General features: G+C 72.2%; 51 protein-coding genes and 3 tRNA genes (2 of these 54 running past the window's edge). 28 read left to right on the top strand and 26 right to left on the bottom strand.

Annotated elements, in window-relative coordinates; all coding sequences use genetic code 11:
• Positions 1-50, bottom strand: the 5' portion of a protein-coding gene (gene tadA, locus IE200_RS20600; protein ID WP_407940953.1) for a tRNA adenosine(34) deaminase TadA. 433 nt of this gene lie to the left of the window's left edge; only the first 50 of its 483 coding nucleotides appear in the window; the start codon lies at positions 48-50; the stop codon falls past the left edge of the window.
• A complete protein-coding gene (locus tag IE200_RS03600) occupies positions 47-532 on the bottom strand; it encodes a tRNA adenosine deaminase-associated protein (RefSeq protein WP_191277952.1) in 486 nt (161 codons plus the stop codon). The genes tadA and IE200_RS03600 overlap by 4 nt, the downstream gene beginning before the upstream one ends.
• 109 nt (positions 533-641) lie before the next feature.
• Between IE200_RS03600 and upp the strand changes: the two genes are divergently transcribed.
• From upp to pntB, 3 genes are all read left to right on the top strand, one after another.
• The gene (gene upp, locus IE200_RS03605) at positions 642-1,283 is read left to right on the top strand and encodes a uracil phosphoribosyltransferase (RefSeq protein ID WP_191277953.1); all 642 of its coding nucleotides are present in this window, start codon (positions 642-644) and stop codon (positions 1,281-1,283) included.
• 133 nt (positions 1,284-1,416) lie between these two features.
• A complete protein-coding gene (locus tag IE200_RS03610; RefSeq protein ID WP_191277954.1) occupies positions 1,417-2,955 on the top strand; it encodes a Re/Si-specific NAD(P)(+) transhydrogenase subunit alpha in 1,539 nt (512 codons plus the stop codon).
• Positions 2,956-2,958: 3 nt separating this feature from the next.
• Positions 2,959-4,407 carry a Re/Si-specific NAD(P)(+) transhydrogenase subunit beta gene (gene pntB, locus IE200_RS03615; RefSeq protein WP_229856049.1) on the top strand — a complete coding sequence of 483 codons (1,449 nt, stop codon included), beginning with the start codon at positions 2,959-2,961 and terminating at the stop codon, positions 4,405-4,407.
• Positions 4,408-4,430: 23 nt separating this feature from the next.
• On the opposite strand, the gene IE200_RS03620 is transcribed toward pntB, so the two are convergent.
• Positions 4,431-5,456, bottom strand: coding sequence for a LacI family DNA-binding transcriptional regulator (locus IE200_RS03620; protein ID WP_191277955.1), 1,026 nt, complete (start codon positions 5,454-5,456; stop codon positions 4,431-4,433).
• Between the two features lie 137 nt (positions 5,457-5,593).
• Here IE200_RS03620 and IE200_RS03625 point away from each other — a divergent pair, with 137 nt between their 5' ends.
• The 5 genes from IE200_RS03625 (at position 5,594) to IE200_RS03645 (ending at position 12,349) form a co-directional block, all read left to right on the top strand.
• Positions 5,594-6,877, top strand: coding sequence for a sugar ABC transporter substrate-binding protein (locus IE200_RS03625; RefSeq protein WP_191277956.1), 1,284 nt, complete (start codon positions 5,594-5,596; stop codon positions 6,875-6,877).
• A 124-nt stretch (positions 6,878-7,001) separates the two neighbouring features.
• Entirely contained in the window at positions 7,002-8,627 is a 1,626-nt protein-coding gene (locus tag IE200_RS03630) for an ABC transporter permease subunit (RefSeq protein WP_191277957.1), read from the top strand.
• Position 8,628: 1 nt separating this feature from the next.
• On the top strand, positions 8,629-9,567 hold the full coding sequence (locus tag IE200_RS03635) for a sugar ABC transporter permease (RefSeq protein ID WP_191277958.1): 939 nt from the start codon (positions 8,629-8,631) through the stop codon (positions 9,565-9,567).
• A 5-nt stretch (positions 9,568-9,572) separates the two neighbouring features.
• Entirely contained in the window at positions 9,573-11,474 is a 1,902-nt protein-coding gene (locus IE200_RS03640) for an alpha-amylase family glycosyl hydrolase (RefSeq protein WP_229856051.1), read from the top strand.
• Complete coding sequence (locus tag IE200_RS03645; protein ID WP_191277959.1) at positions 11,471-12,349, top strand: phosphotransferase family protein; 879 nt, start codon at positions 11,471-11,473, stop codon at positions 12,347-12,349. Before IE200_RS03640 ends, IE200_RS03645 begins: the two co-directional genes overlap by 4 nt.
• Here the strand turns inward: IE200_RS03645 and IE200_RS03650 are convergent.
• From IE200_RS03650 to IE200_RS03660, 3 genes are all read right to left on the bottom strand, one after another.
• Complete coding sequence (locus tag IE200_RS03650; RefSeq protein ID WP_308432988.1) at positions 12,346-13,077, bottom strand: VIT1/CCC1 transporter family protein; 732 nt, start codon at positions 13,075-13,077, stop codon at positions 12,346-12,348. The genes IE200_RS03645 and IE200_RS03650 overlap by 4 nt on opposite strands.
• Before the next feature lie 219 nt (positions 13,078-13,296).
• Positions 13,297-13,863 (bottom strand): RNA 2',3'-cyclic phosphodiesterase, encoded by a 567-nt coding sequence (thpR, locus tag IE200_RS03655; protein ID WP_191277960.1) that lies wholly within the window; start codon positions 13,861-13,863, stop codon positions 13,297-13,299.
• Positions 13,863-15,008: an acyl-CoA dehydrogenase family protein gene (locus IE200_RS03660; protein WP_191277961.1), complete on the bottom strand. Its 1,146-nt coding sequence runs from the start codon at positions 15,006-15,008 to the stop codon at positions 13,863-13,865. The genes thpR and IE200_RS03660 overlap by 1 nt, the downstream gene beginning before the upstream one ends.
• 113 nt (positions 15,009-15,121) lie before the next feature.
• Here IE200_RS03660 and IE200_RS03665 point away from each other — a divergent pair, with 113 nt between their 5' ends.
• Together IE200_RS03665 and IE200_RS03670 are read left to right on the top strand one after the other, a co-directional pair.
• The gene (locus IE200_RS03665; protein ID WP_191277962.1) at positions 15,122-16,891 is read left to right on the top strand and encodes a sensor histidine kinase; all 1,770 of its coding nucleotides are present in this window, start codon (positions 15,122-15,124) and stop codon (positions 16,889-16,891) included.
• Between the two features lie 115 nt (positions 16,892-17,006).
• Positions 17,007-18,794 (top strand): sensor histidine kinase, encoded by a 1,788-nt coding sequence (locus tag IE200_RS03670; protein ID WP_191277963.1) that lies wholly within the window; start codon positions 17,007-17,009, stop codon positions 18,792-18,794.
• A gap of 6 nt (positions 18,795-18,800) precedes the next feature.
• On the opposite strand, the gene IE200_RS03675 is transcribed toward IE200_RS03670, so the two are convergent.
• Positions 18,801-19,559 (bottom strand): LolA-like protein, encoded by a 759-nt coding sequence (locus IE200_RS03675; RefSeq protein ID WP_191277964.1) that lies wholly within the window; start codon positions 19,557-19,559, stop codon positions 18,801-18,803.
• 69 nt (positions 19,560-19,628) lie between these two features.
• Positions 19,629-20,318, bottom strand: a complete 690-nt coding sequence (locus IE200_RS03680; RefSeq protein WP_191277965.1) for an NAD-dependent deacylase — start codon at positions 20,316-20,318, stop codon at positions 19,629-19,631.
• Positions 20,319-20,397: 79 nt separating this feature from the next.
• Between IE200_RS03680 and IE200_RS03685 the strand changes: the two genes are divergently transcribed.
• Genes IE200_RS03685 through IE200_RS03695 form a run of 3 tightly spaced genes read left to right on the top strand, consistent with a single transcriptional unit; the run spans position 20,398 to position 23,416 of the window.
• The gene (locus tag IE200_RS03685) at positions 20,398-21,198 is read left to right on the top strand and encodes an N-formylglutamate amidohydrolase (RefSeq protein ID WP_191277966.1); all 801 of its coding nucleotides are present in this window, start codon (positions 20,398-20,400) and stop codon (positions 21,196-21,198) included.
• Entirely contained in the window at positions 21,195-22,379 is a 1,185-nt protein-coding gene (locus IE200_RS03690; protein ID WP_191277967.1) for a flavohemoglobin expression-modulating QEGLA motif protein, read from the top strand. Before IE200_RS03685 ends, IE200_RS03690 begins: the two co-directional genes overlap by 4 nt.
• Positions 22,376-23,416: a glutathione synthetase gene (locus IE200_RS03695; RefSeq protein WP_191277968.1), complete on the top strand. Its 1,041-nt coding sequence runs from the start codon at positions 22,376-22,378 to the stop codon at positions 23,414-23,416. The genes IE200_RS03690 and IE200_RS03695 overlap by 4 nt, the downstream gene beginning before the upstream one ends.
• A 15-nt stretch (positions 23,417-23,431) precedes the next feature.
• On the opposite strand, the gene IE200_RS03700 is transcribed toward IE200_RS03695, so the two are convergent.
• Entirely contained in the window at positions 23,432-24,592 is a 1,161-nt protein-coding gene (locus IE200_RS03700) for a sterol desaturase family protein (protein WP_229856053.1), read from the bottom strand.
• A gap of 18 nt (positions 24,593-24,610) precedes the next feature.
• A complete protein-coding gene (locus tag IE200_RS03705) occupies positions 24,611-25,546 on the bottom strand; it encodes a 1,4-dihydroxy-2-naphthoyl-CoA synthase (RefSeq protein ID WP_191277970.1) in 936 nt (311 codons plus the stop codon).
• A 172-nt stretch (positions 25,547-25,718) separates the two neighbouring features.
• On the opposite strand from IE200_RS03705, the gene IE200_RS03710 reads away from it, so the two are divergent.
• The gene (locus IE200_RS03710; protein ID WP_191277971.1) at positions 25,719-26,159 is read left to right on the top strand and encodes a nitroreductase family deazaflavin-dependent oxidoreductase; all 441 of its coding nucleotides are present in this window, start codon (positions 25,719-25,721) and stop codon (positions 26,157-26,159) included.
• Between the two features lies 1 nt (position 26,160).
• On the opposite strand, the gene IE200_RS03715 is transcribed toward IE200_RS03710, so the two are convergent.
• Positions 26,161-26,331, bottom strand: coding sequence for a hypothetical protein (locus IE200_RS03715; RefSeq protein ID WP_191277972.1), 171 nt, complete (start codon positions 26,329-26,331; stop codon positions 26,161-26,163).
• A gap of 116 nt (positions 26,332-26,447) precedes the next feature.
• Between IE200_RS03715 and IE200_RS03720 the strand changes: the two genes are divergently transcribed.
• The gene (locus IE200_RS03720; protein WP_191277973.1) at positions 26,448-27,764 is read left to right on the top strand and encodes an MFS transporter; all 1,317 of its coding nucleotides are present in this window, start codon (positions 26,448-26,450) and stop codon (positions 27,762-27,764) included.
• Between the two features lie 162 nt (positions 27,765-27,926).
• Here IE200_RS03720 and IE200_RS03725 read toward each other — a convergent pair whose 3' ends face one another.
• From IE200_RS03725 to IE200_RS03745, 5 genes are all read right to left on the bottom strand, one after another.
• Positions 27,927-28,523 (bottom strand): ACT domain-containing protein, encoded by a 597-nt coding sequence (locus IE200_RS03725; protein WP_407940957.1) that lies wholly within the window; start codon positions 28,521-28,523, stop codon positions 27,927-27,929.
• Between the two features lie 45 nt (positions 28,524-28,568).
• Complete coding sequence (recD, locus tag IE200_RS03730) at positions 28,569-30,320, bottom strand: exodeoxyribonuclease V subunit alpha (RefSeq protein ID WP_229856055.1); 1,752 nt, start codon at positions 30,318-30,320, stop codon at positions 28,569-28,571.
• Positions 30,317-33,670 (bottom strand): UvrD-helicase domain-containing protein, encoded by a 3,354-nt coding sequence (locus tag IE200_RS03735; RefSeq protein ID WP_191277975.1) that lies wholly within the window; start codon positions 33,668-33,670, stop codon positions 30,317-30,319. Before IE200_RS03735 ends, recD begins: the two co-directional genes overlap by 4 nt.
• The gene (gene recC, locus IE200_RS03740; protein WP_191277976.1) at positions 33,670-37,026 is read right to left on the bottom strand and encodes an exodeoxyribonuclease V subunit gamma; all 3,357 of its coding nucleotides are present in this window, start codon (positions 37,024-37,026) and stop codon (positions 33,670-33,672) included. The genes IE200_RS03735 and recC overlap by 1 nt, the downstream gene beginning before the upstream one ends.
• 68 nt (positions 37,027-37,094) lie before the next feature.
• A complete protein-coding gene (locus IE200_RS03745) occupies positions 37,095-37,268 on the bottom strand; it encodes a CsbD family protein (RefSeq protein WP_191277977.1) in 174 nt (57 codons plus the stop codon).
• 423 nt (positions 37,269-37,691) lie between these two features.
• On the opposite strand from IE200_RS03745, the gene IE200_RS03750 reads away from it, so the two are divergent.
• Positions 37,692-38,525 (top strand): DICT sensory domain-containing protein, encoded by an 834-nt coding sequence (locus IE200_RS03750; protein ID WP_191277978.1) that lies wholly within the window; start codon positions 37,692-37,694, stop codon positions 38,523-38,525.
• Positions 38,526-38,552: 27 nt separating this feature from the next.
• On the opposite strand, the gene IE200_RS03755 is transcribed toward IE200_RS03750, so the two are convergent.
• Positions 38,553-38,831: a DUF7218 family protein gene (locus IE200_RS03755; protein ID WP_191277979.1), complete on the bottom strand. Its 279-nt coding sequence runs from the start codon at positions 38,829-38,831 to the stop codon at positions 38,553-38,555.
• A gap of 84 nt (positions 38,832-38,915) precedes the next feature.
• Here IE200_RS03755 and IE200_RS03760 point away from each other — a divergent pair, with 84 nt between their 5' ends.
• Positions 38,916-39,377, top strand: coding sequence for a DUF6328 family protein (locus IE200_RS03760; protein WP_191277980.1), 462 nt, complete (start codon positions 38,916-38,918; stop codon positions 39,375-39,377).
• Here the strand turns inward: IE200_RS03760 and IE200_RS03765 are convergent.
• Positions 39,374-39,808 carry an SRPBCC family protein gene (locus IE200_RS03765; RefSeq protein WP_191277981.1) on the bottom strand — a complete coding sequence of 145 codons (435 nt, stop codon included), beginning with the start codon at positions 39,806-39,808 and terminating at the stop codon, positions 39,374-39,376. The two genes, IE200_RS03760 and IE200_RS03765, sit on opposite strands and share 4 nt — an antisense overlap.
• 73 nt (positions 39,809-39,881) lie before the next feature.
• Here IE200_RS03765 and IE200_RS03770 point away from each other — a divergent pair, with 73 nt between their 5' ends.
• The 3 genes from IE200_RS03770 (at position 39,882) to IE200_RS03780 (ending at position 41,830) form a co-directional block, all read left to right on the top strand.
• Positions 39,882-40,481, top strand: a complete 600-nt coding sequence (locus IE200_RS03770; RefSeq protein ID WP_191277982.1) for a Dps family protein — start codon at positions 39,882-39,884, stop codon at positions 40,479-40,481.
• A gap of 32 nt (positions 40,482-40,513) precedes the next feature.
• The gene (gene speB / locus IE200_RS03775) at positions 40,514-41,524 is read left to right on the top strand and encodes an agmatinase (protein WP_191277983.1); all 1,011 of its coding nucleotides are present in this window, start codon (positions 40,514-40,516) and stop codon (positions 41,522-41,524) included.
• A gap of 111 nt (positions 41,525-41,635) precedes the next feature.
• On the top strand, positions 41,636-41,830 hold the full coding sequence (locus tag IE200_RS03780; RefSeq protein ID WP_191277984.1) for a hypothetical protein: 195 nt from the start codon (positions 41,636-41,638) through the stop codon (positions 41,828-41,830).
• 27 nt (positions 41,831-41,857) lie between these two features.
• Here the strand turns inward: IE200_RS03780 and IE200_RS03785 are convergent, their stop codons facing one another.
• Entirely contained in the window at positions 41,858-43,201 is a 1,344-nt protein-coding gene (locus tag IE200_RS03785; RefSeq protein WP_191277985.1) for a choice-of-anchor B family protein, read from the bottom strand.
• A gap of 232 nt (positions 43,202-43,433) precedes the next feature.
• Positions 43,434-43,506 (bottom strand) — tRNA-Arg (locus tag IE200_RS03790).
• A gap of 205 nt (positions 43,507-43,711) precedes the next feature.
• Between IE200_RS03790 and IE200_RS03795 the strand changes: the two genes are divergently transcribed.
• The 4 genes from IE200_RS03795 (at position 43,712) to IE200_RS03810 (ending at position 49,674) form a co-directional block, all read left to right on the top strand.
• Positions 43,712-45,550, top strand: coding sequence for a phosphoenolpyruvate carboxykinase (GTP) (locus tag IE200_RS03795; RefSeq protein ID WP_191277986.1), 1,839 nt, complete (start codon positions 43,712-43,714; stop codon positions 45,548-45,550).
• A gap of 110 nt (positions 45,551-45,660) precedes the next feature.
• Complete coding sequence (locus IE200_RS03800; protein WP_191277987.1) at positions 45,661-46,581, top strand: sulfite exporter TauE/SafE family protein; 921 nt, start codon at positions 45,661-45,663, stop codon at positions 46,579-46,581.
• 102 nt (positions 46,582-46,683) lie between these two features.
• Complete coding sequence (locus IE200_RS03805; protein ID WP_191277988.1) at positions 46,684-48,546, top strand: phosphoenolpyruvate carboxykinase (GTP); 1,863 nt, start codon at positions 46,684-46,686, stop codon at positions 48,544-48,546.
• Positions 48,547-48,684: 138 nt separating this feature from the next.
• Positions 48,685-49,674 (top strand): phospholipase D-like domain-containing protein, encoded by a 990-nt coding sequence (locus IE200_RS03810; protein ID WP_191277989.1) that lies wholly within the window; start codon positions 48,685-48,687, stop codon positions 49,672-49,674.
• A 185-nt stretch (positions 49,675-49,859) separates the two neighbouring features.
• Here the strand turns inward: IE200_RS03810 and IE200_RS21010 are convergent, their stop codons facing one another.
• From IE200_RS21010 to IE200_RS03820, 3 genes are all read right to left on the bottom strand, one after another.
• The gene (locus IE200_RS21010) at positions 49,860-49,988 is read right to left on the bottom strand and encodes a hypothetical protein (protein ID WP_268245525.1); all 129 of its coding nucleotides are present in this window, start codon (positions 49,986-49,988) and stop codon (positions 49,860-49,862) included.
• A 162-nt stretch (positions 49,989-50,150) separates the two neighbouring features.
• A tRNA-Ser gene (locus tag IE200_RS03815) sits at positions 50,151-50,244 on the bottom strand.
• Between the two features lie 59 nt (positions 50,245-50,303).
• A complete protein-coding gene (locus tag IE200_RS03820; protein WP_191277990.1) occupies positions 50,304-50,768 on the bottom strand; it encodes a hypothetical protein in 465 nt (154 codons plus the stop codon).
• An 81-nt stretch (positions 50,769-50,849) separates the two neighbouring features.
• Between IE200_RS03820 and IE200_RS03825 the strand changes: the two genes are divergently transcribed.
• The 3 genes from IE200_RS03825 (at position 50,850) to IE200_RS03835 (ending at position 53,230) form a co-directional block, all read left to right on the top strand.
• Positions 50,850-50,937, top strand: a tRNA-Ser gene (locus tag IE200_RS03825).
• 35 nt (positions 50,938-50,972) lie between these two features.
• Positions 50,973-51,842: an AAA family ATPase gene (locus IE200_RS03830; protein ID WP_191277991.1), complete on the top strand. Its 870-nt coding sequence runs from the start codon at positions 50,973-50,975 to the stop codon at positions 51,840-51,842.
• A 5-nt stretch (positions 51,843-51,847) separates the two neighbouring features.
• Positions 51,848-53,230: a vWA domain-containing protein gene (locus IE200_RS03835; protein ID WP_191277992.1), complete on the top strand. Its 1,383-nt coding sequence runs from the start codon at positions 51,848-51,850 to the stop codon at positions 53,228-53,230.
• Here IE200_RS03835 and IE200_RS03840 read toward each other — a convergent pair.
• The 3 genes from IE200_RS03840 to IE200_RS03850 are packed head-to-tail and all read right to left on the bottom strand — an operon-like array spanning position 53,215 to position 55,920.
• On the bottom strand, positions 53,215-54,540 hold the full coding sequence (locus IE200_RS03840) for a hypothetical protein (RefSeq protein ID WP_191277993.1): 1,326 nt from the start codon (positions 54,538-54,540) through the stop codon (positions 53,215-53,217). The genes IE200_RS03835 and IE200_RS03840 overlap by 16 nt on opposite strands.
• Complete coding sequence (locus IE200_RS03845; protein ID WP_191277994.1) at positions 54,540-55,484, bottom strand: hypothetical protein; 945 nt, start codon at positions 55,482-55,484, stop codon at positions 54,540-54,542. Before IE200_RS03845 ends, IE200_RS03840 begins: the two co-directional genes overlap by 1 nt.
• 1 nt (position 55,485) lies before the next feature.
• Positions 55,486-55,920, bottom strand: a complete 435-nt coding sequence (locus IE200_RS03850) for a hypothetical protein (RefSeq protein ID WP_191277995.1) — start codon at positions 55,918-55,920, stop codon at positions 55,486-55,488.
• Between the two features lie 180 nt (positions 55,921-56,100).
• Between IE200_RS03850 and IE200_RS03855 the strand changes: the two genes are divergently transcribed.
• On the top strand, positions 56,101-56,311 hold the beginning of the coding sequence (locus IE200_RS03855; protein WP_191277996.1) for a potassium/proton antiporter. Its footprint extends 1,307 nt past the window's final position; 211 of the gene's 1,518 nt are visible here — the first part of the coding sequence; it begins with the start codon at positions 56,101-56,103; its stop codon lies beyond the right edge, outside the window.

Here is a 56,311-nt window from a genome sequence, read left to right on the forward strand (position 1 = left end):
TCGGCCAGGGCGCGCCGCATGGCGTCGTCCCATCGGGAGGGAGGGTTCATGCCGAGGTGAGCCCCACCGCGTCGTCGAAGAGCTCGCCGAACCCGAGGCGGCGGGCGATGTCGGAGAGCATCTCGTCGGGGTAGAGCTCGACGTCGTCGAGCAGCGCCCCCAGGTCGATGGCGTGCAGGCCGAGGTCGCCGAGCAGGTCGAGGTCGCCGGCCGGCACCTCGACGTCGTCGTCCTCCGGCGGGGGCAGCCCCAGGAAGTCGATGGCCGACTGCGCCAGCTCCCACTCGTCGGCGGCGGTGACGTCGGAGAGCAGGACGCGGGTCCGCGGGCCGTTCACCCGCACGAGCACGAAGAAGTCCTCGTCGACCGCGACCATCCCGACCGCGCCGCCGTCGCCGGCGACCTGGCGCAGCGCATGGCTCAGGGCGTCGATCGAGTCGTACGCGGGCGCGGCGATCTCCTGCACCTGCCAGGTCCCGTCCTCGCGGAACGCCGCCAGCGCGAAGTCGACCTCGCCGTGGTCCTCGGACATCGCACCTCCCGCCACCAATGTCGCAGAAAGCCCGGGGTGCGCCAACCCTCTCCGCCCTCCCGATCCGCCGTCTCGATCGGCGCCGCTCCTGCCCACTAGGGTGGCCCCCATGCGCCTGCACGTGGTGAACCACCCCCTCGTCTCCCACAAGCTCACGGTCCTCCGCGACCAGGACACCGACTCGCCGACCTTCCGGCGGCTGACGGACGAGCTGGTCACCCTGCTGGCCTACGAGGCGACCCGCGAGGTGCGCGTCGACCCCAAGCCGATCACCACCCCCGTCGGGCCCACCACCGGCGTCTACCTCGCCCAGCCCAAGCCGATGGTCGTCCCGATCCTCCGCGCCGGGCTCGGCATGCTCGACGGCATGATGCGGCTCCTGCCGACGGCCGAGGTCGGCTTCCTCGGCATGGTGCGCAACGAGGAGACGCTGGAGGCCTCGACCTACGCCGAGCGCCTGCCCGACGACCTGTCGGGGCGCCAGTGCTACGTCCTCGACCCGATGCTCGCCACCGGCGGCACCCTCGCCGCGGCGATCAAGTTCCTGACCAACCGCGGGGCCGACGACATCACCGCCATCTGCCTGCTCGCCGCTCCCGAGGGTGCGGAGAACCTGGAGAAGGGCCTCGAGGGCCTCGACGTCCCGGTCACCGTCGTGACCGCCGCGCTCGACGAGAAGCTCAACGACAAGGGCTACATCGTCCCCGGCCTCGGCGACGCCGGCGACCGGCTCTACGGCGTCGCGCACTGACCCCGCTGCTCGACACGTGACGCGCGTCACCTGAGACTTCGGTGGCGCGCGGCCTCCTTTCGGTACGTTGTGGCCCGGCCCGCACGCCGCTCTGGTCCCGACCAGGACCGGAGCCCCCACCGAGGAGGCAGCAGTGCGCATCGGCATCCCGCGCGAGTCACGACCCGGCGAGACCCTCGTCGCGGCGACGGCGAAGACGGCGTCCCGGCTCGCCGCGCTCGGCTACGACGTCGTCGTCGAGCACGGAGCGGGCGAGGCCGCCGACCAGCCGGACGCGGCGTTCGCCGACGCGGGCGTACGTCTCGGCGACGACGACGAGGTGTGGTCCAGCGACGTCGTGGTCAAGGTCAACGCGCCCACCGACGAGGAGGTCGCCGGCCTGCGCCGCGGTGCGACGGTCGTCAGCCTGATGGCGCCGGCGCGCAGTCCCGAGCTGGTCGAGCGGCTCGCCGCCGCCGGCGTCACGGCGCTGGCGATGGACGCGGTGCCGCGGATCTCGCGCGCGCAGTCGATGGACGTGCTGTCGTCGATGGCCAACGTCGCGGGCTACCGCGCGGTCATCGAGGCCGCCCACGAGTTCGGCCGGTTGTTCACCGGCCAGGTGACCGCCGCCGGGAAGGTCCCACCGGCGCGGGTCTTCGTCGTCGGCGCCGGTGTCGCGGGGCTCGCCGCGATCGGCGCCGCGGGCTCGCTGGGCGCGATCGTCCGCGCCTTCGACGTACGTCCCGAGGTCGCCGAGCAGGTCGAGTCGATGGGCGCGGAGTTCGTACGCGTGGAGATGGAGCAGGAGGTCAGCTCCGACGGCTACGCCAAGGAGATGACCGCCGAGCAGGAGGCGGCGACCGCCGCGATGTACGACGAGGAGGCGCGCGCCGCCGACATCGTCATCACCACCGCGCTGATCCCGGGCCGCCCCGCCCCGCAGCTCATCACCGCCGAGACCGTCGCCGCGATGCGTCCCGGCTCCGTGGTCGTCGACATGGCCGCGGCCAACGGCGGCAACGTCGCCGCCACGGTCAAGGACGAGAAGGTCGTCACTGGCAACGGGGTGACCGTCCTGGGCTACACCGACCTCGCCGGCCGCCTGGCAGCGCAGACCAGCCAGCTCTACGGCACCAACGTCGTCAACCTCCTCACGCTCCTGACCCCCGGCAAGGACGGCGTGCTGGCGCTCGACCTGGACGACGTGGTCCAGCGCGGCATCACCGTCACCCGCGACGGCGAAGTGATGTGGCCGCCGCCGCCCGTACAGGTCTCCGCCGCACCCTCCGCACCGGCGGCTGCCGTCGCCGCGGCCGAGCCGGCCCCCGCGAAGGCGCCGCCCGACCCGCGGCGGACGTGGTACGCCGCCGGCCTGGCAGGCGTGCTGTTCGCGCTGCTCGCGGCCTTCTCACCGGGGGAGTTCCTCGGTCACTTCACGGTGTTCGCGCTGGCGGTGGTCGCGGGCTACTACGTCATCTCCAACGTGGCCCACGCCCTCCACACGCCGCTCATGGCCGAGACGAACGCGATCTCCGGGATCATCCTGGTCGGCGGGATCCTCCAGGTCGGCACGGCCAGCAACCTCCTGATCCTCGTCCTCGCGGCGATCGCCGTGCTCGTCGCCAGCATCAACATCTTCGGTGGCTTCCTCGTGACGCTCCGGATGCTCCAGATGTTCCGGAAGGGCTGACCCGTGACCGACTTCCTCACCTCGGAGCACCTCCACGGCTTCATCCAGGGTGCCTACATCATCGCCGCGCTGTGCTTCATCGGCGCGCTCGCGGGACTGGCGCGGCACGAGACCGCCAAGCAGGGCAACATCCTCGGCATGGGCGGCATGGCTCTCGCCCTGGTCGCCACCGTCCTGCTGATGGCCCAGCAGAACGAGCTGGCCGCCGACGCGCCCTCGCTGGGCGTGGCCGTGCTGGTGGTGGCCGCGATGATGGGCACCGGCGCGGTCATCGGCGCCTGGCGGGCGCGTACGGTCGAGATGACCGGCATGCCGGAGCTCGTCGCGCTGCTCCACTCCTTCGTCGGTCTCGCGGCGGTGCTCGTGGGCGTCAACTCCTACCTGCAGCACGGCGCCGGGCACGACACCGTCCACGACGTCGAGGTCTTCGTCGGTGTCTTCATCGGTGCCATCACCTTCACGGGCTCGATCGTGGCCAACCTCAAGCTCAGCGCGCGGATGAAGTCCGCGCCGCTGATGTTGCCGGGCCGTCACTGGCTCAACCTCGCGATCATCGTCGCCTCGCTGGCGCTGGGCGTCTGGTTCGCGCTCGTCGAGGGCGACGACGGCGCCGGGGTGGGGATCGTCCCGCTCCTGGCGATGACCGTGCTCGCCCTGGTCCTCGGTTTCCACCTCGTCGCCGCGATCGGCGGCGGCGACATGCCGGTCGTCGTGTCGATGCTCAACAGCTACTCCGGGTGGGCCGCGGCTGCCGCCGGCTTCATGCTCGGCAACGACCTGCTGATCATCACCGGAGCGCTCGTCGGCTCCTCGGGTGCGATCCTCAGCTACATCATGTGCAAGGCGATGAACCGCTCCTTCGTGAGCGTCATCGCCGGTGGGTTCGGCTCCGACGGCGGGCCCGCGGGGGAGGACCGCGACTACGGCGACCACCGCGAGATCCAGGCCGACGAGGTCGCCGAGCTGCTCTCCCACGCCTCGTCGGTGGTGATCACGCCCGGCTACGGCATGGCGGTCGCGCAGGCCCAGTACCCGGTGGCGGAGATGACCCGGCGTCTGCGCGACAAGGGTGTCGACGTCCGCTTCGGGATCCACCCGGTCGCAGGCCGGCTGCCCGGCCACATGAACGTGCTGCTGGCCGAGGCGAAGGTGCCCTACGACATCGTCCTGGAGCTGGACGAGATCAACGGCGACCTCCACGACACCGACGTCGTGCTCGTCATCGGCGCCAACGACACGGTCAACCCCGCCGCCCAGGAGGAGCCCGGGTCGCCGATCGCCGGGATGCCGGTGCTCGAGGTGTGGAACGCCAAGGACGTCGTGGTCTTCAAGCGCTCCATGGCCACGGGCTACGCAGGGGTGCAGAACCCGCTCTTCTTCAAGGACAACACCCAGATGCTCTTCGGCGACGCCAAGGACAAGGTCAACGAGATCGTCGCGGCGCTCGACTGAGCGCCCGGAGATCGTGCCGGGGCTCAGCTGCTCCCGGGAGCCCGAGCGGTGGACCCGCGCACCACCAGCTCGGGTCGGTGGAGCACCTCGCCCGCGTGCGGTCGGGATCCCGCGATCTGCTCGGCGATCTCCAGGCTCGCAGCCTGGGCCAGTGCCTCGGCCGGCTGCCGGACGGTGGTCAGCGGCGGGTCGGCGAACTCCATCATCTGGCTGTCGTCGCTGCCGACCACCGAGAGGTCCTCCGGCACCCGCAGCCCGCGCCGGCGCGCGGCACGGATGACACCGAGCGCCATCACGTCCGAGCCGCACACGATGCCGGTGACGCCACGGTCGATGAGCACGTCGGCGGCGCGCTGCCCGCCCTGGACGGTGTAGGCCGTGGCCTCCACGAGGTCCTCGGCAGAGAGGTCGTCGGGCACCAGCCCGCGCTCGTTCACCGTCCTGAGGAAGGCCTGCCGCTTGCGCTGGGCGGGCAGGTAGCGCAGCTGCCCCAGCGCCGCGCCGATGCGGCGATGACCCATGTTCTCGAGGTGCTGCACGGCGAGCTCCACCGCGGCCACGTCGTCGGTCGAGACGCACGGTGCCTCGAGTCCCGCCAGGGCGCCGTTGACGAGCACGATGGGCAGACCGAGGTCGATCAGCTGCTGGTAGCGCGCGGGGTCGCTGTCGACGAGCGCGTGGACGCCGGAGACGAACACGATGCCCGCGACCGAGTGCTCGAGGAGGATCGCCACGTAGTCGTCCTCGTGCGCGCCGCCCAGGGTCTGGCTGCACAGCACCGGCGAGAGGCCCATCCGCGACAGGTTGACCTCGAGGTGGTGCGCCAGGCGCGGGAAGAAGGGGTTCTCCAGCTCGGGCATCACCAGCCCGACCAGCCCGCCGGCGCGCGCCCGCAGGCGTACGGGCCGGTCGTAGCCGAGGACGTCGATCGCGGTGAGGACCTGACGGCGCGTCTGCTGGCTCACCCCGGGGCGCTCGTTCAGCACGCGGCTGACCGTGCTGATGCTCACGCCGGAGCGCTCGGCGATCTCGCTCAGCCTGATCCTCACGCCACCACCCTAGTGACGAACGCCACGGCCGGGGCAAACTGCCCGCAAAAAGTTGCAGACTCTTTCAGTTTCTGCAAACTCGATGTACGGTGTGGCGACCCTCACACCTGTTGCACCGTCTTGAAGAGGAACCACCTATGCGCAGATACGCCCGCACCCTCGGCCCTGCGGCCGCGATGATGCTCGCCATGACCGCCGCCGCCTGTGGCGGTGGGTCCGGCTCGAGCAGCGAGTCGTCCAGCTCCGACAGCACGTCCAGCCCGAGCGCCGAGGGCGGGAGCGGCGGCGACGCCGACCTCCTCGTCTGGACCGACTCGCTCAAGATCGACGCCGTCACCGAGGTCGCCGAGGCCTTCGGCGAGTCCAACGGCATCGAGGTCGAGGTCCAGGCGATCTCGGAGGACCTGCAGGGCAGCTTCGTCACCGCCGACGCGGCCGGCAACGGCCCCGACGTGGTCGTCGGCGCCCACGACTGGATGGGCAACCTGGTGCAGAACGGCGCCATCGAGCCGCTCAACCTGACCCCGGACGAGCTCTCCGGCTACTCCGAGAAGGCCGTCCAGGCCACGACGTACGACGGCAAGCTCTACGGCGTCCCCTACGGCATCGAGGCGCTCGCGCTCTACCGCAACACCGAGATCGTCCCCGACGAGCCGGCCAGCATGGACGAGGCCATCCAGGCCGGCCAGGCCGCCGTCGAGGCCGGCGAGGTCGACTCCGCCCTCAACCTCCCGGTCGGTGAGCTCGGCGACGCTTACCACATGGAGCCGATCCTGACCTCGTTCGGCGGCTACATCTTCCGCTACGACGAGTCCACCGGCTACGACGCCCAGGACGTCGGCATCGGCAAGGAGGGCTCCGTCAAGGCGGCCCAGGAGATCTCGCGCCTCGCCAAGGCCAAGGTGCTGCGCACCTCGATCAGCGGTGACAACTCGATCGCCCTCTTCACCAGCGGCAAGGCCGCCTTCCTCGTCTCGGGCCCGTGGGCCCTCTCCGACGTCAAGAAGGCCGGCTTCGAGTACGCCATCCAGCCCGTCCCCGGCTTCGACGGCCAGCAGGCCGCCGAGCCCTTCATGGGCGCGCAGGCGTTCATGGTCGCCGCCAACGGCAAGAACAAGGACATCGCGCAGGAGTTCGTCAACAACGGCGTGAACAGCGAGGAGGCCATGATGACCCTCTTCGAGGGCACCCAGCTGCCGCCAGCGATGACCGCCGTCCAGGAGCAGGTCGACGACCCCGACCTGACCGTCTTCACCGAGGCCGCCAACGCTGCCGCTCCGATGCCCGCGATCCCCGCCATGGCCTCGGTCTGGGAGCCCCTCGGCAAGGCGTACTCCGCCATCGTCAGCGGCAAGGACCCCGTCGCCACCATCCGCTCCGCCGGCGACACCATCAACAAGAACATCGCCGACGCAGGCTGATCCTCGGTGCAGGACCCGGTGGGCGGCGTGGCCGCCCGCCGGGTCCTGCCCAGCCTGCTCGACCCCGCTCCACACCCCCACCTCTCCACCCAGCTCTCGCTCCGACCCGTGAAGGGGACGTGACATGGCGGACCTGCGCGACACCATCGACAGCCAGAAGGACCCGGGCGCCGACGGCGGGTCACGCTTCGGCTTCACCCGGCCCGGCCGCGAGGGGATCCCCGCGCTGCTGGTGAAGGTGCTCTTCCTCGGCATCGTGATCGGCACCGCGATCGCCCTGACCCCTGCCCTGGTCGGCGAGCGCTCGTGGGTCTTCCTGACCGGGATCTGGGTGATCACCGCGGTCCTCGTCGCGACCTACGCGACCGGACGGGCGCTGCCCGCGAAGTACCTCGTGCCCGGCACCTTGATGCTCGCGCTCTTCGTCGTCTACCCGATCGTGCTCACCGCGCAGACGTCGTTCACCAACTACGGCGACGGCACCCGCAACGACAAGCAGACCACCGTCGACCGCATCGTCGGGTCGTCGGTCGTGCGGTCCGACGACTCGCCCCAGTACAACCTCACCATCGCCACGGACGGCGACCCCGCGAGCGGGCCGTTCACCTACTTCCTCGTCCCGCAGGACGACCCGGAGACGGTCTACGAGGGCACCGAGGAGGGCCTCGAGGAGGACCCCGAGGGCGTCACCCTCGACAACGGCCGGGTCTCGGCCATCGAGGGCTACACCATCTTGAACATCCGTCAGGTCAGCGACGCCTCCGACGCCCTCGACGAGATCGCGGTCCCCACCGACAGCGGCAGCTTCATCGTGCGCGACGGCACCAGTGAGGCCTTCGAGGGTGCACCGACGCTCGTCTACGACGAGGACGCCGAGACGATCACCGACACCAGGACCGACACCGTCTACACGGCCCGTCAGCAGGGCGACCGGGAGTTCTTCGTCGACGACGAGGGCGAGCGGCTGTCCGACCAGTCGTGGACGGCCAACGTCGGCTGGCGCAACTACGAGCGGATCTTCACCGACAGCCGCATCAGCAGCAGCTTCTTCGGCATCTTCGTCTGGACGGTCGTCTTCGCCACCGCCTCGGTGATCGGCACTTTCCTGCTCGGGCTGTTCTTCGCGATCGCGCTCAACGACCCGCGCGTGCGCGGCCAGAAGATCTACCGGGCGCTGCTGATCCTCCCCTACGCGATCCCCGGCTTCATCTCGCTGCTGCTCTGGTCGAGCTTCTACAACCAGGACTTCGGCCTGATCAACCAGCTCACCGGGCTCGACGTCAACTGGTTCGGCGGGGCGACCACGGCCAAGATCGCGGTGCTCCTGACGAACCTCTGGATGGGCTTCCCCTACATGTTCCTGGTCAGCACCGGAGCGCTGCAGGCCATCCCGGGGGAGCTGAAGGAGGCGGCCACCATCGACGGCGCGGGGGGGATCGCCGGCTTCCGCCGGATCACGCTGCCCCTGCTGCTCGTGACCGTCGCCCCGCTGCTCGTCGCGACCTTCGCCTTCAACTTCAACAACTTCGGCGCCATCTTCCTGCTCACCGGCGGTGGCCCCTTCACGCCGGACAACCCGACCGCGGGTGGCACCGACATCCTGATCAGCTACACCTACCGCCTCGCCTTCGGCGCGGGCGGCGTGCAGATCGGGTTCGCCGCCGCCGTCTCGGTGGTCCTCTTCGTCGTCACCGGACTCATCGCCGCCCTGCAGTTCCGCGCCACCCGCTCGCTCGAGGATGTGAACTGACATGACCCAGGTTCCCACCACGCCGGCCGAGACCGTCGTCGTCCCGACCAAGCGCCGCCGGCGCGGCGGCGACCCCGCCCCCAGGCCGAAGATGAGCACCGGCCGCTGGTTCCGCGAGATCGGCTGGCGCCACCTCGTCGGCGTCCTCGCCGTCGTGTGGGCGCTCTTCCCGGTCTCCTACCTGATCTCGGCCTCGCTGAACCCGCTCGGCAACGTCGTCACCTCGACGATGATCCCGCGGTCGTTCAGCCTCACCAACTACACGACCCTGCTCGACGAGCAGCCCTTCGGCACGTGGTACCGCAACAGCATCATCGTGTGCGTCGTCGTGGTCTTCGTCCAGCTGCTGTTCAGCGCGCTCGCGGCCTACGCGTTCAGCCGGTTCCGCTTCAAGGGCCGGCGCGGCGGACTGCTGGCCCTGCTGCTGATCCAGATGTTCCCCCAGTTCCTCGCCGCGGTCGCGCTCTACCTGATGTTCACCGACCTCGGCGCGGTGATCCCGGCCATCGGCCTCGACACCCTCGCCGGCTACATCCTGATGATGTGCGGCGGCTCGCTCGGGCAGGTCTGGCTGATCAAGGGCTTCTTCGACTCGATCCCGATGTCGCTCGACGAGGCCGCGATGATCGACGGCGCCAGCCACGTGCAGGTCTTCTTCCGCATCATCCTGCCGCTCGTGCGACCGATCCTCGCGGTCTGCGGCCTGCTGGTCTTCGTCGGCACCATCGCGGAGTTCCTGATGGCCTCCATCTTCCTGCGCGCGGCCGGCAACAAGACCCTCGCCACCGGCCTCTACGGGCTCATCGACGGCGACCGGTCCAACAACCTCGGCGTCTTCGCGGCCGGCTCGATCCTCACCGCCATCCCGGTGGTCCTGCTCTTCCTCTACCTCCAGCGATTCATCGTCGGCGGCATCACCGCCGGCGGTGTGAAGGGGTGACCCGCGTGGCCGGCTCGTCCACCGGATCGCCCGACCCGCTCGACCCGCACCACGACGGCTCGGTCATGTACGTCGACGGGGTCGGGGCTGGGCTCGGCGACGAGGTCACCCTGCGCGTGCGCGTTCCGCACGGCGCCGACGGGTCGCCCGGCGCCAGCCGCGTCGTGCTGCGCGCCGTACGTGACGGGGAGCCTGCGGTCAGCCACGCCACCCAGGTCTCCGAGGACGCCGCGGGCACCTGGTGGGAGGTCGACCTGCGGCTCGTCAACCGCGTCACGTCCTACCGCTTCCTGGTCTCGCGGGGCCCCGACGACTTCCGCTGGCTCACGGCGACGGGCGTCCACGCCCGTGACGTCGCCGACGCCGGCGACTTCAAGATCAGCACCGAGCACCGGCTGCCCGACTGGATCGCCGACGAGGTCGGCTACCAGGTCTTCCCCGACCGCTTCGGCCGCACCCAGACCGGCGCCGCCGTTCCGGACTGGGCCATCCCCTGCGAGTGGGACCAGCCCGTGGTGCACAAGGGGCCCGACGTGCCGTTCCAGTGGTACGGCGGGACGCTCGACGGGGTCGCCGAGCACCTCGACCACCTCGACCTGCTGGGCGCGACCCTGCTCTACCTGACGCCCGTGTTCGAGGCGTGGTCCACGCACCGCTACGACGCCGTCTCCTTCGACCGGGTCGACCCGCTGCTCGGTGGCGACGAGGCGCTGGAGCGGCTCGCGCAGGCCGTCCACGACCGCGGGCTGCGGCTGGTCGGCGACCTCACCACCAACCACACCGGCGAGCACCACGACTGGTTCGTGCGCGCGCTGGAGGACCCCTCCTCGCCCGAGCGCGCCTTCTACCGGTTCTCCGACGAGTACCCCCACGGCTACGCGGCCTGGCTCGACATCCCCAGCCTGCCCAAGCTCGACCACACGTCGGCCGAGATGGCGCGCCGGCTCTACGCCGGCCCCGACTCCGTCGTCGCGCACTGGCTGCGCCGGGGCCTGGACGGGTGGCGCGTCGACGTCGCCAACATGACCGGCCGGTTCGGGGGCGACGACCTCGCCCACCACGTCGCGCAGGAGATCCGGCACACCATCGACGAGGTCTCCCCGGATGCATGGCTGCTCGCCGAGCACGGGCACGACGCGACCGCGGACCTCACCGGACCCGGCTGGCACGGGACGATGGACTACGCCGGGTTCACCCGGCCGGTGTGGTGCTGGCTCAACGGCGGAGCCCCCGGCGGCGCGGGCCTGCCCCACGGCCTGGACTACCTCGGGCTCCCGGTCGACATCCCGGTCCTCCCGGCGTCCGCGGCGGTCGCCACGATGCGCGAGGTCCACGGGTCGATCCCGTGGACGGCGTGGCAGGGCTCCACGATGCACCTCGACTCCCACGACACCCCGCGGTTCCGTACGGTCACCGGCGGCGGCACCGACGGCGGCGTCGACCTGGTCGGGCGCGGCCGCGACCTGCACCTCGTCGGGCTCGGCCTCCAGATGACGATGCCCGGAGTGCCCGTGGTCTTCATGGGCGACGAGCTCGGCCTCACCGCGGTCGACGGCGAGCACGCCCGCACGCCCTACCCGTGGGAGCACCGCGACACCTGGGACGAGGCGACCCTCGAGGCCTACCGCAGCTGGATCGCGCTGCGCCGCCAGCACGTCGCGCTGCGTCGTGGCGGCCTGCGGTGGCTGCACGCCGGGGAGGACTCGATGACCTTCCTGCGCGAGCATCCCGACCAGACGCTGCTCGTCCACGCCGTACGCCGGCCGTGCGCCGCGGTCGACCTCCCGGTGCACGCGCTGGGGCCGGACGCCGGCCTCACCCCGCTCACCGGTGCGGCGGCCGGGGTTGCTGGCGGCACCCTCACGCTCCCCGGTGAGCCGGGGGTGTCAGTGCACGAGGTGCGGTGACCACCCCGAGCAGCCTGGAGCCGCTCGACCTGCTGCGCGGCGCCGGGTACCGCGTCACCCACGAGGTGGGGCGCGGGATGGAGGGCGTGGTGGCCGCGCTCGACGGCGACCGCGTGGTGAAGGTGTGGGACCGCCGGTCCCGCGCGGAGGTCGACCGGCTGCGGGCGTTCTACGACGCGGTCCACGAAGGCCTGCAGGAGGCGGGCGCAGGGCTTCTCGTCCCGCGCATCCTCGACGTCGACGAGGTCGACGGCCTGGTGGTCACCGTGCATCCGCTGGTCCCCGGTCGTGCCGACCCGGCCGCCGGGCCGGAGCCGGTGGTCGAGGTGCTCGCCCGGTTGTCCGAGGTCGAGCCCCGCCCCGACATGGCGACGCTGCCGGTCCCGGACGGCGAGCAGCCGTTCGACCCGGCCGTGCCGTTCGGCGTCTCGATGGGCGACCTGGTGCGGCGGCGGGCGGTGCTGCTCGGCGGCCTGCTCGCGCCCGGCGTGGCCGACGCGCTGGCCGGCGCGCTGCGGGCGGTGCCGCCCGTGCCACCGCGGCTCGTGCACGGCGACCTGGGGCCGGTGCACGTGCTGCTGGACGGTGGCCGGCCGGTGGGCCTGCTCGACTTCGGCTACGTCTCCACGCTCGGCGACCCTGCCTTCGACGCGGCGGTGGCCGCCTGCCTCCAGGACATGTTCGGACCCGGCGCAGCTGCGGCGACCGCGGCCCTCGACGACCTCGCCGTACGGCGCCTCGGCCACGACCCCGCGGTGCTGGTGCTCTACCGCGCGGCGTACGGCCTGGTCACCGCGAGCTGCCTGGCCGGGCACCCGGGCCGGCACCTGGACTGGTGCCTGGCGCTGGTGACGACCTGGGCGGGTGCCGTCTAGAGGTAGACGCCGGCGAACATGCCGATGAGGTAGGTGACGCCCATCGCGAGCAGGCCGCCGCCGATGTTGCGCACGACGGCGGGCAGCCGCGGGCTCAGTCCGATCTTGGCGCTGACGAACCCGGTGAGCGCGAGGGCGGCGACGACGCTCAGGACGGTGACGAGCACCCGCACGGCGTCGGGCACGAACGCCACTACCAGCAGGGGCAGCAGCGCGCCGACCGTGAAGGCGACCATCGAGGCCCACGCGGCGTGCCACGGGTTGGTCAGGTTGTCCGGGTCGATGCCGAACTCGATGTCGGCGTGGGCGCGCAGGGCGTCGTGCTCGGTGAGCTCGCGCGCGACCTGCGCGGCCGTCTCCTGCGAGAGGCCCTTGTCGACGTACATCTTCGCGAGCTCGCGCTCCTCGGTCTGCGGCATCTGCAGCAGCTCCTTGGCCTCGAGGTCGAGGATCGACTTCTCGGAGTCGCGCTGGGTGCTGACCGAGACGTACTCGCCCGTGCCCATGCTGAGGGCGCCGGCGGTGAGGGCGGCGATGCCGGCGATGATGATCGTGCCGCTGTCGTCGGTGGCGCCGGCGACGCCCATCACGACACCGGCGGTCGACACGATGCCGTCGTTGGCGCCGAGGACGGCGGCGCGCAGCCAGTTCAGCCGCGTGCCGACGTGGTCGCCCAGGTCGTCGTGGAAGTGCTGCGGATCCTCGTCGGTCCCGATCTCGGTGCTCACCGTTCAATCGTCGCGGGCCCTCCGGCACCACGCAACGAAGGTGAGGCTGGGCTCAGCCGCCTCGAGGGTGGCGGCACATTGCTGGTCGGGGGTGTCTGGGGTGCGATCTGCCGCCACCCCGAGCGGGGCCGGCGTGTTGGTGGCGGCACATTGCCGATCGTGAGGCGCCCGGGGTGCGATCTGCCGCCACCCCGGGCGCGGCTGGCACGGTCAACGCCGTCAGCCGCCCAGTGCGTACGTCCCCACGACCTCGTGACGCGGACGTCGGCGCGGTCCCTCGCCGAGGTGGGAGGCGACCAGGGTGATCTCCTCGGCGGTCCACGCCGGACCGTCGTACGCCTCGAGGAGGCGCACCCAGGAGGTGACGTTCTCGGGGCGGCCCAGCCGGCCCAGCGTCAGGTGGGGGCGGAAGCGCTGCCCGTCGACGCGCGCGCCGGCGCGCGACATCGCCGCCCGGCACCCGGCGGCGAGCAGGTCGAGCCCGGCCGCCGCGGCCTCGTCCAGGTCCAGGCGGGCGTAGAGGACGCGGGCCCGGTCGGCGTGCGGGAAGGCGCCACCGCCGGCGACCCGCAGCCCCACCGCCGGGCGGCGGTGGGCGAGCCTGGTCAGCCGCTCGTCGAGGTCGTCCAGGCTGCGCTCCGGCACGTCGGCGGAGAACGCCAGCGTCAGGTGCCACTGCTCGGGGTCGGACCAGCGGAAGGCCGCGGCCTCGCGGCGTACGTCCAGGAAGGCGTCGAGGTGGGCGACCACCTCAGCCGGCGGGACGATGGCGACGAACGCCCTCATCACAGCCCCAGGTCGCGCCCGATCAGCATCTTCATGATCTCGTTGGAGCCGGCCCAGATCTTCGTGACCCGGGCGTCGCGCCAGGCGCGGGCCACGCGGTACTCGTTCATGTAGCCGTAGCCGCCGTGCACCTGCACGCAGTGGTCGAGGACGTCGTTCTGGACCTGCGAGGTCCACCACTTGGCCTTGGCCGCGTCGACCGGGGTCAGCTCCTGCTTGGTGTGCGCGACCACGCACTGGTCGACGAACGCCTGCGTCACGTCCACGCGCGTGACCAGGTCGGCGAGGAGGAACTGCGTGTTCTGGAAGGAGCCGATCGGCTGGCCGAACGCCTGGCGGTCCTTGGCGTACTGGACCGTCTCCTCCAGGATCTGCTTGGCGTGCGCCAGGTTGGTGATGGCGGAGCCGAGGCGCTCCTGCGGCAGGAACTGCATCATCGAGATGAAGCCGGTGTCGAGCGGGCCCACGAGGTCGGCGCCCGAGACGCGCACGTCCTCGAAGGCGAGCTCGGCGGTGTCGGACTCGTCCTGGCCGACCTTGTCGAGGACGCGACCGACGCTGAAGCCGTCGAGCGTGGTGTCGACGGCGAAGAGCGAGATCCCCTTGGCCTTCTTCTCCGGGCTCGTGCGGGCGGCGACCAGGACGATGTCGGCCGAGCCGCCGTTGGTGATGAAGGTCTTGGACCCGTTGATGACCCAGTCGTCGCCGTCACGGACGGCGGTGGTCTTGAGGTTGGCGAGGTCGGAGCCGCCGCCGGGTTCGGTCATGCCGATGGCGGTGACGATCTCGCCGCTCGCGCACCCGGGGAGCCAGCGCTTCTTCTGCTCGTCGTCGGTGAGGTGCACCAGGTAGGGCACGGTGATGTCGGCGTGGATGCCGACGCAGCTGGGCAGGGTCATGTTGACCTTGGCGAGCTCCTCGGTCAGCACGGCGTTGAAGCGGTAGTCGCCGGCTTCGGAGCCGCCGAACTCCTCGGGGATCTCCAGCCCGAGGAAGCCCTGCGCGCCGGCCGCGGTCCAGAAGGCGCGGTCGAGGCCGTGGTTGTCGGCGTACGACTCGAGGTGCGGGGTGACCTCGCGGTCCAGGAACTGCTTGACGGAGGCACGGAAGGCCTCGTGGTCCTCGTCGTAGATCTCACGCTTCATGCCGCTATGTTACCCGCGGGTCACCAACGGCGCCATGATGGTCAAGTAGGCCCGGGCGCGTCGATTTGGGCGTACCGTCATCGTCGGGCTCGGTCGAGGGGACGGGGACGCAGGTGAGCGACGACGGGGCGTGGGCACGTCCACGAGGGCAGGCGTGGGGCAACCAGTCCCAGCGCGCGGTCCTGCACGCCGTCGCCGAGGACGTCGCGACGCGCACCCACTACAAGGTCGTGGCCGTCGAGGCCCTGCGCTCGGACGGCTACCTCGAGTTCGTCGCGATCGTCGGCGACGACGGCGCGCGCGACAAGATGCTGGGACAGGCCTCGCCGCTGGAGCTCGACCACATCCTGTCGCTGGGCCAGGAGATGGACGGCTGGCGCCACATCCCGAGCGAGCGGCTCGACGACGAGACCCGGGCGTGGCTCGACGAGTACGGCCACAAGCCCGACGTCCCCGCGTCAGGCCTGCCCAACGGGTGGGACCCCGACGACCAGCTGGTGCGCCTGCTCGAGAACGAGGACGGCGAGCTGCGCGGGATCCTCTACCTCGACGAGCCGTTGTCCGGCCTGCGCCCGACGCCCGAGGTGGTGGCGGCGATCAACGCCGAGGCCGGCGTGCTGTTCGACGCGATCGTCAGCATCGTCGAGCGCGAGCTCTACGGCGAGCAGGTCCGCATGGTCACCCGGGCCCGCCGCGCGATCGAGGGCGTACGCCCCGGCCTGGGTGTCGACGACCTCATGACGGAGCTGTCGGGTGCCCTCCGCGAGGCGCTCGACCTGGCCAGCGTCGACGTGGTGGCAGCCGGCTCGTTCGTCGCGGACCTGGAGGACGACCAGGTCAGCATGGCCGACGTCATGCGCCGGCAGTGGGAGCGGCGCGGGCACGTCGTGGTCGAGCGCGACCGGACGTGGAGCATGCAGGAGAACTCGATCGAGACCCCGCCGTCACTGACCCGGCTGCTCGACACCCACGGCCTGGGCTCGGGGCTCCTCGTGCCGATCGGCGCGGGCGACGAGTACCTCGGGACCCTCGCGATGGGACGCGCCCTCGACGCGCCCCGCTGGATCGCCTCGGAGATCAACGCCGCCACGATCGTGGCCGCCGACGTCGCGCGGCTGGTGCTCGAGGCGCGCCTCGTCGAGCGCGAGCGCGCGCTCAACGCAGAGCTGCGCAGCGTCAGCGACTACCGCCACGACATGGTGCTCACCCTGGCCCACGAGCTGCGCAACCCTGTGAGCGTGCTCTTCACGCACCTCGAGCTGCTCGACGAGGAGCTGCCGCCCGAGGAGGTGCGCGAGTCGCTCGACGCGCTCGGCCGCGCCGCCCGCCGCATCGAGGACATGGTGGCCGACCTGATGACGCTCGCCTCCGTCAGCGATCCCGAGCGCGGCGCCGCCATGGTCGAGGTCGACCTGTCGTCGCTGGTGTGCGAGACCAGCGAGTTCCTGACCTCGACGGCCTCGCTGGCCGGGATCGAGCTGCAGGTGGAGGTGGCCGACGGCCTCGTGCTGACCGGGGACCACGTCGGCCTGGAGCGGATGGTCACCAACCTGCTGTCCAACGCCGTCAAGTACACCGCGGCGGGCGGCCGGGTGAGCGTCACCGCGCAACCTGCGGCCCGCCGAGCGGTCGACGGGATCCGGATCACCTGCACCGACAACGGCATCGGCATCCGCGCCGACGAGGTGGACAAGGTCTTCGCCCCCTTCTTCCGCTCCAGCAGCCCGGAGGCGCGCCGGCGTCCGGGCACCGGCCTCGGCCTGGCGATCATCGAGCGGGTGGTGACCGGTCACCACGGCACGGTGCGGCTGGACTCCGAGGTCGGCGTGGGGAGCACCTTCGACGTGTGGCTCCCGCTCGCTCCACCCGACGAGGTGGAGTGAGGCCGCTGCTGGGCAACAGTTCGTCCACACCGCGCACGACAACCCGCCGAATCCGCTCCACGGCCTTGAGCCCCCGCCTACGATCCCAGTGGCGGGTGGGGAGGGCGAGTGCGCCATGGACGAGGGGCAGACCGGGGAGCGCAGGACGCGCGACCTCAGCTGGGGTGATGCACGCGCCCGCGCGCTGATGCACGCCCTCGCCCGCGACGCCGCCACCCGCGCCGGGTTCCGGGTCTGCGCCATCGAGGTCGTACGTCCCAAGGGCCTGCTGGAGTTCGTCGCAATCTACGGTGACGCGACGAGCGCCGAGGAGCGTCTCGGCACCGCGTCGCGGCTGGCCGACATGCAGATGGTCTTCGCCGCCGGCGAGCCGTTCGGGTTGTTCATCTGGGTCCCGGAGGAGAACTTCTCCGAGGAGCTGCGCGACCAGATGGAGGGCGTGATCGTCGTCCCCGACATCCCGGTCACCGGCGAGGACGGCGACTGGCACCCCATGGACATGCTCGTGGCCAGGATCCTCGACGAGCGCGGCGACCTCCGCGCCCTGCTCTACCTCGACGTGCCGGTCGACTCGCGCCGTCCCGACAAGGAGCGGCTGCTCGAGATCTCCGACGAGCTGGCGATGACCCTCAACTCCGTGCTGACCGCGATCGAGCGCGAGGAGTACGCCGACCACATGCGCGTCATCCGCGCCACCCGGCGGCTGGCACGCTCCGACCCGGCTCGCCACGACGTCGCCCACCTGCTGCGCGAGGCCCGCTCCACCCTGCTCGGGGCGCTGTCGGTCGACGAGCTCGAGATCCGCGTGTTCATCGACGACGCCACCGACGGTCCCGACAGCCTCGGCCTCGACGCGGCACCCGAGGTGCGCCACGCGCTCGACGAGGCAGCCGCGCGCGCCTGGGACGGGCAGCACGTGCTCGTCATCGAGCCGGAGAACGTCTGGGGCGACGGCGAGCTGGCGGCGTACGCGCCGTGGTTCACCGACGCGCTCCGCGCGGCCGGCTTCGAGGCGGTCGTCGTGGCGCCGGTCGGCGTCGACGACGAGGTGCTCGGCATGCTGATGTGCGCGCGGCGCACCGGGTCACGCCGCTGGACCGACGGCGAGGGGGTCGCGGCGCTCGAGCTCGGCCACGACCTCGGCCGGGCGATCGCCAACGCTCACGCCACCCAGCGCGAGCGGCGACTGCTCGGGGAGCTGCGCGAGCTCGAGGAGGCGCGGCACCGCTTCCTGCGCGAGCTGACCCACGAGATCAACAACCCGATGACCGTGATCGCCGCCAACGCCGAGTTCCTCGCGGCGAGCGAGTTCATCGACGAGCGCGACCTCAAACGTGCCCAGGCCATCCTGCGCGGCACCGAGCGCCTCGGCGACCTGCTCCAGGGCCTCGCGATGCTCTCGCGCGTCAGCGACCCGCAGCACCCGCCGTCGATGCAGCACACCGACCTCGTCCCGATCGTGGAGGAGACCCTCTCGGCGATGACGGCCGTCGCCGAGCGCGTCGGCGTCACGCTGCACCTGGTCGGCGACCTCGACGAGGCCGTGGTCCTCGGCGACCCGCGCGAGATCGCCAGCGCGGTCAGCAACCTCGTCGACAACGCCGTGAAGTACTCCGACCCCGGCGACGAGATCTGGATCGGCATCGAGCGACGGGCCGACGGCGGCCTGAGCTTCACCTGCCGCGACGAGGGCATCGGGATCTCCCCCTCCGACCAGGCCAACCTCTTCTCGCCGCTCTTCCGCTCCACCAACGAGGAGGCCCTGATGCGCCCGGGCACCGGGCTCGGCCTCGGCATCGTGCGGGAGATCATGCACCGCCACGGCGGCACGGTGCAGGTGGAGTCCACCCTCGGCCGGGGCACCTGCGTGCGCCTGCACTTCCGTCCCCTCCACGGGTCCTGAGCCCGGTCAGGGCCGGATGACGTCCTCGGCGGGCGGGGCCTCGACCTCGACCTCGACATCGAACTCCGAGAACGAGATGGTCCCGCCGTCGCGGGTCGAGGTCGACTCCATCCTCACCACGTGGTGCGGCGCCTCGCTCAGCACCCAGGTCCTCTCCTCGTGGGCGCCGCCGGGGGAGGCGCTGAGCTCCACGGCCTTCCGGCCGTCGAGGGAGGTCTCCTCCACCACGGTCGCCGGGACCGGACCGTCGACGACGGCGTCCTCCGTACGGCCCTTGCCCGAGGCGTTCTTGCCGTTGCGGCGCTGACCGAAGTCGACGACCTCGAACTCGGCGAGCAGCGCGTCGAAGTCGCACAGGCGCGTCACGGTCCGGTCGTCGAGCTGGAGCCACGACCGACTGAGGCGGTCGAGCACCTGCCGCGGCACGGAGCCGCCGCCGAGGCGGTTGAAGGCACCCGGCTCGCCCTTGAGCCACGCCCGGTCGCCGATGCGTCGGATGTCGATGTGGCTGCCGCCGACCCTCAGGGTGCCCTTGCACCGGTCCTCGCGGTCCATTCTGAGGTCGACGAAGTACTGCTCGCCGCCTTCACGCACCTGGCCGGTCACCCGCAGGCTCGTCACCTCGCGCATCGTCTCGCTGGCGGCCGCGACGATGGCGTCGCCGTCCTGCTGGGCGAAGTCGCTGGTGGTGAAGTCCTCGTACACGCTGCACCCGGTGACCACCGTCAGCGCCGCAGCCGCCGCAACCGATCGGATCGTGCGCATGGGTCCCCTTCGTCGTGAGCCGCTCGATCTCATCACGGAGCGCCGCGCGTCGCAGGCGATCGGCGCAAGTCAGCCGAGCAGCTCCTCGACCCACGCCGGCACGAGCCGGCTGGCCGGGCCGCGGCGCGACTCGGCGAAGTCACCGGCCCCCGTGCTCGGCTCGAGGTTGAGCTCGAGGGTGTCGCGCCTGACCCAGTGCACGAACGCCGCGGCGGGGTAGACCGTGCCCGAGGTGCCGATCGAGACGAACAGGTCGCACTCCCACAGCGCCTGCTCGACGAGGTCCATGCCATGGGGGATCTCGCCGAACCACACGACGTCGGGGCGCAGTGCCGACGACCCGCAGCCGGGGCAGGCCGGCCGGTGTGCGAGCGGTCCCTCCCACTCGTGCCGGGAGTCGCAGGCGGTGCACCACGCCGACCGCAGCCGCCCGTGGATGTGGTGGACGCGTCGCGAGCCGGCTCGCTCGTGGAGGTCGTCGACGTTCTGGGTGACCACGAGCAGGTCGTCGCCGAGCTCCTCCTCGAGGCGTACGAGCGCGTGGTGGGCGGCGTTGGGTCGCACCCGCGGGAGCGCGGCCCGCCGTGCGTCGTAGAACCGCTGCACCAGGTCCGGGTCGTGCGCGAAGGCCTCGGGGGTCGCGACCTGCATCGGGTCGTGGCCCTCCCAGAGCCCGCCGGAGTCGCGGAACGTGGTGAGCCCGCTCTCGGCGGAGATGCCGGCGCCGGTGAGCACGACGACCTTCTGGTGGCGGCGCATGCAGCAGTCCTACCACCCGCCACCCATAGGGGTGCGGGCGCATGGAGGTGGTGTCGCGACTGCGGTAGACATGTCGGCCATGACGGACTTGGGAGGGACGTCGGACGCCGTGGCGTTCGTCGGCGACTGGAGCGGCCAGCTGGTGGCGACCTCGGTGCACGCCGGGCACGAGCTGCGCCCGGAGATCGCCGAGGCGATGGTGCTCGACGAGGCCGAGCGGTTCCGCGAGGAGGACCCGTTCACCGACCGGCTCGCCGCCGTGGTCCCCGACCACGTCGTGACCCGCCGCTCGCGCTTCGAGGCCGACCTCAACCGGCCCCGTCGCGAGGCGGTCTACCGCACGCCCGACGACTGCTGGGGCCTGGAGGTCTGGCGCGGGGGCGAGCTGTCGGACGAGCTCTTCGAGGGCAGCCTCGCGACGTACGACGCCTTCTACGACGCGCTGGCCCCTCGGCTCGACGCCGTGGCCGAGCGCGGGCCGTTCGTGCTGCTCGACGTGCACTCCTACAACCACCGCCGAGACGGCGCCGACGCGCCGCCGGCCCCGGCCGAGGAGAACCCCGAGGTCAACGTCGGCACCGGCAGCCTCGACCACGACCTGTTCGGCCCGCTCGTCGAACGGTTCATGGGCGACCTGCGTGACGCCTCGCTGGGGTGCGGCCCGCTCGACGCCCGGGAGAACGTCGCCTTCGAGGGACGCAACCTGGCCTGGTGGGTGCACGACCGCTATCCGCGCGTGGGGTGCGTGCTGGCGCTGGAGTTCAAGAAGACGTTCATGGACGAGTGGAGCGGGGAGCTGCACCCCGACCGGCTCCGCAGCGCCCAGCTGGGACTCGAGGCGGCGCTGCCGGGCCTGCACGAGGAGCTCGGGCGGCTGTGAGCGGCGCCGCGGCGCAGGAAGGTCCGGCGCTCAGCGCCGCGGACCTCGCCGTCGACCACCGGCTGTCGCTGCTGGCGCAGAGCTTCCGCTTCCTGCTCGACATCACGCCCGTCGACGCCGACGACCTGCGCGAGGACTTCCTCGAGGGCCGTGAGCCCGACCCGCCGTTTACCTACCGCGAGCTCGAGACCGACCCGGCGGTCGTGCGCGCCGAGCTCGACGACATCGACCCCGGCGAGGTCGAGGACCCGGTGCTCGGCCAGCTCCTGCGCGCCAAGCACCGCGAGATGGAGCTCCAGCTCGACATGCTGGAGGCCCGCGACACCGAGGACTTCCTGCCGCTGAGCGTGGAGCTGTACGGCGGGGTCTCCCCCTCGCTGCGCCGCCAGGCCGAGGGACTGCTCGCCACGATCACCCGCACCGAGCCCGGCGCGGAGGCGCTCGACGCCGAGGAGTTCCTGGCCCTCGCGCTGGAGGAGATCGCGCGCTACCGCGAGGAGGACCCCGACCTCGACATGCACGCCGAGATCCGCAGCGACGTCAACGGGGTCATGGTCTCCGGCGACGTCCTGCTCATCGGGCCGGAGACCAAGGTCCAGCGCACGCGCGCCGAGGCGCTGCTGCACCACGAGGTCGGCACCCACCTGGTCACGCAGGCCAACGGCACCCACCAGCCGATCAAGGTGCTCGGCGTCGGGCTGGCCGGCTACGACGAGACCCAGGAGGGCCTGGCCGTCCTCGCCGAGATCGCCTGCGGCGGGCTCACCGCGTTCCGGCTGCGCCAGCTGGCCGGGCGCGTGGTCACCGTCCACCGGATGGTCGCCGGCGCCACGTTCGCCGAGGCGCACGAGGCGCTCGTCGCCGACGACTTCCCCAGCCGCAGCGCGTGGACCACCGTCATGCGCGTCTACCGCTCGGGCGGGATGACCAAGGACGCGATCTACCTGCGCGGGCTCGTCGAGCTGCTCGAGCACCTGGGCTCCGGCGGCGCGCTCGACCAGCTCTGGCTGGGCAAGTTCTCGCTGCGCGACCTGCCGCTCATCGGCGACCTGGAGGAGCGCGGGCTGCTGCGTCCGGCCCGCGTGCTGCCCCGCTACCTGCACGACCCGGCCGCCCACGACAACCTCGCCCGGGCGGCCGGCACCGACGACCTCAGCACACTCCTGGAGGGACACGCATGAAGATCGGATTCGTCGTCAACGACATCGAGACGGAGAAGGCGGAGTACACCACCAACCGCCTCGCCCTGGCCGCCAAGGAGATGGGGCACGAGGCCTGGTACATGGGCATCGGCGACTTCGCCTACGAGCCCGACGGGTCGCTGAGCACCAAGGCCCGCGCCGGCCAGGCCAAGACCTACCGCTCGCTCGAGCGCCACATGTCCGACGTCAAGCGTCCCGACGTCGAGCAGCTCATCGGCATGGACGAGTTCGACGTGGTGATGCTGCGCAACGACCCGGCCGACGACGCCGAGACCGACCCGTGGCGCAACAACGCCGGCGTCGCGTTCGGCCAGCTCATCGCCTCCAGCGGCGTCCTCGTGGTCAACGACCCGACGAGCCTGGCCAACGCGCTGTCGAAGGCCTACTTCCAGCACTTCCCCGAGATCGTCCGTCCCCGCACGCTCATCTCGCGCGACGAGGACATGATCGAGGAGTTCATCTCCGAGCTCGGCGGCAAGGCCGTGCTCAAGCCCCTGCAGGGGTCGGGCGGCGCGGGCGTCTTCCTCGTCGACCGCAAGGAGGCACCCAACCTCAAGCAGATCATCGAGGCGATCTCGCGCGACGGCTACGTCGTGGCCCAGGAGTACCTCCCGGAGGCGGCCAAGGGCGACGTGCGGATGTTCGTGATGAACGGCGAGCCGCTGATGGTCGACGGGGCGTACGCCGCCTTCCGGCGCACGCCGTCGACCAAGGACATCCGCTCCAACATGTCGGCCGGCGGCAAGGCCGAGAAGGTCAAGGTCACCGACGAGATGCTGGAGATGGTCGAGGTCGTGCGGCCCAAGCTCGTGGCCGACGGCATGTTCCTGGTGGGCCTCGACATCGTCGGCGACAAGCTGATGGAGATCAACGTCTTCAGCCCCGGCGGCCTCGGCAGCGCCCAGGCGCTCTACGAGGTCAACTTCGCGCCCGCGATCATCGCCGAGCTCGAGCGCAAGGTGAACATCCGCAAGCACTACCCGGAGATCGACAACACGAGCCTCGCGACGAGCTGAGGCCGGGCCCGCCCGCTACGCGACGCCGGCAGCCGCGCGGCGGGCGTACGCCCACCCCGGTCGCCGGAGGAGGAACGACCACCGGTCGTGCCACGTCTCCGCAGCAGCCACGTCGGCGGCGATGTCGGCCCACTCGTGGGTCGCGATGCGCGCCGGGTTGAAGGAGTCGATGTTGGCCGTCAGGCCGTAGACCACCGGCTCGCCCTCCTCCTCGAAGGTGCCGAAGAGGCGGTCCCAGAGGATGAGGATGCTGCCGTGGTTGCGGTCGAGGTAGTCGCGGTTGGAGCCGTGGTGCACCCGGTGGTGGGAGGGCGTGTTGAAGACCTTCTCCACCCAGCCGAGCCGCTGGATCGCCTCGGTGTGGATCCAGAACTGGTAGATCAGGTTGATGCCGCGGGCCTGCTCGATGAGCGCGGGGCGTACGCCGGCCAGCGCGAGCAGGCCGTACGGCACGGACAGCGTGACGCCCTCGGCGACCGGCTGGCGCAGCGCGGTCGAGAGGTTGTAGCGCTCGCTGGAGTGGTGGACGACGTGCACCGCCCACAGCCAGCGGCTCTCGTGGCTGAGCCGGTGGTTCCAGTAGTAGACGAAGTCCCAGCCGAGCACGGCGACGAGTGCCGCCCACGGGCCGGTGCCGAGGTCGAGCGGCGAACGCGCGAACAGCCGCTTGCCCGACGTCATGGCAGCCCACGTCGTCGAGGTGACCAGCGCGGTGGAGGCGACCGCGCTGACCGCGAGCCCGCCGTGGGCCCGGCGCAGCGCCGGCGGTGTGCGGTCGGCGGTCCGCACGGCGGGCGCCTGCCGGATCCCGGCCAGCTCCTCCTGCACCTCGCGCACCTCGGCCGGCACCGTCCGGGGGTCGGGCAGCCGGCCGTCGCGCAGCCGTCGGCGTACGACGTCACCGACCGTGGTGAGCACCGCGGCCGCCGCGCCCACCGCCAGCAGGGTGCGCCCGTGCCGCCCGACGCCCGGGGTGACGGGGTCGAGCAGGCGGCGCGCGACGTACGGCGCGGCGAGGCTGCCGAGGCCCATGCTGAGGCTCGCGACCGTGTCGGCGAGCTGGTAGTCGCCGGCACGGGTGCCGGGCTCCACCGGGTGCGCGCGCTGCCAGGCGTACTCCGCGGCCATGGCGCCGATGAACGCGGGGATCGCCGCGACCGTGAGGTCGACCTTCACGCGCGCCATTGTGCAGGCTCAGTAGTACCAGGGGTAGGGCGACCAGTCCGGCTCGCGCTTCTCGAGGAACTGGTCGCGTCCCTCCTGCGCCTCGTCGGTCATGTAGGCCAGGCGGGTGGTCTCGCCGGCGAAGAGCTGCTGGCCGACCAGGCCGTCGTCGAGGAGGTTGAAGGAGTACTTCAGCATCCGCTGGGCGGTGGGCGACTTGCCGTTGATCTTGCGGCCCCACTCCAGCGCCTCGCGCTCGAGGTCGGCGTGGTCGACGACGCGGTTGACCGCACCCATGCGGTGCATGGTCTCGGCGTCGTACTCGTCGCCGAGGAAGAAGATCTCCCGGGCGAACTTCTGCCCCACCTGCCGGGCGAGGTAGGCCGAGCCGTAGCCGCCGTCGAAGGAGCCGACGTCGGCGTCGGTCTGCTTGAAGCGCGCGTGCTCGCGGCTGGCGAGCGTCAGGTCGGCGACGACGTGCAGGCTGTGCCCGCCGCCCGCGGCCCAGCCGGGCACGACGCAGATGACGACCTTCGGCATGAAGCGGATCAGCCGCTGGCACTCGAGGATGTGGAGGCGGGCGAGCCTGGCCTTGTCGATCGGGTTGGGCTCGGCTCCGGCGTCGTCGTGGCCGGGAGTCTCGTACTGGTAGCCCGCGCGTCCGCGGATGCGCTGGTCGCCGCCGGTGCAGAAGGCCCACTTGCCGTTCTTCGCGCTCGGCCCGTTGCCGGTGAGGATCACGCAGCCCACGTCGGCGGACGTGCGCGCGTGCTCCAGCGTGCGCAGCAGCTCGTCGACGGTGTGCGGCCGGAAGGCGTTGAGGACGTCGGGGCGGTCGAAGGCGATGCGTACGGTGCCGTGCGCCCGCGCGCGGTGGTAGGTCAGGTCGGTGAGGTCCTCGAAGCCGGGCACGACGTCCCAGGCCTCGGGGTCGAAGATCTCGCTGACGCCCTCGATCGCACTCATGTGCGCGAGGTTATCGGGCAGCTCGTCCCCGCCCCTGCGGGGTAGTCCAGTGAGCTCCTGCTGCTGGGGCTGGGTAGTCCAGTGAGCTCCTGTCGTCCTGAGGGCGGAAGTGCAGCATCTCGCCACTGGACTACCGCGGAAGATCGCCGCGGCCCGCGGTGTTGTGCCGGGCATGGCACTGACTGGAACGTACGTACCGAGCACGTCCGACTGGGTCCGCAACCAGGTCGAGGAGTACGAGGCGACCGCCGGCGCACGGGCCAACACCCTGCCGGACACCGACTACCCGATCGTGGTGATCACCTCGGTCGGCGCGAAGTCGGGCCACCTGCGCAAGAACCCGGTGATGCGGGTCGAGCGCGACGGCGCCTACCTCGCGGTGGCCTCGAAGGGTGGCGCCCCGGACAACCCGGAGTGGTTCCACAACTTCCTCGCCCACCCCGAGGTCGAGCTGCAGGACGGTGCGGAGAAGCACGTCTACACCGCGCGCATCCTCGAGGGGGAGGAGCGGGCGGACTGGTGGCAGCACGCCGTCGCGACCTGGCCGACGTACGCCTCCTACCAGGAGAAGACCGACCGCGAGATCCCGCTGTTCCTGCTCGAGCGCGCCTGAGTCAGACCGGCTCATCCGGGGTGTGCTCGACCTCGTCGACGACCGCCTCGTCGTCGAGGTCCTCGTCGTGCACGACGGTCTCCTCGTCGGGGTCCGCATGGGCCGGCGCCTCCGGCTCGAACGGGTCCTCCGGCTGCGTGGCGTCCTCGGGGAACGTCGCGTCCTCGCTCATGGCCGTGTCCTCTCGTCGGGTGCTGCCGTTCGTACCCCCATCCGACCGCGTCATGCGGCCGGGCGCAACGGCTCGTCGCCCTTCCCGTCGGCGGGCGGTGGCTCCACAATGACGCGGTGACGACGACGCTGCCGACCCGGTCGGCCTTCGACGAGCCCCTCGAGGCTCCACCTGCGCGGTGGGTGGGCTCGCTGGTGATGCTCAACCTCGGCCTCATGGCCGGCTGGTTCGGGCCGATCCAGGTGCTGCTCGCGCAGCAGGCCGCCCGCATCGCCGCCGAGGAGCCCGGCGGGATGAGCAAGGAGGCGCTCCTGGCGGTGGTGCTCTTCTCCGGCGCCGCGGTCTCGATGGTCGCCAACCCCGTCTGGGGCGCGTTCAGCGACCGCACCCGCTCGCGGCTGGGCAGGCGGGTGCCGTGGATCCTGGGGGGCGTGGTGCTGGGCGCCGCGTCACTCCTGCTGCTGTCGGTGGCCGAGGGCGCGCTGTGGATGGTGCTCGCGTGGAGCCTGGTCCAGCTCTCCCTCAACGCCGCGTGGGCCGGTGCCGTGGCCGCTGTGCCCGACCAGGTGCCCGTCGAGCGGCGCGGGCTGATGGGTGGGATGGTCGCGATCGCCGGCACCGTCGGGGTGCTGCTCGGCATCAAGATCGCCGAGGTCACCGGGTCGATCGCCCAGGGCTACCTCGTCATCGCGGTCGTGATGTTGCTGCTGTCGGTGCCCTACCTCGTCGGCTCGCGCGACATCGCCCTGCCGCGCGACCACGAGGTCACGCCGCTGGACTGGAAGCAGCTGGTCCGGTCGTTCTGGGTCTCGCCGCGCCAGCACCCCGACTTCGCGTGGGCGTGGATCACGCGGCTGCTGGTGAACCTCGGCAACTGGATCGCGCTCAACTACCTCTACTACTTCCTCACCGACGGCCTCGGCTACGGCGACGACGACGCCACGGCACGGCTCGGCCTGCTGGTGCTGATCTACGGCGGCTGCACGGTGGCGACCACGGTCGTCGTCGGCCACTGGAGCGACCGGATCGGGCGGCGCAAGGTCTTCGTGATCTGGTCCGGGGTGCTGGTCGGGGCGAGCTCGCTGATCCTGGGCCTCTGGCAGGCCTGGCCCGGCGCGCTCGTCGCGGCCGTCGTGCTGGGAGCCGGGTTCGGCGTCTACCAGGCGGTCGACTTCGCGCTGATCACCCAGGTCCTGCCGGGCGCCGGGGACCGGGCCAAGGACCTCGGCGTCATCAACATCGCCGCCGCGCTGCCGCAGGTCCTCGCCCCGGCGATCGCGGGACTCATCCTCGTCGCGGTCCGCGAGCTCGGTGGGTCGGTGGCGACGTACGGCGAGTCCTGGTCCCTGGGCTACGGCGTGGTCTACGGGGTCGGGTTCGCGCTCTGCGTGCTCGGCTCGGTGTTCGTCACGCGGATCCGCTCGGTGGCCTGAGCTCGCCCCCTGCTCGGTAGCGGTGAGTGACGCAGGTTCTGGGCGTCGAGAAGGTGTCTCACGCACCGCCCGCACGCCGGCGACTCGCCGCGAGGTGTGTGACGCAGGTTCTGGGCACGGAGAAGCTGTCTCACGCACCGCCCGCCCGAGCGCCCGACGACCTCAGGCGCGGCTGATCGTGATCGCCAGCCCGAGGAGGTGCTCGAGGCGGGCGAGCTCGGAGTCGAGGAAGTCGGGTCCGCCGCGACGACCCATCAGCACGACGTCGTCCCCGAAGGGAGCGGCGCACTCGACGTAGACCTCGTCGCCGGGCAGCCGGGTCGGTGCCGGCACCGCCTCGATGTCGTACGCCGACGGCGCGGCGTCGGTCGCGTGCACGACCCGTGCGCCGTCCGGCCCCGGCGTGACCCGCGCGGCCCAGTCGACGCGGAAGGCGATCGGCAGCAGCTCGACGAGCCGGTCCCGCGCGGTCGCCGGGTCCTCGGTGAGCGCCTCGACGACCTCGAGGTCGAGGAAGAGGTTGCCGCCGGCGGCGTAGCGGCTGATCCACTGCACGCTCACCCCGTCGAGCACCGAGCAGGCGGAGATGATCGAGTCGGGCATGGTGCCGGCCGGGATCTCGAGCAGGACGTCGTCGACGGCGAACCCGTCGCGCTTCTCGACGATCTCGATCGCCTCGATGTCACCGCCGGCCTCACCGATCGCGCTCGCGACGCGGCCCAGCGACCCCGGGACATCGGGGAGCTCGACACGCATCAGGTAGGGCATGCCACGAGGTTATCGGTCGCGCGTGTCAGTCACGTTTCAGCCATCCGACAGGCGGGCCCGCAGCCCGCTGGCGCGCAGCGCCTGCCGGGCGATCGCCGCCCGGACCGCCGATTCCGAGCCGATCACGCGCACCTTGCGCTGCGCGCGCGTGACGGCGGTGTAGAACAGCTCGCGGGTGAGCAGGCGCGACTCCTCGTCGGGCAGCAGGACGGTGACCTCGTCGGCCTGGCTGCCCTGCGACTTGTGGATGGTCATCGCGTGCATCGTCTCGACGTCGCCCAGGCGCGACGGGGCGAGGTCGAGGGAGCCGACCCCGGTTGCGATCGCCGCCCGCGGGCCCGAGCGCCCCGCGACGACGACGCCGGTGTCGCCGTTGTAGACCCCGAGGGAGTAGTCGTTGGAGGAGACCAGGATCGGCCGTCCCGGATAGGCCGCGTCGTGCACCGGGACACCGGTCTCGGCGGTGAACCACTGCTCGATGCGACGGTTCCAGTGGCGTACGCCGAAGGGCCCGTCGCGGTGCGCGCAGAGCAGGCGGTGCCGGTCGAGCGCCGCGAGCGCCCGCACGGCGTCGCCGGCTGCTGCGGCGTCGTGCACGGCGAGCGCGTGGGGCAGCACCGCCGACCGGATCGGGCCGGCCGGATCGCCGGAGGGGACCCACTCGACCGCGTCCCCCCCGGCGCGGAGCGCGTCGAGGGCGGCGTCGGCGTCGCCCACGCGCAGGGCTTCGGCGAGCCGGCCGATCTCGGCGCCGTAACGATGGGCGGTGCGCAGCGCGGCGACCGGGCTGTCGTCGCGGTGCTCGTAGCCGCGGACCAGGTCGGTCAGCACCGCACCGGCGTCGACCGAGCTGAGCTGGTCGGGGTCGCCGACGAGCACCAGGCGAGCCTCGGGGCGTACGGCCTCGAGCAGTCGCGCCATCATCGTCAGCGAGACCATCGAGGCCTCGTCGACGACCACGAGGTCGTGGGGGAGCCGGTTGCCGCGGTGGTGGCGGAAGCGCGTGCTGTTGCCGGGGTCCTGGCGCAGCAGCCGGTGCAGGGTCATCGCCGACACGTCGGCCAGGCGTGCCCGGTCGGCGTCACCGAAGCGGGCCGCGGAGGCGCGCACGGACTGCTCCAGCCGCGCAGCGGCCTTGCCGGTCGGGGCGGCGAGCGCGATGCGCAGCCGGACCCCGCCGGCCTCCGCCTGCTCGACGAGGGCGGCGAGCAGGCCGGCCACCGCGGTGGTCTTGCCGGTGCCCGGGCCCCCGGTCACCACGGTCGTGGCCTGCGTGGCGGCGCGTCGGCACGCGGCGCGCTGCTCGTCGGCCTCGGCCCCGGGGAAGACCCGCGCGAGGGACGTCTCGAGCAGTGCCGGGTCGACCCGGTGCGCCACCTGCGTACGGGCGCGCAGGTCCTCGAGCACCTGGGTCTCCTGCTCGTGGTAGCGGTCGAGGTAGACCAGCCCGTGCTCGAGGTGCACCAGGCCGGCCGCCACCAGCGGGCTCGCCGCGACTGCCGCCGCCCAGCCCGTCGGGGCCGGCCACGGCAGGTCGAGGTCGGGCAGCGACCCCGGCACGGCAGCCAGGTCGAGGCAGACCGAGCCGTGGCGCACCGCGCGCACGGACAGCGCCACGGCCAGCAGGACGTCGTCGTCGCGCTCGCCCACCAGGCGTCCGAGCGTGGTCGCGACGTGCACGTCGGCCGCGGTGAGCACGCCGGACGCGTTGAACGACGCGAGCACGCCCGTCGCGGCCAGCGCGAGGTCGCGGTCGTGGGCGTCGACCGGGTCGAAGAGCTCGCTCACCGCACCGCCACCTCCTCGTCGACACCGGCGGGCACGCCGTCGAGCAGGTCGGACAGCGCCTCGACCAGCGCGACCGGCGGGCGCCACGAGAAGACGCCGCACGGCATGCCGTCGACCACCGGGGTGTCGGGCCCGCACATCCCGCGCAGGTAGAGGTAGAGCACGCCGCCCAGGTGCTTCGCCGGGTCGTACGCCGGGAGCCGCCACCGCAGGAACCGGTGCAGCACCACGGTGTAGAGCAGCGCCTGCAGCGGGTAGTCGGAGTGCGCCATCGCCTCGTCGAGCATCTCGGGCCGGTAGTCGTGGGCGGTCAGCGGCTGGTCGAGCGGGCCGAGCCAGTTGGTCTTGTAGTCGACGGTGAGGAACCGCTGCGCGCCCCCGACGTCGAGGCGCAGCACCACGTCGATCGACCCGGTGAGGTAGCCGCGGAGCGACTGCGACGCCAGGTCGCGGTCGGCGTCGAGCGCGTCGGCGTAGACCCGGACCGCGTCGCCCTCGGGCAGGTGCCGGCGCAGCAGGGGGGCGAGGTCGCCGAGGCGTACGTCGGCCGCGGGCGCGGTCGTGTCGCCGCCCGCCAGCGGCACCTCGAAGTCGAGCTCGCGCAGCCGGTCGGCCATCCCCAGCGACAGCAGCGTGCGGTCGGCGGCCAGCGGCCCGAGCGGGCTGCGGCAGACCGCGACCAGCGCGTCGGCCAGCTCGGCGGGGTCGAGGTCGACCGGCCACCACACCAGCTGCTCGTCGATGTGCCGCAGCAGCTCCCCGCGGAAGTCCTCGGCCGCCGGGTCGGCGTGCTCGAGCACGGCGTGCACCAGCGAGCCGAACGTCGCCCCGACCGGCAGCGTCGCCATCGGTGAGGGGACCGACGCGGCGGCCGTGGGTGCGGCCGCGACGGCGGCGTCGCCGAGGTCCTCGGCCGACACGGCCGAGTCCTCGTCGGGCATCTCGTCCGGCTCGGACAGCGCTGCGGCCGCGTGCGACGCGCTGGCGGCCGACAGCGAGGAGTAGGACGTACGGTGCCACGCGGTGTCGACGGACCGGGTGAAGGTGCGCACCTCCAGCGGCGCCGTGGAGCGCTGCAGGGGCGTCGGGTCGGGCGGCACGAGCGCGGCGAGCTCGACGCTCGGACCGCCCGCGGACTGCCAGGCCGACAGGATCGACATCACGCGGTCCTCGTCGACGAGCGCCTGACTGTCGGGCACCGGCGCCGTCCCCGGCCGCCGGCCGAACAGCACCCGGTGCAGGGGGGAGTCGGGGGTGTTGCGCTCGGCCGCGGCGTACCAGGCGACGACCTGCGACTGCGCGCGGGTCATCGCGACGTAGAGCAGCCGCAGCGACTCGCCGGCGTCCTCGCGCCAGTGCCGGGCCACGGCCTCGCGGCGGAACGCGCTGGGACCCCCGACGTCGCGGCAGCGGCGGCCCGCGTCGTCGTGGTAGAGCGGGACGGCGGGGTCGCGACCGGTGTAGCGGTTCCACAGGGTCGGCAGGTAGACGACGGGGTACTGCAGGCCCTTGCTGCCGTGGATGGTCACCAGCTGCACGGCCTCGGCGTCGGAGTCGAGGCGCCGCGTGCGCTCCGAGGCGACCTCGAGCTTGTCGTCGGCGACCTGCTCGCGCAGCCAGGCGAGCAGGCCGACCAGGCCCAGCCGCTCCTCGGTCGAGACCCGCAGCAACGACTCGCCGACGTGACGGAGGTCGGTGAGGGTCCGCTCGCCGCCGACGCGCGAGAGGACCCGCGCGGTCAGGCCCTCGGCGGCGGCCAGCTCGACGACGGCGGCGACGCCGCGCTGGGTGAAGACGTCGGCCAGGAGGCGCACCCGGTCGGCGAGCCGGTCCGTCAGCTCGTCCCCGCCGGCGTCGAGCGAGGCGGCCGTGTGGCCGAAGAACGAGGTCAGCGCTGCCGCGCGCACGCGGTCGGCGCGGTGCGGCTGCTCGAGGGCCTCCAGCAGCGCGACCCACTCGCCGGCGGCGGGGGTGTGGAAGACGGAGCCGCCCGCGTTGACCACCGACGGCACGCCGACCTGCGCGAGGGCGTGCTGGACGGCCTCGAGCTCGTTGCGCCGGGCCGCGAGCACCGCGACGTCGCCGGGACGGAGGTCACGACCGTCGAAGGTGGGCCGTGACTCGATGAGGCGCTTGATGTCGTGCGCGGTGTCGGCGATGACGTGGTCACGCCACAGCGCGACCGGCGGCTTGGAGCGAGGACCCTTGCCGAGCTCGGCGCGCCGCACGACCCGCAGCCGGAACGGCGCGCCCGCACCCTGCAGGCGGGAGGCGGTGCGGTGGGCCTGGACCGGGTGCACCACGATCCGCTCGTCGCCGAGCCGCGCGCTGCCGAGCACCGCGTGCACGGCGTCGAGCAGGGGCCGGTCCGAGCGCCAGTTGACGCCGAGGGTCTGGACGGTCGTCGCGGTCTCGGCGGCCTGGAGGTAGGTGACGATGTCGCCGCCGCGGAAGGCGTAGATCGCCTGCTTGGGGTCGCCGATCAGCACCATGGTGGTCGTCTCGGAGAACGCGCGCCGGAAGACCTGCCACTGCACCGGGTCGGTGTCCTGGAACTCGTCGATCAGCACGAACTTCCACCGGTGCTGCATGCGCAGGCGGGCGGGTGCGCGCTCGTCCTCGAGCGCGTCGGCGAGCTGGCTGAGCAGGTCGTCGTAGCTGAGGATCCCGAGGCGCCGCTTGCGCCGCTCGACCTCCTCGAGCACCTCGCAGGCGAACGCCACTCGTACGGCGGCGGGGGAGTCGGGGGCGTCCGTCACGGCGGCGGCCGGCTCGACGACCGCGCGCGGGTCGCCGACGACCGTACGCGCCAGCTCGAGCGCGGCGGCCCGCGTCCAGGGCGGCTTCTCGTCCTGGCCGAACCGCGCGAGGTAGAGGTCGTCGACGGCCTCGGTGGTCAGCTCCTCGAGGTCCTCCACGAGGGTGGCGGCAGCGTCGGTGTCACCGGCGACACCGAGGCTGCGCAGCACGAGCTGGCAGAACTGGTGGATGGTCGCGATGGTGGCCGCGTCGAAGGACACCAGCGCCGCGGTGAGGCGCTCGAGGCGCCGGGCGAGCTCGTCGGCCGGGGCGTCGAGCAGCCAGTCGTGCAGGCGGTTGGCTGGGTCGCGGGACCCGGGGTCGCCGAGCAGCTGGACCGCCTCGTCGAGCTGGCGGCGCACCCGTTCGCGCAGCTCCTGGCTGGCGGCGCGGGTGAAGGTGACCACGAGCATCTCGTCGAGGCGTACGGCTCCGGAGGCGACCTGCTTGGCCACGAGCGCCGCGATCGTCCACGTCTTGCCGGTGCCGGCGCTGGCCTCCAGCAGGGTGGTGCCCGGGTGCAGGTCGGCGGCGATGTCGAAGGTGTCCATCACAGGCCCCTGATCGTCTCGTGGCCGCCGTCGACCAGCGGCGCCCACAGCCGCCACGCGAAGTGCCCGAGGCGGTGCGGGCCGTCCTCGCCGGGGCGGGTGGGGCAGGCGAGCACGTCGTAGTCGGCGGCCTCGCCGAAGGCGCGCACGTGCCACACGTCGGCGTCCTCCTTGGGGAACCCCGAGTCGTTGAAGCGGGGGGTCTCCCACTCGGCGCGCGCCCGGACGTCGGGGTCGCCGTCGCTGCCCGCCCATACGCGACGCGACTCCTCGGCCCAGGCGAGCGACGCCCGGACGGGCAGCGGCAGCGGCTCGCGGCGGCCGGCGTCGTAGAGCGCGACGAGGTCGCGCAGCCACTGCTCGGCCTCGTGCTGGGCGAGCGGACCGATCTGCTGGGCCTGCCCGCCGGAGCGGTGCTTGCCGATGGTGTGGACCGTCCAGTTCTCGTCGGGGAGCCCCGCGCCGAGGGCGAGGGCATGGATCCAGGAGGCGAGCCGGTGCTTGGCGCCGAGGTTGGAGAAGGACACGGCCACGGCCCGGTTGCCCCACACGTCGCCGACCGTGCCGGACAGCCGGCGACCCCCGCCGAGGTCGATGTCGACGTCGAGGGTGCGTCGTGGGCCGGTGCGCAGCGCCTGGGCCGTCTCGACCAGCGGCCTGACGTTGCCCACGATGTCGCGCAGCACCCCGACGCCGAGCGCCGCCGGCGGCAGCGAGCCGCTGAGCTGCTCGACGAGCATGGCGTCCTGGGGATTGGCCCCGGACATCACGTGGGTGACGATGCGGTCGCCGACGGCCCACGTCTGCAGCCCGTCGAGGCTGATCGGGATCGCGTCGTCGACCTCGTCGGCGTCGTAGGGGCGCGAGATCCGCAGCCGCCGGAAGAAGCCGCGCACCGGGTGGGCGAAGAAGTCCTGGAGGTCGGCCAGGGAGACGTCCTGCGGCGTGGGGTCGGGGGGCGGCAGCGGGTCGGGCACGAGCACGGTGACCGGGGACCGGTCGCCGCGTGCGGCGCTCGCGCCGGCGAGCGTCAGGCTGTCGAAGGTGAACGGGCGCCCCGGGCGCAGCGCGCCGGCGACGAAGTTGGCCTCGTCGAACGGCTGCAGCGGGTGCTGGGTGAGGACGTGGTCGCGCACGGGGACGGCGAGGGTGCGGTCGAGCGCGTCGAGGAGCTCGCCGAGCGGCACGGCGGGCGGACGCTCGGCGCCGGTGTGCTCGCCGCGACCGGTGTAGGTGACGACGAGCTTGTCGGTGGCCGCGACGATCGCGTCGAGGAACAGCTGGCGGTCCTCCGCGCGCAGGTCGCGCTCGCCGGTCCGGGGCCGGCGGGCCAGCACGTCGTCGCCGTCGACGGTCGACACGCGGGGGAAGACGCCGTCGTCGAGCCCGACCAGGCACACCACCCGGTGCGGCACCGACCGCATCGGCACCATCGTGCACACGGTGAGCGTGCCGGTGCGGAAGTTGGTGCGGGTGGGCCGCCCGCGCAGCCGCTGCTGGAGGAGCGCGCGTACGTCGGCCTGCCGCAGCAGCGTGTCGGCGTCACCGGCGCCGGCGGCGATCCGGGCCACCTCGCGGTCGAACTGGGCGACCTGCCAGACCTCGCTGAGCGGCGTCGAGGTCAGCCGGTGCACCGCCTCGGACAGCGCGGTGGTCCAGTCGGTCACGGTGCGCGCGCGCTCGGCGGCCACGACGAAGGCGTGGACCCGCTCGACGAGCTCGGCGAAGCGGCCCACCAGCTCGAGGTCGCCGTCGCTGACGTCGTCGACGGGGACGGTGCCGGCGACGTGGCGGTGCTCGAGACCCGACATGGCCGCGCCGAGGAGGACCCGCCGCATCCCGCTGACCCACGTGTTGGCCTCGAGGCCGCCGAGCCCGAACGCGCCGCGCTGGGCGCCGTCGTAGCCCCACCGCACGCCGCTCACGTCGACCCAGTGGGTGATCCGCTCGAGCTCCTCGTCGCCGAGGCCGAACCGCGTCCGCACCGGGTCGGCGCCGGCCACGTCGAGCACCTGGCTGGCCGTCATCCGGCCGCGGACCAGCTCGACGAGCTGCGCGGCCAGCGCGAGGAGCGGATTGGTCGCGGCGAGCGAGCGGTCCGCGAGGCGTACGCGCAGCTGGTGCCCGGGGTGACCGGTGCCGTCGGCCGCCACCTCGGCCATGCCGAACGAGGCGGAGATGAGCGGGGCGTAGGTCTCGATGTCGGGCACCATGACGAGGATGTCGCGCGGCTCGAGGGTGGGGTCGTCCTCCAGCAGGCCGACCAGCACCTCCCGGAGCACGTCGACCTGCCGGGCGGCGCCGTGGCAGGCGTGCACCTGGACCGAGTCGTCGCCGGGAGCGGGCGCGCCGCGTGCGGCCCGCTCGTCGGCGCCGGGGGCGTGGTTGGCCCGCAGGTCCTGCTGGAGCAGCCCGAGCAGGGTGGGGGGAGCGGGCGGGACCCGGACGGTCGTCTCGGCGGGCAGGTCGCCGAGCGTGCGCCGCAGCTCGCGCGAGTCGCGACCGAGCGACCCGAGCAGCGGGTGGCCGACGACGTCGGCGGATGCGTCGAGGGACCGCGGCACCTGACCCTCCCCGGCGACCGGGGCGAGCGCCGTCCAGAGGGCGCTCGAGGCCTGCGGCAGCCACAGGTGCACGTCGCGGAGCGTGCCGAGCGCGGCGAGCAGCGACACCTCGGTCTCGGGCAGGCGGGTGTGGCCGAAGAGCGACAGGCGCGAGGGGAGGTCGAGGTCCGCGCCTCCCGCGCACAGACGCGCGACCGTGTCGGCGTGGCGTACGTCGGGCGGCGGAGCGGGCACGGCGTCGAGGAGCCGACGCCACAGCGCCGCCTGCCACAGGAGGTCGGGGTCGAGGTCCGCCCCGGCGCCGTCCCGGTCGCGGCCCTCGCGCCAGTCGGTGAGCAGTGCCGGGCGCTGCACCGCGTAGGAGGAGAAGAGGCCGGCCAGCCGGCGCGCGACGGCGTAGCGGCGCGCGGACCGGTCGTCGGCCGGGTCGCCCCCGCCGAGGTGGCGGGTGAGGTCCTCGAAGCCCGCCGTGCCCATGACGTCGTCGATCACCGTGAGCAGCGGCCAGGCGAGGCGGTCCGGGCTCCACGGATCCTCCGCGTCACGGTCCAGCAGCATCGACACCAGCGAGTGCGGCGTGACGAAGTCGACGCCGGCGCAGACGCCGTCGCCGCCGCGCGGGCCGACGCCGAGCCGGTGCGAGAGGCGCTGGGTGAGCCATCGCTCGACCCCGCGCGCCGGGACGACGACCACCTCGCGGGCGAACGGGTCGGGCAGGGGGGCCACGAGCAGCTCCGCCAGGCCGTCGGCGAGCGCGTCGGTGCGTTCGGCGACGTGGAGGTGGAGGCTCACGGCGCCCACCCTATGAGCGCGGACCGACACCCGCCGACGTGGTCGACGGGCGTCGGGTCCGAGGGCGCTCAGCCCTTGAAGACGTCCTTGACCTTCTCGCCGGCCTGCTTGAGGTTGGCGCCGGCCTGGTCGCCCTTGCCCTCGGCTTCGAGCCGCTCGTCGTCGGTGGCCTTGCCGGTGGCCTCCTTGGCCTTGCCCTTCAGCTCCTCGGCCTTGTTGTCGATCTTGTCGTCGAGACCCATGTCGTTCCTCCTGTGAGGTCGGTGCGGACCGGACGGCCCGCTCTCCAACCTGCCACGGGGATCGTGTGACACCACACCCGTGCGGGTGGACCGGACGCCCGGGGGCGCCCGGCCCACCCCTGCGTCATCAGGAGGAAGGGAGTGACGCAGGACGGGACGCGTCCGAGCCGGCGATCTGGGTGCGCGGGCGCTCGGGCGGCGGGGTGTGCTCGATCTCCTCGGCGCGCAGGGCGTCCATGCGCCAGATGACGGCGCACCCACGATCGCGACGAGGATGGCGGCGGTGCTGATGAGGACCACGGCAACCATGGGATTCTCCAGGTGTCTGAGGGGGTGGGGTGGAGGAAAACCTCTACACACCTGTATAAATTATTACTGCACACCTGACAAGGGGTGGCGCAGCTCTTTCTCGAGGAGGACGTCATGTCGGAGGGCTTCAGCATCGGAGTGCTGGCGGCGCGCGCCGGGGTGACGCCCGGCACCCTGCGGACGTGGGAGAACCGGTTCGGCTTCCCCGCCGGCGAGCGGTCCGCGTCCGGCCACCGCCGCTTCACCGACGCCGACGTCGACCTGGTCCGCCGGGTGCTCGAGGTGCGCGACGGCGGCCTGCCGCTGCAGGTCGCGATCGACACGGTCGTGCGCGACCGCGAGGTGGCGGGCGAGCGCTCCGTCTTCGCGGCCGCGTCCGTCGCGGCTCCCGGCGTACGCCCGCTCCGGCTCGGGCGCCGCCCGCTGATCGCGGCCTCGCACGCCGTCGAGGACGAGTGCCTGGCCCGCGGGGACCGGGCCGTCGTCCTCGGAGCGTTCCAGCTCGGGCACCGCTACGCCGGCTCCCGGCACCGCTGGGAGGAGGTCGGGCGCACCGCGGCGTGGGCGGCGGTCGTCGCGGACTTCGACGAGGACCTCCCCGCCGACCTGACGGCCTCGCCGGTCCGCTGCCAGCTGCCGGAGGACTCGCCGCTGCGCCGCGAGTGGGCGGTTGTCTGCCTCGGCGACTCGTACGCCGCGGTGGTCGCCGCGTGGGAGGTGCCGTCGACCGGCACGGAGCCGGCCTACGAGGCCGTCATCAGCACGCACCGTGCCGTCGTCGTCGCATCTGCGCGGGTGCTCACCGGCGTCGTGCGGGACGCCGGGGGCGAGGTGCCCGCCCGCGCGACGCGCCTCGTCGACGCCGTCGGCCCCGCGCCGGCGACCACGTCGGTCGACGCCGACCGGACCTGGCTGCGCGCGCTCGCCGAGCTCGGCTCCGTGCGCTGACCGGACCGCCCGCGCGGGCGGTGAGGGTCAGTGGTGGCGCAGCGCGTCGATCAGCTCGGCCTTGGTCATCGAGGACCGACCCTCGATGTCGAGCTCGGCCGCGCGCTCGCGCAGCTCCTCGACCGTACGGTCCTCGTAGTCGGCGGCGGCGCCGCCGCGACCGCCGACCTCCGACCTGCCCCTGGCGGCCGCCGCGTTGGCGATCCGGGCGGCCTTCTCCTTGCTGGCGCCGTCGTCGCGCAGCGCCTCGTACACCTCCGGGTCCTTCACCGACGGGCCCGGGTCTTCCTTCTTCTTCTCGGCCATCCCCCCACCGTGCCACCGGTCCGGGGCCGCCTGCTCACCCGTCCGGAGGTGGGCGACCGGCGCCGTCCGAGTAACGTCCGGAGGATGGCCGGACGAGCGCGCGACGAGACGCCCCAGGAGCGGGCCGACCGCAACTGGAACGAGCTGCTGCAGGAGCTCCGGGTGAGCCAGACCGGCGTGCAGCTGCTCGCCGGCTTCCTCGCCACGCTGCCGTTCCAGTCACGCTTCGAGGCGCTCGACGGGTTCCAGCGCGGGTGGTACGTCGGGCTGCTTGCCCTGGCGTTCGCCACCGTGGGCGTGATGCTGGCGCCGGTGGCGATCCACCGGCGGGTGTTCCAGACGGACTCCAAGCCCGAGCTGGTCCAGGCCGGCCACCGGCTGACGGCGGCGGCGCTCGCGATGATCGCCCTCCTGCTCGCCGGCATCCTGTTCCTGGTGGTCGACGTCGTGTACGACCGCACGTGGGCCGCCGCGATGGGGGTGGTCGCCTCGGTCGTGCTGGCGGTGCTGCTGGTGCTGGTGCCGCGGCGGGTGGCGGGGAACTAGGCCAGCTCGTCCAGGCAGGACCGCAGCTGGTCGACGGTCTTCCTCGCCAGGACCGGCAGGTAGGCCTGGACCACCGGGGAGGCGAGGACAGCGAGGCCCGAGAACCTCATCCGCGCGGTGTAGGTGATCTCCGAGCCCGCTCCTGCAGCGCGGACCTCGAAGACGTCGTGGCCCTCGAACTGCTCGTTGGTGCCGACCAGGTGCACGTACGTCGGTGCGACGAGCTCGGTGGTCGTGTAGTCCACCTCGACCTCGCGACCAAGGAAGGAGGAGACGTTGCGGTACGTCGTGCCGACGCCGCCGTCGCCACCGGTCCGCTCGCACGTCCGTGTGCCGGGGTCCCAGGCCTCGGCGTTGCGGAAGTCGGCGAGGTAGGCGTGCGCCGCGTCGGGGGCGGCAGTGGTGGTGAAGGTGCGCGTGATGGACGGCATGGGGTCGACGCTAGCGCCCCGGTCCCCCGTTCGGGCGGTTGAAATGTACAGGGTTTGTCCTATGTTGGTCGTCATGGCGAAGAAGACGACACGTACCTCCTCCACCGCCCAGGTCACCAGCGACTCCGACGCGCCGCTGACGGTCCCGGGGCTACCCACCGAGACCGGTCATGCCGTGGCCGACGCGCTGCAGATGCGGGTGCACGCCCTCAACGACCTGGCTCTGACGCTCAAGCACGCGCACTGGAACGTCGTGGGTCCGCACTTCATCGGGGTCCACGAGATGCTCGACCCGCAGATCGACGGCGTGCGCGACATGGTCGACACCCTCGCGGAGCGGATGTCCACCCTCGGGGTGGCGCCCAACGGCCTGGCCGGCGCGCTCGTCGCCGCCCGCTCGTGGGACGACTACGACCTCCATCGCGCCGACACCGCGGCCCACCTCGCCGCCCTCGACCTCGTCTACAGCGGGGTCATCGAGGACCACCGCGCGGCCATCGAGGCCGTCGGCGACGACCCGGTGACCGAGGACATCCTCATCGGGCAGACCGCCGACCTCGAGCAGTTCCAGTGGTTCGTCCGCGCCCACCTGCAGGGCACGAGCGGCGCGCTGGTCACCGAGGGCGCCACCGCCGAGCTCTCCGCGGCGCGCAAGGCCTCCCGCAAGCGCTGACCGTCGGAGTCCGCGAGCCCTAGAGTCGGCACATGGCCCGGTACGGCGCGCAGTTCGGTCCCGACATCACCTTCCTGGGCGTCCCCGCCTGCGACCTCGACGACGAGGAGTCGTACGCCGGGGCCGACGTGGTGGTCGTGGGTGCCCCCTTCGACGGGGGCACCTCCCACCGCCCGGGCACGCGGTTCGGGCCGCAGGCCATCCGGATGACCGACTACCTGCCGCACGACGGGTCGCGGCCCTCCCTGGCGCTGCGCACCGACGGCCTGCAGGACCTCCGCGTCCTGGACGCGGGCGACGTGGAGCTGCCGCCGGGCGACATCGAGACCACGCTGGGCCGGCTCGAGGCGGCGGTGGAGAAGGTGGCCCGCGCCGGGGCGATCCCGGTGGTGCTCGGTGGCGACCACTCCATCGCCTACCCCGACGCCAAGGGTGTCGCCAACGTGCTCGGCCATGGCCGCGTCTCGATGATCCACTTCGACGCGCACGCCGACACCGGCGACATCGAGTTCGGTTCCCTGTGGGGCCACGGCCAGCCGATGCGGCGTCTCATCGAGTCGGGCGCGCTGCGCGGCGACCGGTTCCTCCAGATGGGCCTGCGCGGCTACTGGCCCGGGCCCGAGACGCTGGACTGGATGGCCGCGGAGCGGATGCGGTCCTACGAGATGACCGAGATCGTCCACCGAGGCCTGGAGGAGTGCCTGACCGAGGCCTTCGCCATCGCGACCGACGAGTGCGACGGCGTCTTCCTCTCGGTCGACATCGACGTCTGCGACCCCGGCCACGCGCCCGGCACCGGGACACCCGAGCCGGGTGGCCTGACCGCCCGCCAGCTGCTCGACTCCGTACGCCGCATCTGCCTCGAGCTGCCGGTCGTCGGCGTCGACGTGGTGGAGGTGAGCCCGCCCTACGACCACGCCGACATCACCGCGGCGCTGGCCAACCGCGTCGTGCTGGAGGCGCTGTCGGCGATCGCGCGCCGCCGTCGCGATGCGCGCGACGGCACGGCCTGGGACCCGGCCCGCCCGCTGCTCGACCGGTAGCCCTCGCGGGCGCCACAGGACCACCGGCCCGGCCGTAGCGGGACGTTCGGACCTGCCGAAGACCGGGAGCGGGACCGAGGCTGGACCCACCGACGAGCCCAGGAGGTCCCCATGCTCACCCAGCAGTACGTCCAGCACGACTGGCCCCCCGCCGTCTTCGCTCTCATGCTGCTCGCCATGGCGGTCTTCGTCGTCGTCGGCATGCTGGCGTTCCTGGTCGGAGCGAACCGCGAGCTGAAGGGGTTCACCGCGCGCCACGCCGGCCCGGACGCACGACAGCCCGGTCGGAACGACCGGGCTGCGTGACCTGCGCGCCGGCTGACGGCGCCGACCTCAGCCGAGGCCTCCCTTCGGTCGGAGGACGAACAACCCGCGCTCCATGCTGCTCACCGCGATGGAGCGGGAGGCGTAGTAGGGGTAGTTGCTCCAGGACCCGCCGTCGAACGAGGCGTCGTCGTTCTCGGGGTAGAGGTCGAAGAAGCCCAGCTCCGGCAGCAGCCCGTCGCCCACCCTGCTGGTGTCGAAGACCCGCAGTCCTGAGGTGTAGTTCGACGCGTACGCCCGGTCCCCCTCGGTGTAGAGGTTGTGCCCGATGGACGCCTGTCCGTTGTCCGTGGTGGCCGTCAGCGTGATGTCGTCCAGGTCGCGGAGGTCGAAGATCCGGGTCGTGGTCGCGACGCCGTGGAAGAGCTCGTCGAGCTCGTCGTTGTGCAGGAAGTACTCCTGGTCCGGCGTCAGCCAGCCCTGGTGGCTGTAGCCGTCGGTGTCGTACTCGAAGCTGTCCAGGCGCACCGGGTCGCCCTTGTCGGTGACGTCGGTGACGGTCACCGTGTTGATGATCCCCTCGGGACTGAAGTCGTTGAAGGTCGCCGCCGAGCTCACGCAGATCTCCTTGCCCCGGTGGGCTGCGTCCGGCCCGTCGTACACCACGCACTGCGTGTCGTGGATGTAGCCGTCGTCGGACCAGCAGCCGGCGAACGTGGGCTCCGCAGGGGTGGTCAGGTCGACCATGTGCAGCCCGCCGTCACACGTGTCACTTCCCACGACGTACGCGAAGCCGGTCTCCTCGTTGATCGCCAGGTTGTGGGCCCACGAGAAGTCCGCGTAGTCGAAGTCCTCCGTGAAGGTCACGGGTGTCCCGGTGACCCCCCGCAGCCGCGTGAGGTCGAAGACCTGCATCCCGTGGTCGGTGTCCTCCGACACCACGTAGGCATGGTCGGCGTACACCTTGATGTCACGCCAGAAGAAGAGGTCGGAGGTGTGCGTGGGCAGGGTGCCCACGACGTCGGGCCGCTTCGGGTCGGTGATGTCGACGAACACGGTGCCCTCGGTCCCACCGATCATCGCGTACTCCCTCGCGGTCACCGGGTCCACCCAGCCCCAGATGTCGTTGGCGAAGGAGAGACCCAGGTCGTCCAGGGGCAGGTGGCTCATCATGTCGACGCCCCGGCAGGGGAAGGTCCGGGCCGCCATCCCCTCGATGCACGGGGCGAAGCCCCTCGGCGCGTTGCTGGTCTCCGCGGCTGACCCCGCCGCGACGTTCTCGAACTCCTGCTGCTGGACCTCGAGCGAGGGTGGGACGACGTGTCCCTTGCCGTCGTCATGGGCGAAGGCGGCACCCCCCGACAGGACCAGGGCGACCGACGCCAGTACGACCTTCGCGTGCTCGGCTCTCATGGCAGTCCCTTCTTTCGGGCGAGCGCCACGAGGAACGGGATCGGCCTCCTCCGCGGCCGTCTCCGCTCGCCAGAGGATCGATCCACGCTAGGGACGGGCGAGAGCGGCGTGAAGGGTGTCGCAGGGAGATCACCAAGATGTCCGCCGGCGGTCTGGACCGCCTGTCGAGCGATCAGTCCCGAGAACGACGAAGCCGCAGGTCAGCGGGCTGACCTGCGGCTCTCTCGCTCTGCGCGCCTGTAGGGATTCGAACCCCAAACCTTCTGATCCGTAGTCAGATGCTCTATCCGTTGAGCTACAGGCGCCCGTCCGTGCAACCGTTCCGGCCGCGAGGACTGGTCGAGAATAGCCGACGCACTCCGGACGAGCGAAATCAGGGACCGGGCGCCTGTTCGGGACAGTCCTCGCGCAGTCGGGACTTCCGACCCCCGCGGGACGCCTGAGCGGTGCCCTAGGGTGCCTAGCACCCGCATCGCGGCGACGCACCGCCGCACGACGAGAGGCAGCGCGATGGCAGATCTCGAGGCAGTCCTGGACGAAGCCGGGCTGACCAACCCGCAGGTCCGTGAGTTCGTCAAGGAGTACGCCGAGCTGACCGGCGCCGCGCACGTCGAGGTGGTCAACGCCTCCGACGACGCCCGGCTGCTCGAGGAGGCGGTGGCGGCCGGCGAGCTGCAGCGAGCCGGCGAGGGCCGCTACTACTCGCGCAGCTACTACAAGGACACCGCCCGCTCCGAGGAGCGCACCATCGTCGCGACCCACGACGAGAAGGACCGAGGCGTCTACAACAACTGGCGCCCGGCGTCGGAGATGAAGCCGATGCTCCACGAGCGGATGCGCGGTGCCTCGGAGGGCAGGACGATGTACGTCGTCCCCTACCTGATGGCCCCCGCCGGCAACCCGCTCCAGCCGTGGGCCGCCGGCGTCGAGCTCACCGACACCCGCACCGTCGTGCTCCACATGATCCGCATGGCCCGCGTCGGCGTGCAGTTCGTCAACGACCTCGAGGATCCGGGCTCCTTCGTCCGGGCGGTCCACGTCACCGGCGACCTCGAGCACCTCGGTCAGGGCACGCCCGACGACCAGCGCTACTTCGTGACGGTCGCCGACGAGCGCACGATCCTGCACTTCGGCTCGTCCTACGGCGGCAACGCGCTGCTCGGCAAGATCGCCCACGGCCTGCGGCAGGGCGCGTACGACGGCTGGGCCAGCAAGAAGTTCCTCGCCGAGCAGTACATGCTCATCGGCATCCACGACAAGGAGACCGGGCGGACCTACCACGTCTGCGGCGGCTTCCCCAGCGCCTCCGGCAAGACCAACCTCGCGATGATGGCCGCGCCCGACGCGCTCGGTGACCGCTACCACGTGTCGTTCTACGGCGACGACATCGCGTGGCTGTGGGTCGACGAGGAGTCCGGCCGGCTGATGGGCATGAACCCGGAGTACGGCGTGTTCGGCGTCGCGAAGGACACCAACGAGACGACCAACCCCAACGCCCTCGCCTCCGTCGCCGAGGGCACGCAGGCGATCTTCACCAACGTCGCCTACAACCCCACGACCGGCGAGGTGTGGTGGGAGGGCAAGACGCCCAAGCCGCCGACGGACGTCCGGGGCTGGCTCGACTGGACCGGCGCCCCGCTGGCGGACCGCAAGGACAACGACACCGCGGCCTGGGCGCACCCCAACAGCCGGTTCACCACGACGCTCGACAACGTCCCCAACATCGCGCCCGACTACGACGCGCCCGCGGGCGTGCCGATCGACGCGATCATCTTCGGCGGCCGCACCCGCGACCGCGAGCCGCTGATCCGGGCGATCACCGACCTCGCCGAGGGCGTGTACGACGGGCTCACCCTGGGTGCCGAGGCGACCTTTGCCGCGGAGGGGGTGGACGGCCAGCTGCGCTACGACCCGATGTCGAACCGACCGTTCATGGCCTACGGCGAGGGTGACTACGCCCGCCACTACCTCGACGTCGTCGGGGCAGCAACCGACCAGCCGATCTTCGCCCACGTCAACTGGTTCCAGAAGGACCCCGACGACGGCCACTTCCTGTGGCCGGGCTACCGCGACAACCTGCGTCCGCTGCTGTGGCTGCTCCAGCTCAGGAACGGCGAGGTCAGCGGCCGGCGCACGGCGGTCGGCATCCTGCCCACCGAGGACGAGCTCGACCTGACGGGCATGGACGTCCCGGCCTCCGACCTCGAGCGGATCCTGACCATCGACAAGGAGCGCTGGCAGCAGGAGATGGGCTTCCGCGAGGAGCACCTCTCCCAGTTCGAGCGGATGCCCGAGGAGATCTGGGAGGCGCACCGTCGGGTGGCCGCGGACCTCGAGCGCGAGGAGTGAGGCGTTTGGGGGTTGCACGTCCGATGAAAGGACACGCTGCCGAGTGATTGGCTAAATCCAATCAAATCACTGTACTTTGGTGACATCGTCCTGATCCGGAGGAGTCACCCGTGCAGAAGCTCGTCATGTTCGCCCTCGTGGGCGTTGCCGCCCAGCTCGTCGACGGCAGCCTGGGGATGGCGTACGGCGTCACCTCCACCACCCTGCTCCTCATGATCGGCACCAACCCGGCCATGGCCTCGGCGATGGTCCAGCTCGCCCAGCTCGGCACGACCGCCGCCTCCGGCATCGCGCACCACTCGTTCGGCAACGTGGACTGGCGCGTGGTCCGCAACATCGCGCTGCCGGGTGCGGTGGGCGCGTTCGTCGGGGCCACGCTCCTGGTCAACATGCCCGTCGACCTGGCCAAGGTCGTCATGGCGGTGCTGCTGCTCGGCCTCGGCTCCTACCTCCTGGTCCGCTTCACCGTGAAGGGCTTCGACTCCAGCCGGGTGGGCCAGCCGGTCGGCCGACGGTTCCTGGTGCCGCTCGGCGGCGTGGCGGGCTTCGTCGACGCGACGGCCGGCGGGGGCTGGGGCCCGATCGGCACCCCGGCGCTGCTCGCCAACGGCCGCATGGAGCCGCGCAAGGTCATCGGCTCGGTCAGCACCTCGGAGTTCGTCGTGACCCTCGCGGCGTCCGTCGGCTTCCTCACGGCACTCGGCCTGTCGGGCATCCAGTGGCAGATCGTCGTCGGCCTGCTCGTCGGTGGCGTGGTCGTGGCGCCCTTCGCCGCGCTGCTGGTCAAGGTGATCCCCGCGCGGATGCTGGGCTCGCTGGTCGGCGGGCTGATCGTCCTCACCAACACCCGTACGCTCATCAACGCCGACCTCGTCGCGGTGCCGGGGGGCGTCGCTGTCGCCGCCTACGTCGCGATCGCCGCGGTCTGGGCGGCGGCGGTCCGCCACTCCTGGCGCGCCCACCGGGCCGAGACGTCCACCCCTCGGGAGGGGGTACAGGAGGGTAGCGAGACACGCGTCACACATCTGTGATCGATCCAATATGTGCGCCCATTCACACGGGCTAGCGTCCGCGACAAGTCGCCGACAACGAGGCCGCGCGAACCAGCCGACAGCACGCTGAAGGAAACGGTCATGACCGCAACGATCGACACGCAGACGACTCCCGCCGACGGCGGAGCGCCGACCACCCACCAGGGGATCCTCGCCTGGGTGAACGAGGTCGCCGAGCTCACCCGGCCCGACTCGGTCCAGTGGTGCACCGGCTCGGACGAGGAGTGGGCCCAGCTCACCGCCTCGCTCGAGGCGACGGGAACGTTCACCCGCCTCAACCCCGAGGTCATGCCCAACTCGTTCCACGCGGCCTCCGACCCCACCGACGTAGCGCGCGTCGAGGACCGCACCTACATCTGCTCCGTCGACGAGCGCGACGCCGGGCCCACCAACAACTGGATGGACCCCGAGCAGATGAAGGAGCTCATGCGCGGGCTCTACGCCGGCTGCATGCGCGGGCGCACGATGTACGTCATCCCGTTCGTGATGGGCCACCTCGACGCCGAGCACCCGATGTTCGGCATCGAGATCACCGACTCCGCCTACGTCACCGTCTCGATGCGCGTCATGGCGCGCATGGGCACCGACGTGCTGCGGCGCATCGAGGAGCTCGAGGCCGCCGGCGAGGACCCCCAGTGGGTGCCCGCGCTCCACTCGGTCGGCATGCCCCTCGAGCCCGGCCAGGCCGACGTCCCTTGGCCGTGCAACGACACCAAGTACATCGTGCAGTTCCCCGAGGAGCGGATGATCTGGAGCTTCGGCTCCGGCTACGGCGGCAACGCCCTGCTCGGCAAGAAGTGCTACGCGCTGCGCATCGCCTCGGTCATGGCGCGCGACGAGGGCTGGCTGGCCGAGCACATGCTCATCCTCAAGCTCACCTCCCCGCAGGGCGTCACCAAGTACGTCGCCGCCGCCTTCCCGAGCGCCTGCGGCAAGACCAACCTCGCGATGCTCAAGCCGACCATCCCCGGCTGGAAGGTCGAGGCCATCGGCGACGACATCGCCTGGATGCGCATCGGCGAGGACGGCCGGCTGTGGGCGGTCAACCCGGAGTTCGGCTTCTTCGGCGTGGCCCCCGGGACCAACGAGCACACCAACCCGCACGCGATGGAGACCATCCGCAAGGGCAACTCGGTCTTCACCAACGTCGCACTGACCCCGGACGGCAACGTGTGGTGGGAGGGCCTGGAGAACACCCCGGCCGAGGCCACCAGCTGGAAGGGCGAGCGCTGGACCCCGGAGATCGCCGAGGAGACCGGCGAGCTCTCCAGCCACGCCAACAGCCGCTACTGCACCCCGATCAAGCAGTGCTCGATCCTCGCCGACGAGTACGACGACCCGCGCGGCGTGCCGATCGACGCGATCCTGTTCGGTGGTCGTCGCAAGACGACCATCCCGCTGGTGACCGAGGCCCGCGACTGGAACCACGGCACGTTCATGGGCGCCACGCTGTCCTCCGAGACGACCGCCGCCGCGGTCGGCGCCGTGGGCGTGGTGCGCCGCGACCCGATGGCGATGCTGCCGTTCATCGGCTACAACGCCGGCGACTACTTCGGCCACTGGGTCGGCATCGGCAAGGACAACGACGCCGCCAAGCTGCCCAAGATCTTCTACGTCAACTGGTTCCGTCGCGGTGACGACGGTGGCTTCCTGTGGCCGGGCTTCGGCGAGAACAGCCGCGTGCTCAAGTGGGTCATCGAGCGCATCGACGGCCAGGCGGCCGCGGTCGAGACCCCGATCGGTCACGTCCCCGCGCCGGGGGCGCTCGACATCGAAGGCCTCGACCTCTCCGAGGACGAGCTGGCCCAGGCGCTGGCCGTCGATGCTGACGAGTGGAGGGCCGAGATCCCGCAGATCGAGGAGTGGTTCGCGAAGTTCGGCGACGACCTCCCCGCCGTGCTGTGGAGCGAGCTCGACACCCTCAAGGCCCGCCTCGACGCCTGACGCACCGGCACAATGCGCGCCAGGGCCCGCCCCCTCCGTACGTCGAGGGGGTGGGTCCTGCGGATTTCGCGGGCGGCGCGCGCGGGAGCGTGTGGCACGATCTGCCCCACGGGGACATCGTTGGAGCGGGAGGCTGGCATGCCCTTGGGGCCGCAGGAGCGGATCCTCTTCGAGGAGCGGTCGAGCCCGCTCTACGAGGAGATCGTCGCCTCAGGGGGCGTCGACGCGACCGACAGCCGCATCGTCGAGGGCGGTGAGCTGCACGGAGCGTTCACGCTGCTGGTCCAGCTCGGGCTGCTGACCCGTAGCGAGGACGGGCTCACCTGGCGCGCCGCCGACCCGGCCGCGGTGCAGGCGCAGGTGGTGGCGCCGCTGGGCCAGCAGGGCGCCGAGCTGATCGCCGAGTCGGCCCACTGGGCCCAGGCCTTCAACACGCTGTCCCACGCGTGGCGCCGCTCGCCCTCCGCCGTCGGCGGGCCGTTCACCGAGATCCGCGGGTCCACGATCCGCACCTTCCTGGACTCCCTGGTCGCCGACGCCCAGGAGGAGCTGCTCACCGCCCAGCCCCAGGACCGCCGCGGTGTCAAGCAGCTCGACGAGGCCAGGGTACGGACGATCGCGGCCCTCGACCGCGGGGTGAAGATGCGCACCCTCTACCAGCACGCCGCACGTCGCGGCACCGCCACCCGCAAGTACGTCGCCGCCGTGACCGCGGCGGGCGCCGAGGTCCGTACGCTCGACGAGTTCTTCAACCGGCTCATCGTCGTCGACCGCCGCGTCGCGGTCATCCCCAGCCACGAGGGCCTGGTCGCGGCCATGGTCATCAGCGAGCCCTCGACGGTCGGCTACCTGATCGACATGTTCGAGCGGCACTGGGAGCGGGCGCGCCCCTTCACCAGCAGCGAGACCTCCCTGATGCGCGACATCGCCGCCGAGCAGCGCGCGATGACCATCCGGATGCTCCTCGAGGGCAGGGCCGACCCGGCCGGCGCCAAGCGCCTCGGGGTCAGCCCGCGGACCTACGCGGCGTACGTCGCCGACCTGAAGAACGAGTTCGAGGTCGAGACCCGCTTCCAGCTCGGCTACGAGATGGGCAAGCGCGGGATCTCCGGGCGCGAGACGGACTGACCTGCCGCCCTCCGCACCGTGCGGACGTGACAAGGGCAGCAGCTCCGGGGAGCTGCTGCCCTTGCTGCTGAGACGGGCCTGTGGGGGAGGCCGTCCGAACCAAACTCGTGGGGGGTTGAGGGGTTCGTGTCTCAGCGCTTCACTGCGTGCACATCATCGCACGTCGTAGGGGCCGTCGGTGTCGATCAGCCCTTGGCCTTGATCTTCATGCCCCACGTGATGTCGGCGTTCGCCGGGGCGGACGTGATGCCGACGAATCCGAGCCCGAGCGCGGCCACGAGGGCGGCGGCGGCAATGCGGCGTACTGGGGTCATGGCTTCTTGCACCTCACATGTGTCACAGGGGATGACCAGATGATTGTCTCCCACTCCCTGCGGCCACGTCGCGTCGATGCGACTGCAGGTCTGTGCATTGCAGGTTTCTGCAAATGCATGTGGGCAGCCGGGTCGACCCCCTCCGGGAGGAGGGGGTCGATGTGGCGGAGGCGGAGGGATTTGAACCCTCGATGGGGTTTTAGCCCCAAACCCGCTTAGCAGGCGGGCGCCATAGACCGGACTAGGCGACGCCTCCATGCCCGCCGAGTGGGCGGGCGCACAGAAGGTTACAAGGCGCGGCGTGCCAGCGCCGAATCAGCCCCACTTGCGCAGGCCGTGTCCTCGCTGGAGGTGCTCCTGGAGGTCGCGGACGAACGCCTCGCGGTCGACGGCGAGCATCTCGACCGGGATCGTGGTCGTGCGGCCGTCGCGCAGGCGCAGCACCACGACGGGGGACTCCGCGACCGTCGTGGTGACGGCGTCCTCGACGTCCTTCCAGCGTCCGGAGGCGGTGCCCACCCCGCGCACCCACTGGACTCGGTAGCCCTCCGCGGTGAACCGCACGACCCAGCCCTTCTGCCGCCAGGTCCACCACGTCCCCACCAGCACCGCCACGGTGAGCAGCACGGGCACGAGCAGGAGCACGGTGTGCAGGTCGAGGACCGCGATCGCCAGCGTGCTCACCAGGATCAGCGCCGCGACGGCGACGAGCACGACGCCGAGCAGGCGCGCCGCGATGGCCGGGGCGAGGCGGTGCACGGTGGCGGGCTCGGTCGTCACGCAGGAGATTTCATCACGCGCAGGTGCGGTCGGCCCGGTTGGGTAGAGTCCCGCGGTGTGCGGCGCCCCGGTGCCGTACGAGGAGGGGTGCCGGAGCGGCCGATCGGAACCGCCTTGAAAGCGGTCGTAGGGAGACCTACCGCGGGTTCGAATCCCGCCCCCTCTGCCAAGCTGCAGCAACGCACCGCGGCTAGGCTCGCGCGGGTGACGACCTGGTTCGAGTCCCCCGGCGACGCGTCGGCGCGGTTGCGCGCGGCGGGCTACCTCACCGACGACGCGACGGCGCTCACGGCGTACCTCGCGGGCGCGCTGGAGAAGCCGCTGCTCATCGAGGGGCCGGCCGGCGTCGGCAAGACCGAGCTGGCCAAGGCGGTGGCGCGCGCGACGGGCGCCGAGCTGGTGCGGCTGCAGTGCTACGAAGGCCTCGACGAGGCGCGGGCGCTCTACGAGTGGAACTACAAGAAGCAGCTGCTCCGCATCCAGGCGTCGCAGGGTGACGCGGCCTGGAGCGAGGTGCACGACGACATCTTCACCGAGGAGTTCCTGCTCACCCGGCCGCTGCTGAGCGCCATCCGCCGCGACGAGCCGACGGTCCTGCTCATCGACGAGGTCGACAAGACCGACGTCGAGGTCGAGGGACTGCTGCTCGAGGTGCTGAGCGACTTCCAGGTCACCATCCCCGAGCTCGGCACGGTCAGCGCCACGCGACGTCCCTTCGTCGTGCTCACCTCCAATGCCAGCCGCGAGCTCTCGGAGGCGGTGAAGCGGCGGTGCCTCTTCCTGCACCTCGGCTATCCCGACGCCGAGCGCGAGCGGGCGATCGTGGCCGGCCAGGTGCCCGGCATCGACGACCGGGTCGTCGCGCAGCTCGTCGACGTCGTGGTGCGCCTGCGCGAGCTCGAGCTCAAGAAGGCGCCCTCGATCGCGGAGTCGGTCGACTGGGCCCGGACCCTGGTCGCCCTGCAGGTCGGCGACCTCGACGAGGCCACCGTCGCGCGCACGCTCGGGGTGGTGCTCAAGCACGCGTCCGACCAGCAGCGCGCGGCGAGGGAGCTCAAGCTGGCGACGGGCTGACCTCGATGAGCCTGCTCGACACCCACATCGGCTTCGTCGAGGCGCTGCGCTCCGCCGGGCTGCCGGTCTCGCTCGCCGAGGGTCTCGACGCCATCAGTGCGCTCGAGCGGGTGCGCTGGCACGACCGGGAGACCGTACGCGCCGCGTACGCCGCGACGCTGGTGAAGCGGCAGCCGCAGCGGGTCACCTTCGACGCCGTGTTCGACATCTGGTTCCCGAGGCTCGTCGGCAGTGGGGTCGCCGGCGACGGGCTCGAGCCGGTCGCCGGCCCCCAGGACACCGGGGCTGCGCTCGAGCGCTTCCGCGAGGCGCTCGCCGAGGCCCTGGCCTCGGGTGACGCGCAGGCGCTGCAGGACCTCGCGGTCGAGGCCGTGGCCCGGTTCGGCGCGATGCCCGGGCGCGGGCCCGGACTCTCGAGCTGGTCGGCGTACACGTCGCTGCAGCGGGTCGCGCCGTCGGAGCTGGTGGAGGGCCTCGTCCGCGGCCTGCTGGCCGGTGGGATGGACCCCGAGCAGGCAGAGCGGGTCGCAGGGCGACGCGTCGGGGAGTTCACGCGGCTGGTCGAGGGGGACGCGCGCCGGCGGATCGCGGAGGAGAAGGGTGCTGAGCACGTCGTGGGGGCGACCGTGCGCCCGACCATCGACCGGCTCGACTTCACCGCGGCACGACGCAGCGACCTCGAGGAGATGCGTCGCGAGATCTATCCCCTCGCGCGCCGGCTCGCCGCCCGGCTCACCAAGGAGCAGCACGCGCGGCGCCGCGGCCCGCTCGACGTACGCCGCACCGTCCGTGCCTCGATCGCGACCGGAGGGGTGCCGCTGGAGACGCACCACCGTCCGAAGCGACCGCACCGCACTGACCTGGTGGTGCTGTGCGACGTCAGCGGGTCGGTGGCCAGCTTCGCGCAGTTCACCCTGCTCCTCGTCTTCGCCCTGCGCGAGGCGTTCGGCAACGTGCGCGCCTTCACGTTCGTCGACGACGTGGTCGAGGTGAGCGACACCTTCCGGCCCGGGGCCGACGTCGTGGAGGTGATGGAGTCACTGGCCGCGAGCGCCTCGCAGGCTGCCCTGTGGGGCCGGACCAACTACGGACGGGCGCTGACCCGCTTCGCCGAGGAGCACGGTGACGCGATCGGACCGCGGTCGTCGCTGCTCGTGCTGGGCGACGGCCGGTCCAACTACAGCGACCTCGCCCTCCCCGTCCTCGCCGACCTCGCCGGCCGCGCGCGGCACGCCTGGTGGCTCAACCCCGAGCACCGGCGGCACTGGGGCACCGGCGACAGCGCCGCCGACCGGTACGGCGAGGTGGTGCCGATGGTGGAGTGCCGCAACCTCGCCCAGCTCGGCGAGTTCGTGCACGAGGTCGTCCGGCCTCACCCGACGAGGTAGCCGAGCTCCTGCATCCGGGCGATCTCGGCGCGCAGCTCGGGGTGCTCCGCGCTGTCGGCGGCCTGCGCCCCGGCGACGTAGAGCGGCATGCCCTGCTGGCCGCCGCCGTCGAAGACCACCGTGAGCCGGTTGGTCGTACGAGCGTTGATCAGCGAGCCCAGCAGCGCGACCGGGTCGGAGCGATCCTCCAGGGACAGCACGCGGGTGGCTTCCGGGATCCGCGGGACCTGGGCCGACGGGGCGCCCGCCGTCACGACCTGGTCGATCACGAAGCGCTCCGACGAGGCCGTCGCGGCGATCTCGGCGGCGATCGTGCCTCCGGCCGCCGAGCCGACGAGCATCACCCGGGCGTCGTCATCGGTCACGGCCTGCTCGATCGCGCGCACGACGTGCCCGGCCGAGGTGGTCGGGTCGGCGCCCACGAGGCGCAGCCGTCCCGGCTCGTGGACGAGGGTGCCGGGCAGGTAGGCGATGTAGCGGCCGGCGCCGACCCGCTGGACGCTGATGCGGCGGTCCTCGGCGAGCAAGTTGGCCATCAGCTCCTCGAGGGAGCGCGGGGCGGCGCCGCTGAGGGTGCCGACCTCCGCCTCGGGCTCGGGTGCCTCGACGAAGGAGCCGGCGGAGTCCCGGAAGGCGGAGACGGCGTCGGTGCCGAAGGGCTCCACGCCGATCGCCCGCAGCCCTCCGCGTGCGGCGAGCGCGCCCTGGTCGGTGGCCAGGACACCCGCGGTGAGCAGCGAGCGCATGTGGAGGCCGTCGAGCAGCCCGCCCCCGCCGGAGAGGTGGTCCATCAGGTCGGGGTTGTTCTCGGCGAGCTCGCTGAGGTAGGCGGTGACGCCGTCCCGGTCCAGCGTGTCGGTCTCGATGAGGCCGGCGCTGACGATCGCCCCGCCGAGCGCGACCTCGGGAGCGAGGTAGCCGATGGCGCGTCCGGCGATGGAGCCGAGGGTCCTGTAGGCGGCGTCCTGGAGCTCGTCGATCCACCGGTAGGTCAGCACGGTCGCCCGGACGACGAGGGCGTCCGCGTCGAGCTCGACCGACCGCGTGAGCAGGCCGTGCTTGCCGGTCGTCGCCGCGCGGATGTCCTCCTCGGCCTGGCCCCAGGTGGCCTTCGACAGCTCGCCGGTGTCGACGACGTCGTCGTCGCCGAGGATCTCCGCGCCCAGGCGGGCACGGGTGCGCATCTCGTTGCCCGAGGAGTCGAACAGGTCGGCCAGCGCCAGCATCTGGTCGTACTTGTCGGCGACGGTCGCGGACGCCTCCGCCGGCGCGTCGGCACGGTGGGTGCGGGGGATGTCGAGGTCGCTCATCACGGCTCCTCTCGTACGGTGACCTGGGCCAGGACGGGGGCGAGCTCCGTGGGCAGGTCGGCGGGGTCCACCCGCAGGACGGCGACGCGCGCACCGTCGTCGTGGCGCGGGGTCAGGGAGTGCCAGCCGTCCTTGAGCAGGACCCACGACACCACGCCCACCGACGTGGTGGCGCGCTCGGAGACCTCGGCGGCGAGGATCCGCAGGCGGCCCTGGCCCTCGGCGTGCAGTGCCGACACGACGGCGGCCGCCTCGGCGTCGCCGAGCGCTGCACCGTCGGCGACGACGGTGCCCCCCGACTGCCCGACGAGCACCGGCACGAGGTCGGAGCGTCCCGAGCGCATCGCCTCGCCCACGGCGTCGGCCAGCGCATAGGGGACGTCGAGGACCTCGGGCACCTGCGAGGCGCCGAGCGGCAGGTCCTCCGGTGGGGCGGTGACCCGTGCCAGCTCGGCGGTCCACTGGTCCACGGGGAACCAGGCCAGCTCGAAGACGATGCCGTCGCAGGTGGACAGGCTCGCGACGGCCCCGCCGGACTGGCGGTGCCAGGCCTTGACCTGGGCAGAGCCCGCGGCGACGTCGATGTCGAGCGCGAGGCGGGGCGTCGCCAGCAGGCCGACCGCGCCCACGACGCCCGGGTCGGCGCCGTCGTCGGTCAGCAGGCCACGGCGCCGGAGGGTCTCGTGCGGGTCGTGCAGCGTACGGAGGGCCTCGACGTAGGCGGAGTCCTCGGCCGTCCCGCGGTCCTCGCCGAGGCGGCCGGACAGCGAGTCGGCACGGACGGCCTCGTCGGCGTCCGGCACGACGTCGAAGGGCAGTGGGGCGCCGCCGGCGAGCTCGGCGACGAGGCGCAGCTCGGGCAGCGTCAACGCCAGCCGCCGGGCGATCCCGTCGAGGAGGCTCGTGGGCCGCGCGGGCGGTGTGGTCAGGTCGATGGTCACCATGTCAGAGCCCCGGGAGCGTCACGGTCAGCCAGTCCTGATGACCGGCGGGCGGAGGGTCGAAGGCCAGGAGTGCTGCGTCGGTGGCGTCCGGCTGGGCGGGCGTGCCGTCCGGGCCGACGGCCCTGGCCGCGCGCGTACGGGCGTCCTCGACGAGGGTCGCGGCCTTGTGGGCGCGGGTGTCGATCGCCTCCTTGAGCGTGTCGACCTCCTGCAGGTGGCGGGCCAGCGAGTCGGCGGCGGTCTCGTGGTGGGCCGCGGCGGCGCGCAGGTGGTCCGCGCGCTCCTTGATCCGCTCGCGCATCGCGTCGGCCGCCTTGCCGTGCCAGGGCACGGCCTCGGCCTGCGCGACGAGGCGGGCGGCGAGGGCGCGGACGTCGCCGCCCTGCTCCCGCAGCTGCGCGACGCGCTTGCGGCCCGCGGCGGTGTCGCCGTACATCGATCACACCCTTTCGTCCGGTGGTGCCTACCCGGGGAGCACGCCCGTCAAACGTCCTCCGGGCGTCACGATTGTGCCGCAGCCGGGCAGGTGTCCCACCGCCGCCGACGACCGGTGCGCGGACCCTCCCGGCCGATAGGATCGTCACCGGTCCCGACCCGCGAGCGACACGAGGTGCAGATGACGTTCGACGTCCACCAGCTCGACGTGTTCGTGCTGGTCGGGGCGGTCGTGACGCTGGCGGCGATCCTGGCCGTCCGGGTGTCGGCGGGCGTCGGCCTGCCGTCGCTGCTGTTCTACCTCTTCATCGGTGTCCTGCTCGGGGAGGGCGGCCCGTTCGGCATCCAGTTCGACGACGCGCAGCTCGCACACGCGCTCGGCTTCGCCGCGC

Origin of the sequence: Nocardioides flavus (ex Wang et al. 2016) (assembly GCF_014653115.1) — a bacterium.
Taxonomy (GTDB): Bacteria; Actinomycetota; Actinomycetes; order Propionibacteriales; family Nocardioidaceae; genus Nocardioides; species Nocardioides flavus.

What these genes read in the sequence shown, in the direction of transcription:
- IE200_RS03600 (WP_191277952.1), bottom strand. Translation starts at nt 532, where the DNA reads ATGTCCGAGGACCACGGCGAGGTCGACTTCGCGCTGGCGGCGTTCCGC.
- upp (WP_191277953.1), top strand. Translation starts at nt 642, where the DNA reads ATGCGCCTGCACGTGGTGAACCACCCCCTCGTCTCCCACAAGCTCACG.
- IE200_RS03625 (WP_191277956.1), top strand. Translation starts at nt 5,594, where the DNA reads ATGCGCAGATACGCCCGCACCCTCGGCCCTGCGGCCGCGATGATGCTC.
- IE200_RS03630 (WP_191277957.1), top strand. Translation starts at nt 7,002, where the DNA reads ATGGCGGACCTGCGCGACACCATCGACAGCCAGAAGGACCCGGGCGCC.
- IE200_RS03635 (WP_191277958.1), top strand. Translation starts at nt 8,629, where the DNA reads ATGACCCAGGTTCCCACCACGCCGGCCGAGACCGTCGTCGTCCCGACC.
- thpR (WP_191277960.1), bottom strand. Translation starts at nt 13,863, where the DNA reads ATGAGGGCGTTCGTCGCCATCGTCCCGCCGGCTGAGGTGGTCGCCCAC.
- IE200_RS03660 (WP_191277961.1), bottom strand. Translation starts at nt 15,008, where the DNA reads ATGAAGCGTGAGATCTACGACGAGGACCACGAGGCCTTCCGTGCCTCC.
- IE200_RS03670 (WP_191277963.1), top strand. Translation starts at nt 17,007, where the DNA reads ATGGACGAGGGGCAGACCGGGGAGCGCAGGACGCGCGACCTCAGCTGG.
- IE200_RS03675 (WP_191277964.1), bottom strand. Translation starts at nt 19,559, where the DNA reads ATGCGCACGATCCGATCGGTTGCGGCGGCTGCGGCGCTGACGGTGGTC.
- IE200_RS03680 (WP_191277965.1), bottom strand. Translation starts at nt 20,318, where the DNA reads ATGCGCCGCCACCAGAAGGTCGTCGTGCTCACCGGCGCCGGCATCTCC.
- IE200_RS03685 (WP_191277966.1), top strand. Translation starts at nt 20,398, where the DNA reads ATGACGGACTTGGGAGGGACGTCGGACGCCGTGGCGTTCGTCGGCGAC.
- IE200_RS03695 (WP_191277968.1), top strand. Translation starts at nt 22,376, where the DNA reads ATGAAGATCGGATTCGTCGTCAACGACATCGAGACGGAGAAGGCGGAG.
- IE200_RS03705 (WP_191277970.1), bottom strand. Translation starts at nt 25,546, where the DNA reads ATGAGTGCGATCGAGGGCGTCAGCGAGATCTTCGACCCCGAGGCCTGG.
- IE200_RS03710 (WP_191277971.1), top strand. Translation starts at nt 25,719, where the DNA reads ATGGCACTGACTGGAACGTACGTACCGAGCACGTCCGACTGGGTCCGC.
- IE200_RS03715 (WP_191277972.1), bottom strand. Translation starts at nt 26,331, where the DNA reads ATGAGCGAGGACGCGACGTTCCCCGAGGACGCCACGCAGCCGGAGGAC.
- IE200_RS03735 (WP_191277975.1), bottom strand. Translation starts at nt 33,670, where the DNA reads ATGGACACCTTCGACATCGCCGCCGACCTGCACCCGGGCACCACCCTG.
- IE200_RS03745 (WP_191277977.1), bottom strand. Translation starts at nt 37,268, where the DNA reads ATGGGTCTCGACGACAAGATCGACAACAAGGCCGAGGAGCTGAAGGGC.
- IE200_RS03750 (WP_191277978.1), top strand. Translation starts at nt 37,692, where the DNA reads ATGTCGGAGGGCTTCAGCATCGGAGTGCTGGCGGCGCGCGCCGGGGTG.
- IE200_RS03755 (WP_191277979.1), bottom strand. Translation starts at nt 38,831, where the DNA reads ATGGCCGAGAAGAAGAAGGAAGACCCGGGCCCGTCGGTGAAGGACCCG.
- IE200_RS03760 (WP_191277980.1), top strand. Translation starts at nt 38,916, where the DNA reads ATGGCCGGACGAGCGCGCGACGAGACGCCCCAGGAGCGGGCCGACCGC.
- IE200_RS03765 (WP_191277981.1), bottom strand. Translation starts at nt 39,808, where the DNA reads ATGCCGTCCATCACGCGCACCTTCACCACCACTGCCGCCCCCGACGCG.
- IE200_RS03770 (WP_191277982.1), top strand. Translation starts at nt 39,882, where the DNA reads ATGGCGAAGAAGACGACACGTACCTCCTCCACCGCCCAGGTCACCAGC.
- speB (WP_191277983.1), top strand. Translation starts at nt 40,514, where the DNA reads ATGGCCCGGTACGGCGCGCAGTTCGGTCCCGACATCACCTTCCTGGGC.
- IE200_RS03780 (WP_191277984.1), top strand. Translation starts at nt 41,636, where the DNA reads ATGCTCACCCAGCAGTACGTCCAGCACGACTGGCCCCCCGCCGTCTTC.
- IE200_RS03785 (WP_191277985.1), bottom strand. Translation starts at nt 43,201, where the DNA reads ATGAGAGCCGAGCACGCGAAGGTCGTACTGGCGTCGGTCGCCCTGGTC.
- IE200_RS03795 (WP_191277986.1), top strand. Translation starts at nt 43,712, where the DNA reads ATGGCAGATCTCGAGGCAGTCCTGGACGAAGCCGGGCTGACCAACCCG.
- IE200_RS03805 (WP_191277988.1), top strand. Translation starts at nt 46,684, where the DNA reads ATGACCGCAACGATCGACACGCAGACGACTCCCGCCGACGGCGGAGCG.
- IE200_RS03810 (WP_191277989.1), top strand. Translation starts at nt 48,685, where the DNA reads ATGCCCTTGGGGCCGCAGGAGCGGATCCTCTTCGAGGAGCGGTCGAGC.
- IE200_RS21010 (WP_268245525.1), bottom strand. Translation starts at nt 49,988, where the DNA reads ATGACCCCAGTACGCCGCATTGCCGCCGCCGCCCTCGTGGCCGCGCTC.
- IE200_RS03835 (WP_191277992.1), top strand. Translation starts at nt 51,848, where the DNA reads ATGAGCCTGCTCGACACCCACATCGGCTTCGTCGAGGCGCTGCGCTCC.
- IE200_RS03840 (WP_191277993.1), bottom strand. Translation starts at nt 54,540, where the DNA reads ATGAGCGACCTCGACATCCCCCGCACCCACCGTGCCGACGCGCCGGCG.
- IE200_RS03845 (WP_191277994.1), bottom strand. Translation starts at nt 55,484, where the DNA reads ATGGTGACCATCGACCTGACCACACCGCCCGCGCGGCCCACGAGCCTC.
- IE200_RS03850 (WP_191277995.1), bottom strand. Translation starts at nt 55,920, where the DNA reads ATGTACGGCGACACCGCCGCGGGCCGCAAGCGCGTCGCGCAGCTGCGG.